We start from the raw sequence: 45,062 nt of genomic DNA on the forward strand, positions 1-45,062 counted from the left end.
GAGCCGCTCGCGGCCTGGTGGACGCGCCGCCGGGAGCCTCGCGGGACGGCCGCCGTAGCGGACCATGCGGTCGAGGCGCGCCCCCAGACGCCGGTGGGCGACTGACGCGGGCGCGGACTCCGGCAGGGACGACCGCGGCGAACGCAGACCCCGGCATGGGCGTCGGCGGGGACGGCCGAGGCGAGGCACGGCGGCCCCGGAGGGCCGCGCGTGCACGTCCCGAGCCGTCAGGCGCCCTCGGGCGTCCACCCCTGCCGGCGCAGCACCGCGGACACGTCGGGCGGCAGGTAGTGCTCGCCCTTGAGCACCTTGCCGTCGGCACGGCGGGTGACCTGCCCGTCGGGGCCGAGTTTGGTCATGTTGGAGCGGTGGATCTCGGCGAGCACCGCGTCGAGGTCCATCCCGTGCACCAGAGCCGTGCCGTAGGCGATGTAGACGACGTCGGCCAGCTCGTGCGCCAGCCGGTCCAGCGGGCCGCTCACGGACACCTCGGCGGCCTCGGCCGCCTCCTCGGCGAGCAGGCTTGCGCGCTGCGCGGCGAGACGCGGCGACACCTGCGTCGGGGTGGTGCGGACGTCGAGCCCGAAGGCACGGTGGAACTCACGGACCAGATCGGCGGGCGAGGAACTCATGCCACGACTGTAACGACGGCCACCGACAAGCCCGTCCGCCCCGGCCCCGTGCGCCCCGGCCTGGTCAGCACCTCGTGCGGGCTGGCAGGATCGCGGGCATGTCCAAGGTGTTCTCCCGTCCCGTCAGACGCGGCGTCCTGGGCGGCACGGTCGCCGCCGCCGTCGTCATGGGGCTGCTGCTGTGGTGGATGCTGCCTCTGGGCGAGGAGCCGCCGAGCGGTTCGATCACCTTCAGCACGGGGACGACGAGCGGCGTCTACTACGAGTACGGCAGCCAGCTGCGTGACGCGCTCGCCAGGGACATGCCCGATCTGAACGTGAACCTGACGGCCAGCAACGGGTCGCCGGAGAACGTCGAGCGGGTGGCGACGGGCGAGGCCGACTTCACCATCGCCGCGGCCGACGCCGTGCAGACGTACGAGGCGCAGCACCCCGACGGGGCGGCCAGGCTGCGCGGGGTGGCCCGGCTGTACGACGACTACGTCCAGCTCGTGGTGGCCCGGGACTCGTCCGTCCGCTCCATCGCGGACCTCCGTGGCAGGACCGTGGCTACCGGCCTCCCTCGTTCCGGTGTGCGGCTGATCGCGGAGCGGGTGCTCAAGGCGGCGGGCCTGGACCCGGCGAAGGACATCAAGGCCGAGTCGGAGGGCATCGACACCGGCCCGGAGAAGCTGAAGCGGGGCGAGATCGACGCCTTCTTCTGGTCCGGCGGGGTGCCGACGGCCGGGCTGGAGAAACTGGCCGACACCTTCACCTTCCGGTTCGTGCCGATCAGCTCCGACCTCGTCGCCCGGATGCACGACCAGGACGACTCCACCGGCTACTACCGGGCCACGAACATGCCCGAGTCGGCCTACCCCACCGTCCAGAACGGCTCCACCGTGGCGACGATCGCGGTGTCCAACCTGCTCATCACCCGCACGGACACGGCCCCCCGGCTCACCGAGTGGCTGACCCGTACCGTGATCAGGAGCCGGGACGGCATCGGCGCGCACGTGCACTCGGCCCAGTTGGTCGATCTGCGCACCGCCATCTACACCGACCCGCTCAAGCTCCACGAGGGCGCCCGGCGCTACTACCGCTCGGTCAAGCCCTAGTCTGCGGGGGCTGCCACGACGTCGGCGACCGGGGCACGGACACCGTCGCCGTCAGTCCGCTCGGCTCGTGGTGGGCGTACGACAGGGAGCCGCCGCCGGCCGCGAGCAGGGCCCGGGAGATGGACAGGCCCAGACCGGAGCCCTTGATGTTCTGGTGGCGGCCGCTGCGCCAGAAACGGTCGCCCACGCGCGTGAGTTCCTCGTCGGTGAGACCCGGCCCGTTGTCGGTGACGACGACGGTCGAGATGTCGCCGTCGGCGGCCACGACGACCTCGACGCTCTCGCCCCGGGGCGTGAACTTGACGGCGTTGTCGATGACGGCGTCCAGGGCGCTGGAGAGCGTCACCGGGTCGGCCCATGCCGTGGTGGGCGGGCAGTCGCCCACCAGCCGGACGCCCTTGGCCTCTGCGGTGGGCGCCCAGGCGGCCACCCGCTCGGCGGCCAGCGCGCCGATGTCGGTGACCCGCAGATGGACCTCGGCGTGCTCGGCGAGGGCGAGGTCCAGCAGGTCGTCCAGGACCTGGGCCAGGCGTTTGCCCTCGTTCTGGACGGATGCGATCTCCTCGTTGCCCTCGGGGAGTTCGTAGCCCAGGAGTTCGATGCGCAGCAGCAGGGCCGCCAGCGGGTTGCGCAGTTGGTGCGAGGCATCGGCGACGAAGGCACGCTGCTGTTCCAGCACGTTCTCGACGTTGTCCGCCATCTCGTTGAACGCTCCGGCCAGCCGCCGTAGTTCCGGCGGTCCGCCGCCCACGGCGACCCGGGACTTCAGACGGCCGCTCGCGATCTCGTGGGCGGTGGCGTCCAGGACCCGCACCGGTCGCAGCACCCACCCGGTCAGCCGCAGGGCCGCGCCGATGGCCAGCAGCATCGCGGCGACCTCGCCGGCTCCGACGACCAGCCAGCCGTGCAGGATCCGTGACCGCATCGGCCCGGTGGGCGAGTCGGTGACGACGACCGCGACGACGTCGCCGTCCCGGATGACCGGCGACGCCACGACGAGCCGGTTGCGCTGCCACGGCCACACCTGCCGGGGGTCGTGGCTGCGACGGCTGAGCAGCGCCTCGTCGAAGGCGTCCCGCACCTCACCCGTTTCGGGGAGGTACCAGTCCCGCGGGGCGTGGGCCATGGGGGTGTCGGTGCCGTAGAAGACACCGGCACGAATCCCGTAGACGTCGTAGTAGCTGGCGAGTTCCCGGCCGAGCGTCTCGCGCCGCTCGTTGGTGGACGCCGACGCCGAGTCGCCGGAGACGCCCGAGGAGACGGTGACGAACTGGGCGAGCGCCGCGAAGCGGGCGGTGTCGTCGATGCGGTCGACGACCACCTTCTGCTGCTGGGCGCCGGCCACGCTGATGGCCAGCGGCACCCCGAGGGCCAGCAGCACGGCCGCCATCAGGACGATGAGCAGCGGCAGGAGACGAGTACGCAACAGCGGTCCCCGCTACGCGGCCGGGGCGACGAGCCGGTAACCCACGCCGCGCACGGTCTCGATCAACGCCGGCATGCGCAACTTGGCGCGCAGCGAGGCCACATGGACCTCCAGGGTGCGCCCGGTCCCCTCCCAGCTGGTGCGCCACACCTCGCTGATGATCTGCTCCCGGCGGAAGACCACGCCGGGGCGCTGGGCCAGCAGGGCCAGGAGGTCGAACTCCTTCCGGGTCAGCTGGACGGCCGCACCGTCCACCGTGACGCGGCGGGTGGGCAGTTCGATGTGCACGGGTCCCAGGCGCAGCGCGCTGTCCTGACCGGCGGCCGGGTCCTCGTGGACGGTGCGGCGGCTGACGGCGTGGATACGGGCGAGCAGCTCCCCGGTGTCGTACGGCTTCACCACGTAGTCGTCGGCGCCCAGGTTGAGGCCGTGTATGCGGGAGCGGACGTCGGAGCGGGCGGTCACCATGATCACCGGTGTGGCGGTGCGCTTGCGGATCTTGCCGCAGACCTCGTACCCGTCCTGGTCGGGCAGCCCCAGGTCGAGCAGGACGACCCCGAAACCGGGCCCCTCCGGGACGAGCGCCTGCAGGGCTTCCTCGCCGCTGCGCGCGTGGGTGACGTTGAAGCCGTGCCGTTTGAGGACCGCGGACAGCGCGGCGGCGACATGGTTGTCGTCCTCGACGAGCAGCAGTCTCATCCCGGCCTCCTCCGGTTCGGTTCCTCGGGCATACGGTCTGGCTCACCCCGACAGGCTTGCGGTTTCGCGACACACGAGAAAAGCGGGCACACGCGTGTGTGCATCATGGCAGTCACGCTGATGGACGAGGACGCCGTCAAGAGAGTTCCGGTTGCACGCGGCTTCCGTTATCCGGCCGAGACGCCCGGGGGCCGCAAGAGCTACGACAGGTGTCCGACTGCTATCGGATCGTGATGCTCAGATTCCCCTCAGATGTAATGACGCTGGTCGCGGCCGGTCACTACTGTCCTGCGAAACCGAGGAGGACGGAGCACCCGAGCGATGACCGAAGTATCGGTGACCAAGGAGGACGCGGTCACGAGCGGTGACCTGGTCGTCCTGAAGAGCGTCAACAAGCACTTCGGCGCGTTGCACGTTCTCCAGGACATCGACCTGACGATCGCCCGCGGAGAGGTCGTCGTGGTCATCGGCCCCTCCGGGTCCGGGAAGTCGACGCTGTGCCGCACCATCAACCGCCTGGAGACGATCGACGAGGGCGCGATCACGATCGACGGGAAGCCGCTGCCCCAGGAGGGCAAGGCGCTGGCCCGGCTGCGCGCCGACGTCGGCATGGTCTTCCAGTCGTTCAACCTGTTCGCGCACAAGACCGTGCTCGAGAACGTGATGCTGGGCCAGATCAAGGTCCGCAAGGTGGACAAGGCGAAGGCCGAGGAGAAGGCACGCGCCCTCCTCGACCGGGTCGGTGTGGGCACGCAGGCGGACAAGTACCCCGCGCAGCTCTCCGGCGGCCAGCAGCAGCGCGTCGCCATCGCCCGCGCGCTGGCGATGGACCCGAAGGTCATGCTCTTCGACGAGCCGACGTCGGCCCTGGACCCCGAGATGATCAACGAGGTCCTGGAGGTCATGCAGCAGCTGGCCCGGGACGGCATGACGATGATCGTCGTCACCCATGAGATGGGGTTCGCGCGATCGGCCGCGAACCGCGTGGTGTTCATGGCGGACGGACGCATCGTCGAAGAGGCTGCGCCCGACCAGTTCTTCAGCAATCCGCGCAGCGACCGTGCCAAGGACTTCCTGTCGAAGATCCTGCACCACTGACCCGCAGCACCGACCCGCACCACCGGCTGCAGCCCTGACGGCCCCACGCCGCCCGCAGCACCTCATCACTCTTCTAAGGACGTTCTCCATGATGCTTCGCAAGGTCACCGCCGCCTCGGCCGCAGCCCTCGTCCTCGCCCTGACCGCCACCGCGTGCGGCGGCGACAAGAAGGACGACGCCGGCAGCGGCTCCAGTGGCGGCAGCGGTGGCGGCGGCAAGATCAAGGTCGGCATCAAGTTCGACCAGCCCGGTCTCGGCCTGAAGAAGCCCGACGGGTCCTACGCCGGCTTCGACGTGGACGTCGCCACGTACGTCGCCAAGCAGCTCGGCTACAAGCCGGACCAGATCGAGTTCATCGAGACCAAGAGCGCCGACCGCGAGAACGCCCTCTCGCGCGGCGACGTCAAGTTCATCACGGCCACCTACTCGATCAACGACGAGCGCAAGAAGAAGGTCGACTTCGCCGGCCCGTACCTGCTGGCCCACCAGGACCTGCTGATCAAGTCCGACTCGGACATCTCCAAGGGCACGGACCTCAACGGCAAGAAGCTGTGTTCGGTGACCGGGTCGACCTCGGCGCAGAACGTGCAGAAGTCGATCGCCCCGGACGCGAAGCTCAAGGAGGTGAGCTCCTACTCGGAGTGCATCGCCGGCCTGCAGAGCGGCGCCGTGGACGCGGTCACCACCGACGACTCGATCCTCGCCGGCTTCGCCTCCCAGGACCAGTACAAGGGCAAGTTCAAGCTCGCGGGCCTGAAGCTCAGCAACGAGAACTACGGCGTCGGCGTCAAGAAGGGCGACACCGCGACCGTGGACAAGATCAACAAGGCGCTGGAGCAGATGGTCAAGGACGGCTCGTGGGACAAGGCCGTCAAGGACAACTTCGGTCCGGCCGGCTACAAGAACGAGCAGGCCCCGAAGATCGGCGTCATCGTCAAGTAGTCCGGGCCACGGCCCACCCTGCGGGGTTCCTGCGGGGTTCCTGCGGTGCGCCGCCGTCCGTCGCGATCACGGCGGCGGCGCGCCCCGCCCTCCTCATACGCCACCCACCCGGAAGCGCGGGAGATCGTGTTCGACTTTCTTGATGGTTACGACGTCCTAGGGGCGTTCTGGATGACGGTGAAGCTCACCGCCCTCTCCGCCGTGGGCTCCCTCGTCTGGGGCACCCTGCTGGCCGCGATGCGGGTGAGTCCGGTTCCGCTGATGCGCGGGTTCGGCACCTTCTACGTCAACGTCGTCCGGAACATCCCCCTCACGGTCATCATCCTGTTCAGCTCGCTCGGTCTCGCCGACATCTTCGGAGCGACCATGGGAAGCGACGACTTCGCGGTCCAGGGGTTCCGGCTGGCCGTGCTCGGCCTGGCCGGCTACACCGCGGCCTTCGTCTGTGAGGCGATCCGCTCCGGCATCAACACCGTGCCGATGGGCCAGGCCGAGGCCGCCCGTGCCATCGGCCTCAGCTTCACGCAGACCCTGACACTGGTCGTCCTCCCCCAGGCCTTCCGCTCGGTCATCGGCCCGCTGGCCAACGTCCTGATCGCGCTGACCAAGAACACCACGGTGGCGGCCGCCATCGGCGTCGCCGAAGCCGCCTACCTCATGAAGACGATGATCGAGAACGAGGCGCAGACGCTGCTCATCGGCGCGGTCTTCGCGTTCGGGTTCGTGGTTCTGACCCTGCCGACCGGCCTCATCCTGGGCTGGCTCGGCAAGCGACTGGCGGTGAAGCGATGAGCTCGGTCCTCTACGACACTCCCGGACCTCGCGCCAAGCAGCGCAACGTCCTCTTCTCGGTGCTCTTCACCGTTCTCCTTGCGCTGCTCCTGTGGTGGGTGTGGCAGAAGATGGACGACAAGGACCAGCTGACCTCCGCGCTCTGGAAGCCGTTCATCGAGTCCGAGGCATGGACGACGTACCTGCTGCCCGGTCTCGCCAACACGCTGAAGGCCGCGTCGCTGGCGATGGTCATCGCCCTTCCGATGGGCGCCGTCTTCGGCATCGCCCGTCTCTCGGACCACCGCTGGGTGCGCGGCGTCGCCGGCACGGTGGTCGAGTTCTTCCGGGCCATCCCGGTACTGCTGCTGATCCTGTTCGCCAACGAGTTCTACGCCCGCTCCACGGACGTGGGCAGCGCGGACCGGCCGCTCTACGCCGTCGTCACCGGACTGGTGCTCTACAACGCGGCCGTCCTCGCCGAGGTCGTCCGGGCCGGCATCCTCTCGCTGCCCAGGGGGCAGACGGAGGCGGCCTACGCCATCGGTCTGCGCAAGGGGCAGACCATGAGCAGCATCCTGCTCCCGCAGGCGGTCACCGCGATGCTCCCGGCGATCGTCAGCCAGCTCGTGGTCATCGTGAAGGACACCGCACTGGGCGGTGTGATGATCGGATTCACCGAGCTGCTCAACTCGCGCGGCACCCTCGCGGCCAACTACGCCAACGTCATCCCCAGCTTCATCGTGGTCGCGGCCATGTACATCGTGCTGAACTTCCTCCTCACCAGCTTCGCGAGCTGGCTGGAGAAGCGGCTGCGGCGCAGCAAGAAGAGCACGGGTGCGGTCCTCGGCGCGGAGGACATGGAGGAACTCAATCCGGCGGCGGTCGGCGGCACGTTCGGGACCGGGGGCGAGGGAGGCGGCCTCCCAGGCGCCAGGACCTACACCTGACGAGCGATCAAACAGCGACGACGTGGAAGGCAGTGGCGTGCGCGCCACTGCCTTCCGTCGCTTGACGCAAACAACGACAATGGGTTGCATACGTTCTGTGATCGTGCACCCTGCTCCAACCCGTTGTTCACTCAAACCCGCGAGGACACCGTCGAAGGCAGGGGGCGGCACGCCGTGGACCCGGTGATCATCGTCGGAGCCGGGCCGGTGGGGCTCACGCTCGCCCTGGCCCTGGCGCGTCAGCAGGTGCCGTCCGTGGTGCTCGACGAGGGCCCCGGCAAGGACGAACCGCGGCTCGCCCGCACCGTCGTGCTGCGCGAGGACACCGCGGCCCTCGTGCGGCGGCTGACCGGAGCGGACCTCGACCGGGCCGGGCTCCGTTGGGCCGGATGGCGCTCCATGCGGCGCAAGCAGGTGATCCGCGAGGTCTCCTTCGACGACATGGCCGGCCCGGACGTCACGGCCGACGCGACCGGCGTCCCCGCAACCGCCGGTCCCGCCCCGCTGCACATCGCCCAGCACGTGCTCACGGGCGCGCTGCGCGCCGCGCTGGAGCGCGAGACGCTGGTGAAGGTCGTCGCGGACAGCCGGGTGGACGGCGTCGAGCAGGAGACCTCGGGCGTCACGGTCCACACCCGCGGCCCCAAGGGAACCTGGTGGCGCGGCAGCCACCTGGTCGGCTGCGACGGTCCGCGCTCCACCGTGCGCAAGCTCCTCGACGTCCGCTTCCCCGGCCGCACCGCGGTCGAGCGCCACGCCGTGGCCGCCCTGCGCGTGGAACTTCCCTGGGCGGACGAGGCGTTGCTCCATCGGACGCCCCCCTGGCGGATGTCCGGCCCGTCCGCCGGGGAAGTCACCGGTCGCCCGCTGCCCGAGGACGTCTGGCGCCTGGACTGGCTCCTGCCGCCCGGCAAGGACCTCGTGACGCCCGAACTGCTCGTGGCGCGCATCCGCGAGACCCTGGCCGGCTGGAGCGACGGACCGACGCCCGCCTACGAACTGCTCGACACCGGAGTCCACACCGTGCACCACCGGCTGGCCCGCCGCTGGCGCGTGGGGCGGGTCTTCCTCGCCGGGGACGCCGCTCACCTGCTCGGCGCGTTCGGCGCGCAGGGTCTGGACGAGGGTCTGCGCGACGCCGACAACCTGGCCTGGAAGCTCGCCCTGGCCTGGCACCACGGACCGCACGAGGCACTGCTCGACAGCTACCAGGCAGAGCGTCGTGCGGTCGTCTCCGCCCGGCTGCGCGCCGCCGACCAGGCGCTGCCGCTGCTGCGTGGCGGCGGTGGCATAAGGGCGTACGTGCCGGGCGCGGCCCGCGGCCACGACATGCTGCTGACCGACGGTCACCTGGGACGCGGACCGCTGGGCGCCGTCGGCAGCTATGCGGAGTCCCCTCTGGCGCCCCGGCACCTGGAGGCGGAGGTGCCGGTGGACACGCCCCCGGGCGCACAGGTCCAGGACGTCCGCGTGACGGCGGAGGACGGCTCGTTCGTCCAGCTGCGGGACCGGCTCGGCCGGGGCGCGCTGCTCGTCCTGCTGATCGCGCCGGGCACCGGCGTGTGGGAGCGCCGGCACTGGGTGAGCGCCGGGATCATGCCCCGTCTGGCCGCCGCGGTGACGGCCCTGCCGAGCCCGGCCGAGCTGCTGGTGGCGGAGAGCTACCCGGGCGCGGCCGCCCACACCGTCCTGCTGATCAGGCCCGACGGCCATCTGGTCGCCGCGCTCAACGGAGTGCGTGCGGCCGATCTGTACGCGGCGGCGGAGGCGGCCCTCGGCGGCCCGGCGGGGGCCGAGGGCGCACAGGAGACCCAGGGATCCAAGGGGGCCCAGGGGACCAAAGGGACCAAGGGGGCTCAGGAGGCGTCCACGGCCGGTGCCGCGGCAGGCAGCACGGCCAAGTGACGTCCGCGCGGGTCCCGTCCGGCCTGGGTTCGCCCGGTCCTGGGCGGGCCCGTCGCGAGTGCCGCTGTCCGCAGGCGCTCGCGACGGTCGTGCTGCCGCACACGGTGTCACCGTGGGGTCCACATGGTGACAGTCGGTTGACCGTGCTGCACCGGCATGGTCTACTCCGGATCGTGACCGACACCGATGTGCGCCTGTGGCGGAGGGTCCATATGGACCTCGTCCGCTATGCGGGCTGCGTGTGTCGTCCGTCCTGCTGAATTCGCATCCCCCTTTTCCACCGGCGCGCCCCGCCGTAGCGCATCCGCGCTCGTGCGCCCGGCCGCGCGCCTCCCCGCGAACGTTCCCAGGACGGTACCCGTGTCTGTCTCCCCCTCCCTGTCCGCCGTCGCCGCTGACGCCTCCGTCGCAGCGCCGACGCAGGCGGACCTTCTCGACTTCGTCCGGCGCACGGCCGCCGACGCCGAGCTGATCTCCTCGCTCCCTCTCGACCCCGAGGGCCGCACCTGGGTGCGTCTGGAAGGTCCCGGCGGCAGCGAGGCCTGGCTGATCGGCTGGCCGCCCGGCACGGGCACCGGCTGGCACGACCACGCCGACTCGGTGGGCGCCTTCCTCACCGCCCGGGGCACGCTGAAGGAGTACTCGCTCGCCGCGCGGCTGCCCACCGACGGCTGGAAGACCCTGGAACTGGCGGACGGCGTCGACCGGGAACGCTCCCTCACCGCCGGCCGCGGCCGTGCCTTCGGCCGCCACCACGTCCACGAGGTGCTCAACGAGTCCGCCGAGGAGCACGCCGTCTCCGTCCACGCCTACTACCCGCCGCTGCCGAGCATGCGCCGCTACAGCCGCACCGGACGCGTGCTGCGGCTGGAGCAGGTCGAGCGTCCCGAGGACTGGCAGTGAGCGGCGCGAGCACCCCTCAGGACCGACCGCCCCACGCACGGCGGGATGAACAGCGGGACGGACGACCGGACCGCCGACCGGACCGCCGACCGGACCACCGGCAGCCGCCCGGCATAGACGAGTTGCTCGAGCGAGTGCGTTCCGGGTACGCGCGCGTGGAGGCGCGGGAAGCCTACGAAGCCGCCCGCGCCGGCGAGGCGTTGCTCGTCGACATCCGTTACGCGGCCCTGCGTGAGCGGGACGGGCTGATCCCCGGCGCGCTGGTCGTCGAACGCAACGAACTGGAGTGGCGTCTCGATCCCCGGGGCAGCCATCGTCTCCCCGAAGCAACGAGCCACGACGTGCGCGCCATCGTGATCTGCAACGAGGGCTACGCGTCTAGCCTCGCGGCTGCCTCGCTGCACCAGCTGGGTCTGCACCGGGCCACCGACCTGGTCGGCGGCTTCCAGGCGTGGAAGGCCGCGGGTCTCCCGGTGACCGCGTAGGCGGGGGCCACACAGGGACACCGGCCGGGACACAGTCAGTCCTTGGGTCGTCGCGACCGTCACCGCGCGTACTTCTCAGCGCCACCCGCCCGGCCCGGCGGTGGTGAAGAGGACGAGCAGCCCGGCCCGGCGATCACCGCGACCTGGGCAAGGGGTACGACCGCCGGGGCCGCAGCCCGGTCGTGCCGCCACCGAACGCGGCCGGGACGGCCAGAGCGGACTGGTCGGACAGGATGGCCAGGCCGGTGCCTCTGCCCACGGCGAGCGACGTCACGAGGGTCGCGAGGTTCAGAAATCGTCGCTCACCAGGAAGTCCGTCTCTTCGCCGTCTCCGCCTTCCTGGCCCTCTTCTTCCAACGCCTGCCGCACCACCCGTAGAGCCATGCCCTCGGAGTAACCCTTGCGTGCGAGCATGCCGGCCAGACGACGCAGCCGTCTGTCGCGGTCGAGTCCGCGGGTCGATCGCAGTCTGCGGGCGACGAGTTCGCGCGCCGTCTCCTCCTCCTGCTCGGAGTCGAGCCGGCCGACGGCCTCGTCGATCAGCGCCGCGTCGACGCCCTTGGTCCGTAGTTCCCGGGCGAGCGCGCGCCGGGCCAGTCCCCTGCCGTGATGGCGGGACTCCACCCAGGCGTCCGCGAAGGCGCTGTCGTTGATCAGCCCGACCTCCTCGAACCGCGAGAGCACCGCGTCCGCCACGTCGTCCGGGATCTCCCGTTTGCGCAGCGCGTCGGCGAGTTGACTGCGCGTGCGCGGGGTCCCGGTGAGCAGGCGCAGACAGATCGCCCGTGCCCGCTCAGCCGGGTCCCCTGAAGACGCCTCCTGCTCGGCCCTCGACGAGGAAAAGCCGTCTTCGTCCTCGGCGGACGGTTCTCCGGAGCCGCGCCGACGGCGCCCACGCCCGCCACGTGGACCGCCTTCGCCGCCGCGTCGCGCCCGGCCGTCACGGGACCGGTCGTCGCCGTCCGCTCCTTCGCTCCGACGCCGACCGCCTTTCCGCCGGTCGTCGCCGTCCTGGGCAGGGCCGCCGTCGACCCCGCTCTCCTCCTCACGGCGGATGTCGGGGTGGACGTACTCGGCCCAGTCGGTTCGTCGTGTCACGGATCAGCTCTTGGCAGCCGCGGCCTTGGTCCTGGCGGTCTTGGCGGCGGCAGCCGGCACCGTCTTGGCGGCGTCGTCCGAGGTACCGGCAGCCACCGCGGCGTCCGCGCCCGGTTCGGCGGCGGGCTCCTCGGGACGCACGCCGACGCCCAGCTTCTCCTTGATCTTCTTCTCGATCTCGTTGGCGAGATCGGGGTTGTCCTTCAGGAAGTTGCGGGCGTTCTCCTTGCCCTGGCCGAGCTGGTCGCCCTCGTACGTGTACCAGGCGCCGGCCTTGCGGACGAAGCCGTTCTCCACGCCCATGTCGATCAGACCGCCCTCGCGACTGATGCCCTGCCCGTAGAGGATGTCGAACTCGGCCTGCTTGAAGGGCGGCGCGACCTTGTTCTTGACGACCTTGACGCGGGTACGGTTGCCGACCGCGTCCGTGCCGTCCTTCAGGGTCTCGATGCGGCGGATGTCGAGTCGTACCGAGGCGTAGAACTTCAGCGCCCGGCCACCGGTGGTGGTCTCCGGGGAGCCGAACATCACGCCGATCTTCTCGCGGAGCTGGTTGATGAAGATCGCGGTGGTCTTGGACTGGTTGAGCGCGCTGGTGATCTTCCGCAGCGCCTGGCTCATCAGACGGGCCTGGAGACCGACGTGGCTGTCGCCCATCTCGCCCTCGATCTCCGCGCGCGGCACGAGTGCGGCCACGGAGTCGATGACGATCAGGTCGAGGGCGCCGGAGCGGACCAGCATGTCCACGATCTCGAGGGCCTGCTCGCCGTTGTCGGGCTGGGAGAGGATCAGGTTGTCGATGTCGACGCCGAGCTTCTTGGCGTACTCGGGGTCGAGGGCGTGCTCCGCGTCCACGAAGGCGACCTGGCCGCCGGCCTTCTGCGCGTTCGCCACGGCGTGCAGCGTCAGCGTCGTCTTACCGGAGGACTCCGGGCCGTACACCTCGACCACGCGGCCACGCGGCAGACCGCCGACGCCGAGGGCGACGTCCAGTGCGGTCGATCCGGTGGGGATGACCTCGATGGGCTCGTTCGGCCGCTCGCCGAGCCGCATCACTGCGCCCTTGCCGAATTGGCGTTCAATCTGTGCGAGTGCGGCATCCAGGGCCTTCTCGCGGTCGGTTCCTGCCATGGGTTCCACCCGATTTGCTTGAGTCGATCGCTTCACGTCAAAGACGCTAACGCCTGCCACTGACAATGCGCCTCGACGCCGGTTCGGCCTGTGGATAACTCACGCGCTTACCGCCCGAAATCGGGACGTAACACCCGCCGAGAGCTTCACCGGAGTCTCCATCAGAACGGATGTTCGATTTACGTGTCAAGCGCACCACCCGGCACTTCCGAGCCTACGTTCACGGAGTCACCGAAGCCCGGGACCACCCGGCTGCTCCTGCTCGTCCCTGTCCGCCCCCGGGCCTCACGGCGACTTCGAGCGCCGTCGTCGGCCGGGCGGAGGCACCAGCGGAACCCGAGGAACCCGAGGGCTGAGAACCGGGGTGCACTCACCCGCCTGCTCCCCGGCCTGGCTTTCCGGGACTTACGGGCCTTGCTGGCCTTACGGGATTTCCGGGGCTTCCGGGCCCGCCGTGTTACCGCCGGGGTGCCGTGGCGTGCCCCCTCAGCCGGACTCTCCGGGGCGCCGTCGCGGGTCGCCCGTCCGGTCCCGGCCCCGTGTCCACAGCTCACGCGCGCGGGTGAGCGGACCCGGCCCCTCACCGCGGTCCCGGTGACCGTGGACGCGGGGATCGTCCGTGACGGCGTAGCGCTTGACATAGGCGCCCAGGAACGCCTGCAGGGTGGCGACCGCCGGGATGGAGATCAGCGCCCCGACGGCGCCCAGGAGCGCGGTGCCGGCGATGACGGAGCCGAAGGCGACGGCGGGGTGGATGTCGACGGTCTTCGACGTGAGTTTGGGCTGCAGCATGTAGTTCTCGAACTGCTGGTAGACCACGACGAAGATCAGTACCCAGAGCGCGTACAGCGGCGACACCGTGAAGGCGATCAGCATGGGGAGGGCGCCCGCGAGATAGGTGCCGATGGTGGGGATGAACTGCGAGACCACGCCCACCCACACGGCGAGCACAGGCGCGTACGGGATGCCGAGGGCCTGCAGCAAGATGTAGTGCGCCACGCCGGAGATCAACGCCATCAGTCCGCGCGAGTAGAGGTAGCCGCCGGTCTTGTCGACGGCGATCTCCCAAGCGCGCAGCACCTCCGCCTGCCTGGCCGGCGGCAGCACGGAGCACAGGGCACGGCGCAGCCGCGGGCCGTCCGCGGCGAAGTAGAACGAGAACAGGGCGATCGTCAGCAGCTGGAAGAGGCCGCCGAGGACCTGGGTGGAGACGTCCAGGACGCCGGCGGCGCTGTTCTGGGCGTACTTCTTCAGCCAGTTGGAGTGGAGCAGGCCCTCCTGGATGTCCACGCGCCTGAGTTCGGTGTGGAACGTGGTGTTGACCCAGTGGATCACCGAGTCCAGGTACTCCGGGAAGCCCTCGATCATCTTGATGATCTGTCCGGCGAGCATCGAGCCGAGCAGTGCGAAGAAACCGACGACGGCGATCAGCAGGCCGAAGAAGACCAGGAAGGTGGCGAGCCCCCTGCGCATCCCCCGGGCGGCCATCCGGCTGACCGCCGGTTCTATGGCGAGTGCCAGGAAGAACGCGATGAGGATGTTGAGCAGCAGACCGACGAGTTGGTGGAACGCCCAGGTGCCCAGCTGGAACGCGCCGACGAGGGCGAGGGCGAGCACCATGGCGCGCGGAAGCCAGCGCGGCATGCGTGCCGCGTGCCCGGCGTCGCCCCGGCTCGAAAACGGTTCCGGGGGCGGCGTGGTGCCGGGCGGGGATGCGTTCCGGGCGATCTGCCCGGTCTCGTCAGTGGGTGCCACGGAGCAAGTCTCGCCTACGCCGCCGACAATCGGGGAGCCGCGTGCGATCTCCGCTCCACGTCAGCGCATCTCCTGAGGAACGTTCATCACCAGGCACACCACACGCCACACGTCCTTGGCGTCCCAGCCGTCCGCCAGCGCCTGCTGCACCGTTCTCCCGCCGAGCTCCGCCATCACGTGATCGCACGCGAAGGTCTCGGCGTATCCCGCGCCGAAGTGCTCGTCCATCCGCTGCCAGAAGACCGTCAACCGCATGACACCAGTATCCCGCGCGCGGGGGTGGCCCTCGCCGGGACCGCCTGCCGAGACCGCTTTCCGCCCTACGGTCTGACCATGGCCGAAACCGGAGCATCCCCACTCCCCCCGACTCCCCCCGCGCACTCCCCGCTCTTCCGCGCGGAGCACTTCGTCTGGCTGACCGCGCGAGTGCTGGAGCAGCGCGTCTTCGCGCACGACTTCCTCCACGGCGCCGCCGATCCCGTCGAGACCGCCCTCGACGCCTACCGTAACCACGACGGTGGATACGGTCATGCGCTGGAACCCGATCTGCGAGGTCCCCTCAGCCAGCCGCTGCACACCGCCCGCGCCCTGGGGGTCCTGGACTCCATCGGACGGCTGAGCGGGCGGCGCGTGGACCGGGTGTGCGGCTATCTGACGTCCGTCTCCACGGGCGACGGCGCACTGCCGGCGGTCCATCCCAGCCAGCGCGGGTACCCGGCGGCCCCCTTCATCCCGATCGTGGACGACCCTCCCGGCGAGCTCCTGGCCACCGGGCCCGTGGTGGGTCTGCTGCACCGCAACGAGGTGTGGCACGCCTGGCTGTTCAGGGCCACGGAATTCTGCTGGCAGGCGGTGGACTCCCTGGAGCGGACCCATCCCTACGAGGTCGAGGCTGCCGTGGCCTTCCTGGACTCCGCTCCCGACCGCCCCCGCGCGCAGGCGGCCGCCGACCGCCTGGGCCGCCTGGTGCGCGACCACCGGCTCGTCGCGCTGGAGCCGGACCGGCTCGACGCGTATCCGGTCGCCCCCGGCTACGCCCCGGGCGAGCATCACTTCCCGTACGACTTCGCGCGGACTCCGCAGTCCTTCGCGCGCGCGTGGTTCACCGACGAGGAGATGACCCGCTCCCTGGACCATCTCGCCGACGCACAGCAGAAGGACGGCGGCTGGCCCATCCGCTGGCGTCGCTGGGCGCCCGGTGCGGAACTCGAGGCACGCCCCATGGTGACGATCGAGGCGCTTCGCACCCTGCGGGCCTACGGCCGCGCCATCGGCTGACCGCGAGCCAGAGAGCCGCGGGCCCGTCGAACCACGCCTCACCTGCGCTCCCGCCGCAGCGCGGAGAGACCCGTGAGACCCGTGAGACGGGCGAGACCGGTGAGACGGGCGAGACCGGTGAGACGGGCGAGCGCGAGACCGGCGACGCCTCACCCGCCTACGGCGCGGACCCCCGCCGTGACCGCCACGGCGGCCGCGACCACCAGCAGGAAGGGAGCCCGCAGCAGGAGGGCGACGGCGGCTGCGGCGAGCCCCGCGGCCCGCGCGTCCAGGACGAGGGCGCGCCCGTCGGCGAAGGTCTGCTGGGCCGTGAGGGCGGCGAGCAGGGCGACGGGGAGCAGGGCCGCGAACCGCCTGACGAGCGGCCGTTCCAGAAGTCCCGCGGGAACGAGCAGTCCGGCGAGCTTGACGGCATAGCAGCCGAGCGCGGTCACACCGATCGCGATCCAGGTGTTCAACGTTTCGCCTCCTGTCCCGAGCCGCCCCGGCGGGCCGCCTCCCGGCCGCCCGCCCGCCGGCCCTCGACGTACAGCACGGCCGGCGCGGCCAGCGCAGCCGCCAGCACGGGCACTCCGGCAGGCAGGAACGGCAGCAGGCCGAGCCCCAGAAGCACCGCGAGCCCGGCGACGGCCCGCTCGACGGCGGTCTTCAGCATGGGCGCGAGCAGCGCCAGGAAGACGGCGGGCCCTGCCACGTCGAGTCCCCACGCGTCGGTGTCTCCGAGGGCCTCGGCTCCCAGCGCGCCGAGCAGGGTGGTGAGGTTCCACAGGAGGTACAGGGTCAGTCCGGTGACGGTGAAGCCGATGCGGGCGGCGCGGCGTCCCCGCTGGGCCAGCGAGACCGCCGTCGTCTCGTCGATCACCCAGTGGGCGGCGAACGGGCGCACCGCGCGCGGGAGGGCCAGCGACTGCGACAGACGCAGTCCGTAGAACGCGTTGCGCACGCCCAGGAAGAAGGCGCCCGCGGCCGCCGTCAGGGGATTGCCGCCCGCTGCCAGCGCCCCGACCAGCGCGAACTGGGACGCGCCGGTGAACACCAGGAGGCTGAGCGCGCAGGTCTGCCACACCGTGAGTCCGCTGCCCGCCGAGGTCACCCCGAAGGCGAACCCGGAGAGTCCTACGGCGACCCCGACCGCGAGGGCGTCCCGTACGACGGCGCCGTCCGGTCTTCCCTCGGCGTCGGCTCGGATGCCCGTGCGAGCTGCTTCCGCGTGAGCTGCGTCCGTGTCAGCTGCGTCCGTGTGAGCTGTCTGTTCTGCCACGACCCCGACCGTAGGAGCGCCGGCTCGGCCGGGTCTTGTACGTTCTTGCGCTCGCGCTGGTAAGCCCCCGGCGGGACTCCCACGATCCGCGCGAAGTGGCGGTTGAGGTGAGGTTGGTCGGTGAAGCCCACGGCGACGGCCGCATCGGCGGGTGTCGTGCCCGCGTCCAGCAGCCGCCGTGCCCGCCGCACCCGGGCATCGGTCAGCCAGGCATGGGGCGGCAGCCCATAGGCGTCCCGGAAGGCCCGCAGCAGGGCGAACGGGCCGGTGCCCAGGTCCGCGGCCAACTGCTCCAGTGTCGGCGGATCGACCAGCCGCTCCTCCAGCGCGGCACGCGCGCGTGCCGCGATCCGGGCCCCGGCCGACCGGACCTCCCGCTGTGGCAGCGGTCCGCCGTTGAGCCGGAGCAACCGTGTCACCGCCGCCCGCAGCAGGGTGTCGGCGGCCAGCGCGTTGCCCTCCTCGGCGGCCCGGAGCACCTGATGCACGAGCGCGACGGCACAGGGATCGTCGAGCACGGGACGCACGAACCCAGGGGCGCCGCGAAGGGTCGTCGTCTCGGCTGCGATCCCGGCCACGACATCGGGCGACGGGTACACGGCCCCGTAGCGCCAGCCCTCCGGCACGCCGGCCCGCCCGGTGTGCGGGGTGTCCGGGTTGACCAGCGCGAGCGCTCCCGCCCCTGCGTACTGGTCGGCTCCGCGGTGGGCGAAGACCTCCACGCCTTCGGCGATGGCGGCGATCACGAAGTGCTCATGGGTGTGCCGTACGAAGGCCTTGCGGACGTACCGGGCGCGCAGCAGGTCGACGCCGGGCAGCTCGGCATACCGCCAGTGCCGTGCCCGCTCACCCGAGTCCGCCATACCCCCATTCTCCGCGACGACCGAAGATCCCCGCTCGCCTCTCTTCCCTGCCCCTCCTACCCGCCCTCAGCCCCCGGCCCATGCCCGGCCCGGGCACCCCCGTACTTCCGCGCATCCGAGCATCCGCGGACCGCGCATCCGCGCACCGGCCGTCGCCGCGTGCCCCCGACGCCCGCCGCGCCGTCGGCGAAGCCGCAGCTCAGCGCCATTGTCAGTGGCCGGGTGCAGGATGGACGCATGGTCAGCTCCGCACACCGAGCCCTCGACGGCTTCTCCCCCGCGACCCGCGGCTGGTTCACGGGGGCGTTCTCCGCGCCCACCGCGGCCCAGGCGGGCGCGTGGCAGGCCATCGGCGAGGGCTCGGACGTGCTGGTGGTGGCCCCCACCGGGTCCGGCAAGACCCTGGCCGCCTTCCTCGCCGCGCTGGACCAGCTCGCCTCGACGCCTCCGCCGGCCGATCCGAAGAAGCGCTGCCGCGTTCTCTACGTCTCCCCCCTCAAGGCCCTGGCGGTGGACGTGGAGCGCAATCTGCGCAGCCCTCTGACGGGCATCCGCCAGGAGTCCGTCCGCCTGGGCCTGCCCGAGCCCGAGGTCAGGGTGGGCATCCGCTCCGGCGACACCCCTCCGGCCGAACGCCGCTCGCTGTCCACCCGCCCGCCGGACATCCTGATCACGACCCCCGAGTCCCTGTTCCTGATGCTGACGTCGGCCGCCCGCGACGCGCTGACGGGCATCGAGACGGTGATCCTGGACGAGGTGCACGCCGTGGCGGGCACCAAGCGCGGCGCACACCTCGCGCTGTCCCTGGAGCGGCTCGACGCACTGCTGCCGAGGCCGGCCCGCCGCATCGGCCTGTCGGCCACGGTCCGCCCGGTGGACGAGGTGGCGCGCTATCTGTCCCCGCACCGCAAGGTGGAGATCGTCCAGCCGAAGTCGGGCAAGGAGTTCGACCTCTCGGTCGTCGTCCCCGTGGAGGACCTGGCCGAGCTGGGCGGCTCGCCCGTCGCCGACGGCTCCGAAGGCGCGGAGCGCCCGTCGATCTGGCCCCACGTGGAGGAGCGGATCACCGACCTCGTCCAGACCCATCGCTCCACGATCGTGTTCGCCAATTCCCGGCGCCTCGCCGAGCGCCTGTGCAACCGGCTCAACGAGATCGCCTACGAGCGGGCGACCGGCGAGTCCCTGGACGAGCACCACTCCCCCGCGCAGCTCATGGGCGGCTCGGGCGCGGCCCAGGGCGCGCCGTCCGTCATCGCGCGCGCCCACCACGGCTCCGTGTCGAAGGAACAGCGCGCGCTCGTGGAGGAGGACCTGAAGGCCGGCCGGCTGCCCGCTGTGGTGGCGACCTCCAGCCTCGAACTCGGCATCGACATGGGCGCGGTGGACCTCGTCATCCAGGTGGAGTCGCCGCCTTCGGTGGCGTCCGGCCTGCAGCGCGTCGGCCGCGCGGGCCACCAGGTGGGCGCGGTGTCCACCGGCGTGGTCTTCCCGAAGTACCGCGGCGACCTGGTCCAGGCGGCCGTGGTCACCGAGCGGATGCGCACGGGCTCGATCGAGTCGCTGCGGGTCCCCGCCAATCCGCTGGACGTCCTGGCACAGCAGCTCGTCGCGATGACGGCCCTCGACACGTGGCAGGTGGACGACCTGCTGGCGACGGTCCGCCGCGCGGCCCCCTTCGCCTCGCTCCCGGAGTCGGCGTTCACGGCCGTCCTGGACATGCTGGCCGGGCGCTATCCGTCGGACGCGTTCGCCGAGCTGCGCCCGCGCGTGGTGTGGGACCGGGTCGCCGGCACGGTCACCGGCCGCCCCGGCGCCCAGCGCCTGGCCGTCACCTCCGGGGGCACGATCCCCGACCGGGGTCTGTTCGGCGTCTTCCTCGCGGGCTCCGACCCCAAGAAGGGCGGGGGCCGGGTCGGCGAGCTCGACGAGGAGATGGTGTACGAGTCCCGCGTGGGCGACGTCTTCACGCTCGGCACCAGCTCCTGGCGGATCGAGGACATCACCCGCGACCGCGTCCTGGTGTCCCCCGCCCCCGGTGTCCCGGGCCGACTGCCCTTCTGGAAGGGCGACCAGCTGGGCCGGCCGCTGGAGCTGGGCCGCGCGGTGGGCGCGTTCCTGCGCGAGGTGGGCTCCCTGCCCAAGGACGACGCCCGGCTCCGGCTGCTCACCGCGGGCCTGGACGCGTGGGCGGCCGACAACGTGCTGTCCTACCTGGAGGAGCAGCGCCAGGCCTGCGGCCATGTCCCGGACGACCGCACGATCGTCGTGGAGCGCTTCCGCGACGAACTGGGCGACTGGCGGGTCGTCGTCCACTCCCCGTTCGGCGCCCAGGTGCACGCCCCGTGGGCGCTCGCCCTCGGCGCCAAGCTGTCCGAGCGGTACGGCATGGACGCCCAGGTCATGCACGCCGACGACGGCATCGTGCTGCGGCTCCCCGACGCCGACCTCATGGGCCTGGACCTCCTCGACCACGAGCCCGTGCGGACGGGCACCGCATACGACGCGGAGCAGGCCCCGGTCGGCGCGGCGGACGTCGTCTTCGACAAGGGCGAGGTCGACCAGATCGTCACCGACCAGGTGGGCGGCTCGGCGTTGTTCGCGGCCCGCTTCCGCGAGTGCGCCGCCCGCGCGCTGCTGTTGCCTCGCCGCAGCCCCGGCCGGCGCACCCCGCTGTGGCAGCAGCGCCAGCGCGCCGCCCAACTGCTGCAGGTGGCGAGCGAGTTCGGCTCGTTCCCGATCGTCCTGGAAGCCGTTCGCGAATGCCTCCAGGACGTCTTCGACGTGCCCGGTCTCGTGGAGCTGATGGGCGATCTGGAGGCGCGCAAGGTGCGTCTGGTGGAGGTCACCACGCCGGAGCCCTCCCCCTTCGCCCGCTCCCTTCTGTTCGGCTATGTCGCGCAGTTCCTGTACGAGGGGGACTCACCGCTCGCCGAGCGGCGGGCCGCCGCCCTGTCCCTGGACTCCCGGCTGCTGGCCGAGCTGCTCGGCCGGGCCGAGCTGCGGGAGTTGCTCGACGCCGACGTCCTCGCCGAGCTGGAACAAGAGCTCCAGTGGCTCACCGAGGACCGCCGGGTGAAGGACGCGGAGGGCGTCGCCGACCTCCTGCGCCTTCTCGGCCCGCTCACCGACGCCGAACTGGCCGAGCGCGGCGCCGAACCGCACTGGGCGCGGGACTTGGCCGTCGCCCGCCGCGCCATCCGGGTCCGCATCGCCGGCGCCGAGCACTGGGCCGCGATCGAGGACGCGGGCCGCTTGCGCGACGCGCTGGGCACAGCGCTGCCGGTCGGCGTGCCGGAGGCCTTCACGGAACCGGTCAAGGACCCCCTCGGCGATCTCCTCGCCCGCCACGCCCGCACCCACGGCCCGTTCACGTCCACCGCGGCGGCAGCCCGCTTCGGTCTCGGCGTGGCGGTCACCGAGGGCGCCCTCCAACGCCTCGCGGCAGGCGGCCGCGTCGTCCAGGGCGAGTTCCATCCGGCGGGCATCGGCCAGGAGTGGTGCGACGCGACGGTTCTGCGCAGGCTGCGCCGCCGCTCCCTGGCCGCTCTGCGACACGAACTGGAGCCTGTCCCGCCGCCCGCACTCGCCCAGTTCCTGCCCCAGTGGCAGCACATCGGCAAGGGCCATTCGCTGCGGGGCGTCGACGGCCTGGTGCGGGCCGTCGAACAGTTGCAGGGGTCCTCGGTGCCCGCCTCGGCCCTGGAGAAGCTCGTCCTGCCCTCCCGGGTACGCGACTACACCCCGGCGATGCTCGACGAACTGACCGCGGCCGGGGAGGTCGTCTGGTCCGGGGCCGGCGCCCTCCCCGGCAAGGACGGCTGGGTCTCGCTGTACGTGGCCGACGCCGCGCCCCTGCTGCTCCCCCCGCCGCACCCCCTGGAGCTGACGGCGCTGCACCAGTCCCTCCTGGACGCGCTGTCCGGCGGCTACGGCCTGTTCTTCCGCCAGATCGCCGACCGGGTCCGTGCCACCACCCACCCCGACGTCACCGACCCCCAACTCGCCGACACCGTCTGGGACCTGGCCTGGTCAGGTCGGCTCACCAACGACACGCTCGCCCCCATGCGCTCCCTGCTGGGCTCGGGCCGCACGGCCGGCTCGACGGCTCATCGCGCCAAGCGCACGATCCCGCGCGGCCGCTACGGCTCGCTGACGTCCGCGGCCCGACCGGCCTCCCGCAGCGGTCCTCCGACGGTCGCGGGCCGTTGGTCGCTTCTCCCCGTCCTTGAATCCGACCCCACGGTGCGGGCCCACGCGCTCGCCCGCACCCTCCTGGACCGGCACGGCGTGGTCACCCGGGGCGCGGTCGCCGCCGAGGGCGTCGAGGGCGGTTTCTCGGCGACGTACCGCATTCTGTCCGTCTTCGAGGAGAGCGGTCAGGCACGGCGGGGATACGTCGTCGAAGGCCTCGGCGCCGCGCAGTTCGCCATGGACGGCGCCGTCGACCGGCTGCGCGCGGTCGCCAACGCCCGGGACCGCGGCGAGCCCCTGCCCGCTCCGACCGCCTCGACCGGCGACCCGGACGGCTTCGTGTTCCCCGACGACTCCCCGTCCGACGACGTCTGGGACGTCGCCGACCCCGACAGCCCCTACGCCTCGTCCCTCGGCTCCCGGGGAGCCCCCGCCTCGCGGGACGAGTACGTCTCGCCCAGGGACTTCGCCTCGCCGGGGGCCGGCGGTCCGCGAGGCGGCAGCAGCTTCTCCGAGGGCGGCCCGCCCGGGCGCTTCCACCGCGGTCACGGCCAGAGCCGCAACCGTGGCGGGGGCGACGCCGCACGGGCCGTCGTCCTCGCAGCGGCCGATCCGGCGAACGCCTACGGCGCGGCCCTGGGCTGGCCCGAACCCCCGACCGGCGCAGGGCACAAGCCGGGCCGCAAGGCCGGCTCCCTGGTGGTTCTCGTCGACGGCGAGCTGACGCTCTACATGGAACGCGGCGGCAAGACACTGCTGGCCTGGCCCGCCGCCCCCGACACCGAGGACACGCCCGCCGACGATCCGCGCCTGCTCACCGCCGCCGAGGCTCTCGCCGAGGCCGCGCGCGCGGGCTCCCTCGGCACGGTCACGGTGGAGCGCGTCAACGGGACATCCGCCCTCACCTCCCCCATCGGCGGCCTCCTGGAAGGAGCGGGCTTCATCGCGACCCCCCGGGGCCTTCGTCTGCGCGCGTGAAGGCAAGCTCCCGGCACCACACAACGGACCCGACCCGACCGGACCGGACCACACATCAGACCGAACCGGAACGCTCACGGCACGGCACCGCTCCGATCCCAGCGCACCGGCCTGCGCAACAACACGTCGCGCCGAGCACCGGCCCAGCCCACACCGGACAGACCCAGCCGGCACCGTCCAGGCCGGCGCGGCCTCCATGCCCGACCCTGCCGACCGCCCCGCCCCGCCACCCGCCCGGATACCCACCCGGACTCTCCCAGTGCCTGCCGGCGCTCCCCCGCGCCGTTCTGTCCGCCCATGTCACCCTTGACCCATGCCCGAAGGCGACACGATCCGGCAGGCAGCGAGGCGTCTGCACGACGCCCTCGCGGGAAAGGCGCTGACCCGCTCCGACCTGCGCGTGCCCAGGTACGCGACAGCCGACCTCACCGGTCGTACCGTCCTGGACGTCACCGCACGCGGCAAACACCTCCTCACACGTGTCGAAGGCGGTCTGACGCTCCACTCGCACCTGGGGATGGACGGGGCCTGGAAGATCTACGCGAACGGCCGACGCTGGACCGGCGGCCCGGCGCACCAGATCCGGGCGATCCTCGGCGTCCACGACCGCACGGCCGTCGGCTACCGCCTCCCCGTCCTCGAACTGCTGCGCACCGCCGACGAGCAGCAGGCCGTCGGCCACCTCGGCCCCGACCTGCTGGGCCCCGACTGGGATGCCGAGCGGGCCCTGGCCAACCTTGCCGGGGCCCCCGACCGCCCCCTCGGCGAGGCCCTCCTCGACCAGCGCAATCTGGCCGGCATCGGCAACGTCTACAAGAGCGAGCTCTGCTTCCTCCTGGGGGTCACCCCGTGGCTGCCGGTCGGCGCGCTTCCCGCCGACCGCGCCGCGAAGCTGCCCGTGCTCGCGAAGAAGCTGCTGGAGGCCAACCGCGACCGTCCGGTCCGCAACACCACCGGCCGGCGCGGCCCGGACCTCTTCGTCTACGGCCGCACGCCCCGCCCCTGCCTGCGCTGCGGAACACGGATCCGTGTGGCCGACCAGGGGGACGGCTCCCGCGAGCGGCCGACCTACTGGTGCCCCAGCTGCCAGACGGGCCCCGCCCCCACGCCGGGCTCCCCACCGGCGGACCGTTTCCGTTCCCGCACTCCCTGACGGCACGCCCACGGCGGCACGCGTCGGCCACCAAGCGCCCCAGCCGCCACGGCCCCGTCCGGCAACCGATCCACGCCTCGCTAATTGACGGACCGTCAGAAACCCTCGTACCGTCCTTTCATGGCCGTGAAGGCGTACGACCTCACCGGACGCACCGCATTCGTCACCGGCGCCGCGAGCGGTATCGGCCGCGCCTGCGCCGTACTGCTGGCCCGGGCGGGCGCCACCGTGCACGGCGCGGACCGCGACGCGCAGGGCCTGCACGAGACGGCGACGCTGATCAAGGACCAGGGCGGAAGCGCCCGGACCCACCATCTCGACGTCACCGACCGCGCCCAGGTCCGTCGGGCCGTGGAGTCCTGCGAGCGGCTGGACGTCATGGCCGCGGTGGCCGGGATCATGCACAGCAGCCCGGTCCTGGAGACCCTGGACGAGGACCTGGACCGGGTCCTGGCCGTCAACTTCAAGGGCGTGCTGTACGCCTGCCAGGAGGCGGCCCGTCTCATGCTGGCGCACGACACCCGCGGCAGCATCGTCACGATGGCCTCCGGCGCCGTCGACACCGGCGGCCGCGGCCTGCTGTGCTACGGCGTGGCCAAGGCGGCCGTGGTCCAGTTGACGAAGACGCTGGCGACGGAGGTCGGGCGGCACGGCATCCGGGTCAACGCGGTCGCGCCGGGCTGGATCCGCACCCCCATGACCGATCGCCCCGACGCGGACGCACAGGCGCACACCGAGGCGCTCATGGCACGCATGTCGCCGCTCGGCCGGGTCGGCGAACCGGAGGACATCGCCCACGCGGTCCTCCACCTGGCCTCGGACGCGTCGGCGTTCACCACGGGCCAGATCCTCCGCCCGAACGGCGGCGTGGCCATGCCCTGGTGACCGCCACCGCAACCACCCCGTCCACCCACCCGTCGCCCCGTCTCCGTCACCCACCCGTAAGTCCGCTCCCCCTCAGCTCCGTCCCTCTCCCCCCTCCCTCGCTCCGTCCCCTCACTCCCCCCCGTCCCCTCACTCCACCCCGCTCTCCGTGGATGTGCCTCGCCCCCGGGCCTCCCCGTCCCCCACACCTGCGCCCGCTCCGCCTCCACCGGTACCGCCCGGCCCACCAACGCCCCCACGCTCCCCCTGCCGCTCCACCGGCCGGCCCGGCTCCAGGAGCCGCCCCCTCTCCCGCGACCGCGCGGGCGCCCGCCAAACGGCCCTCCACCGCCCCTGTGCCACGACCCCTGCCGCCCGCGCCCTGGCCACACAGTGCACCGGCAGCAGGCTCAGCCCCCAGCCCCCAGCGGCCACTGTTCCCTCCAGCACGCCTGCCTCCGGCGTGACGGCCAGTCTCACCACGGCCCACCACCACAGCGCACCCAGCCCGAGGCTCAGCACCACGCCCAGCCCGGGAACGGCCCCGCGCCCCACTGCTCGCCCCGCCATGGCCGTCACCTCCAGCTGAGCATCACGCGTGACGCGGATCACGGGGTGTCCGTCCACGACGTCAGAGAGCCGAGCCCTCGTCTCCGGCCGGACCGCCGCCGGACGCCCCACCCGCCTCCAGAAGGCCTCAGCCGGCCCGACGGCTCACGCGTTCTCGGCCTGGAACATCCAGTGATGCTTCTCCAGATCGGCGGTGATGCCGATGAAGATGTCCTGGCTGACGGGGTCCGCGTCGCCCGTGGCCGCCACCCGTTCCCGCATCCGGGTGATGACGGCCCCCAGCGCGGCGACCAGCGTCCCGACGGCGTCGGCGTCCTTGATCCAGCCGGCCGGCACCGCACCGATCCCGGTGCCCGCGGCCACCGTCGACGCCCGCCCGTCCGGTGAGACGCCGAGCGCGGAGGCGCGTTCCGCCACCGTGTCCGAATGGGCGCGGGCGACGTCGACGACCTCGTCGAGCTGGAGGTGGACGGACCGGAAACGCGGCCCGACGACGTTCCAGTGGACCTGCTTGGCGACGAGCGACAGATCGACGAGGTCGACGAGCGCGCCCTGCAATGCCTCGGAGACGGTCCGCAGGTCGGTGTCTGACAGGGGGCTCTTCACGACATACATCCGTACCTCCGGTGTCCTGGGCTCCCGTGCCCCTCCACGATGACCTCGGCGACCGGCCCGGGCAAACGGACCCCGGCCGGCCTCGGACGTGCCGCCCGCACGCGCCGCCCCGCACGCCGTCCTCGCCGCCGCCCTGCGCCCGGCCGGCGCCAAGGCCGTGGATGCGGCTCGGAACACCCTCGAAATCGCCCCGAACAGGCCCTGAACACGCCCCGAACGCGAAAAACCCCGACCGCACCTTCTCCGGGTGATCCGGAGAAGCCCCGGCCGGGGCCTCACACTGCCTGTGCACGTACCTTGCGAACGTACGCCCGGACCCTCAGGGGCCCACGCGAACGGATCTCACGCGGCGACCACGTCCACCGCCTCGGCGGGGGCCTTGATGGTCACCCGCTCCGGTGGCACACCGGTCACCGACACGGAACCCAGCATCGGGCGAACCGACGCGGGCACAGGCTGGCTGGGGGTGGCCGCTGCCGACTGTGCCAGCTCGGCGAGGGCGAGCTCGTCGCTCACTTCCCGCATGAGCTCGGACATCCGTACGTCCAGCGCGTCGCAGATGGCGGAGAGCAGCTCGGAGGATGCCTCCTTCTGCCCCCGCTCCACCTCGGAGAGATAGCCGAGTGAGACTCGGGCGGACGAGGAGACTTCGCGCAGAGTACGGCCCTGGCGCTGGCGCTGCCGACGCAGCACGTCACCCAGCAGGCGACGGAGCAGAATCATCGGTGGCTCCCTCCTCGGACCGCGTAGCCGCATCCTTCACGCCCCACCGTACCGCCTCGCGCTGCGGCCGTGCGGGGAGCGATGTCGTGTTCACTCAGGGCTGCAAACATCAAAACCCCCCGTTCTGTTCCGTATCCTGTGCCCGCTCGTTCCCGGTGTGTTCGCCCGCAAGCTCTGTCAGGAGCAGTGCGAGTACGCTCCGTACACTCTCTCTACGAATTTCCGCCCGGTCGCCGTTCAACCGCAGGGCCTCCACTTTTCCGCCGCCGGCGGAACCTGAAACCGCCCCGGACGGCCCGTCCACCGCCACGAAGACCGTCCCCACAGGCTGTCCGTCCTGGGCGTCCGGGCCGGCGACGCCGGTGGTGGCGACGGCCCAGTCGGCCCCGAGCGCCGTGCGTGCGCCGGCCGCCATCTGGGCGGCCACCTGCGCGTCCACGGCCCCCCGGGCTTCCAGCAGGCCGGCGTCGACACCGAGCAGCCGGTGCTTGAGCTCGGTGGCGTACGCCGTGACCGACCCGCGGAAGACCTTGGACGCCCCGGGGACCGAGGTGATCTCCGCCGCGACCAGGCCACCGGTCAGCGACTCGGCGACAGCAAGTGTCTCCTGTCTCGCTGTGAGTAGTCGCACCACGTCGGCGGCCGGGGAATTCACGCTTCGGTCTCCTCCGAGGCGGCCTGGCGCTCCGCGATTCCCTGGCGGCGCAACACGATGGCCTGTCTCACATAGTCGAGCCCGGTCGCCACGGTCAGGACGACGGCCGCGCCCATCACCCAGAACCTCAGGGTGGCCAGCCAGCCCGTCAGCGCCAGGACGTACATCCCCACGGCGATGCCCTGGGTGAGCGTCTTCAGTTTGCCGCCCCGGCTGGCCGGGATGACGCCGTACCGGATGACGAGAAAACGCAGCAGGGTGATGCCGAGTTCCCGGCCGAGGATCACGATCGTCACCCACCACGGCAGGTCGCCGAGCGAGGAGAGGCAGATCAGCGCCGCTCCCATGATCGCCTTGTCGGCGATGGGGTCGGCGATCTTCCCGAAGTCGGTGACGAGGTCGTACGTCCGCGCCAGGTGCCCGTCGAACAGGTCGGTGATCATGGCGATGGCGAAGGCGGCCCAGGCGAACGAACGCCATGCCGGGTCGTAGCCGCCGTCGGCCAGCATCAGCGCGACGAAACCGGGCACGAGGAGCAGCCGGAGCATCGTCAGGAAGTTGGCGATGTTCCACACGCTGGCCTGGTTGACGGCGGCAGCCGCGATCTTCGCGCCCCGCGGCGGCCTGGCGGCCCCCTGCGCACGGGAAGTCCCCTCGACGCCCGCGACGGCGGTCACGCCCGCGGGCTGTGCCGCGATCACCTCCGGCTGCGAGACCTGCGAGGTCTGCGAGGTCTGCGTGACCTTCGGGGCCGCAGGCTGCGAAGCCGGGGCCCGGGAGGAGCCGTCCGCGGCCGACGCCGGAACACCCGTCATCTGCCCGCCTCCTCACTACACCCGAACGAGCCCGGCAGAGGCTCGGCGACCAGGTCGACGCCTTCCGTGCCGACCACCTTCGCCTCGACCATACGACCGACACCGAGACCTTCGCCCGATGTGAGCAGCACCTGGCCGTCCGTCTCCGGCGCCTGGTGCGCGCCGCGTCCGTGCACTCCCTCGTCGTCCACCGATTCGACGAGCACGTGCACGGTCTCGCCGACGCGCTCCTCGGCCCGCTGCGAGACGAGCTCCTCGGCGAGCCGGGACACCCGGGCGAGCCGCTCGGCCACCACGTCGGCGTCGAGCTTGCCGTCGTACGTCGCGGCCTCGGTGCCCTCCTCGTCGGAGTAGCCGAAGACTCCGATCGCGTCCAGCCGCGCCCCGTCGAGGAAGCGCTCCAGCTCGGCCAGGTCGGCCTCGGACTCGCCGGGGAAGCCCACGATGAAGTTGGAGCGCACGCCTGCCTGGGGGGCCTTGCTCCGGATGGTGTCGAGCAGTTCGAGGAAGCGGTCGGTGTCGCCGAAGCGGCGCATGGCGCGCAGCACGCCCGGCGCGGAGTGCTGGAAGGACAGGTCGAAGTAGGGCGCGATCTTCGGCGTCGAGGTGAGCACGTCGATGAGACCGGGCCGCATCTCGGCCGGCTGGAGGTAGCTGACGCGCACCCGTTCCAGCCCGTCGACCTCGGCGAGCTCGGGCAGCAGCGACTCCAGCAGGCGGATGTCGCCGAGGTCCTTGCCGTAGGAGGTGTTGTTCTCGGAGACCAGCATGATCTCCTTCACGCCCTGCTCGGCCAGCCAGCGCGTCTCGTTCAGCACGTCGCTCGGCCGGCGCGAGATGAAGGAGCCGCGGAAGGACGGGATGGCGCAGAAGGAACAGCGCCGGTCGCAGCCGGAGGCGAGCTTGACGGAGGCGACCGGGGCGCCGTCCAGCCGTCGGCGCAGGGGCGCGCGCGGGCCGGACTGCGGGGCCAGGCCCTCGGGCAGGTCCGTGGGCGCACCGTGTCCGGGAAGGGCCACGTCCCCCGCCGACTGGCGCTCGGCCGGGCTGATCGGCAGCAGCTTGCGCCGGTCGCGCGGGGTGTGGGAGGCGTGGACGCCGCCGTTCAGGATGGTCTGGAGGCGGTCGGAGATGTCGGCGTAGTCGTCGAAGCCGAGCACGCCGTCCGCCTCGGGCAGGGCCTCGGCGAGTTCCTTGCCGTACCGCTCGGCCATACAGCCCACGGCCACGACGGCTTGGGTCCTGCCGTGGCCCTTGAGGTCGTTGGCCTCCAGCAGGGCGTCGACGGAGTCCTTCTTGGCGGCGTCGACGAAGCCGCAGGTGTTGACGACGGCGACGTCCGCTTCCTCGGCGTCCTCCACGAGCTGCCAGCCGTCCGCCTCCAAACGGCCTGCGAGCTCCTCCGAGTCCACCTCGTTACGGGCGCAGCCAAGGGTGACGAGTGCGACGGTACGGCGTTCAGGCATGGGCTCAAGACTACTTCGTCCCACCGACAGCCCACGTCGACGGGGTTGGCGATCACCGCCGGCCCCGTCGTGCCCGGGCACGCCGGGCTCATCCCGCCTGCGGGTCGCCCTTCGTGTACGTCAGCCGCTCCACCGCTCCGGGCCGGAAGTCGTCGTTGAGCTTCTTCCCGTTGACGAACAGATCGATCGCGCCGGCGTCGCCGAGCACGAGGCTGATCTTCTCGCTGTCCTGGAAGGTCTTGGAGTCGCCCTTCTTGAGGAGTCCGTCGAAGACCAGGCGGCCGTTGTGGTCCTTGGCCGCGACCCAGCTGCGCCCGTCCACGGCACTGACCTGGACGGTCACCTTGTCCTGGGGGGCCGCGGCGATGGCGCTGTCGGAGGGTTCCGGTTTCCGGTCGACGGGCTTGTCGGTCTTCGGCGTGGGCGAGGCGGCCTTTCCGGCGGTGGGGGTGGCGCCCTCGGCGACCGGTTCCTTCGCCCCGTCGTCGCCGCCCTTGAACGCGGTGAAGCCGACGAAACCGACGACGGCGACGATCGCGGCGACCATGGCCGCGGTCCAGTTCGGCCCCCGCCGCTCGGGGCGGATACGTTCCGCCTCGAAAAGGGGCGCGGCCGGGGTCGGCGCGGGCCGGCCGCCGTGGGTGGCGTCGTATCGCTCGATCAGGGGGGCGGGGTCGAGGTGGACGGCCCTGGCCAGCGTCCGGATGTGCCCGCGCGCATAGACGTCCCCGCCGCAGGGGGTGAAGTCGTCCGCCTCGATGGCGTGGACGATGGCGACGCGGACACGGGTGGCGGCGCTGACGTCGCCGACGGTCAGCCCGGCGTCGATGCGCGCCTGCCGCAGGGCGCGACCGATGGAGACGGGGGCTTCCTCGGACGGGTCTTCGAACGGACGCTCGTCTTCAGGGGAGTTGCCGATGGACACGGGGGCGCCTTTCGAGCGTATAGCCACCTGTGCTGGAGGTTCAGTCTAGGGGGGGTGCCGGAGAGAGGGGCAACCGGGCGGTACGACTTTGTACGCCATCGGTATGGCCGGTCACACCGATGACGGGACGGTTACGGCCCCGGCCGGGAACCGCACCTGTCCTCTCGCTCAACTGGACGTATGTCAAAGGGAAACGGTTGCCCACTGCTCTCTAACGGGTGAGTCACGGCCGGACGCCTCCCCTCGACCGACGTCTACCCCTCCGGCTGCCCCCGGATCACGTCGAGGACACCGTCCAACTCGTCCGGCTTCACGAGAACGTCGCGCGCCTTGGAGCCCTCGCTCGGTCCGACGATGTTCCGGGACTCCATGAGGTCCATCAGCCGGCCCGCCTTGGCGAAGCCCACGCGCAGCTTGCGCTGGAGCATGGACGTCGACCCGAACTGGGTGGAGACGACCAGCTCGGCCGCCTGGCACAGCAGGTCGAGGTCGTCGCCGATGTCCTCGTCGATCTCCTTCTTCTGCTTGGTCCCGACGGTGACGTCGTCCCGGAAGACGGGCGCCATCTGGTCCTTGCAGTGCTGGACGACCGCCGCGACCTCGGCCTCGGTCACGAAGGCGCCCTGCATACGGGTGGGCTTGTTGGCGCCCATCGGCAGGAACAGCCCGTCGCCCTTGCCGATCAGCTTCTCGGCGCCCGGCTGGTCGAGGATGACGCGCGAGTCTGCGAGCGAGGAGGTGGCGAAGGCGAGCCGCGAGGGCACGTTCGCCTTGATCAGGCCGGTGACGACGTCGACCGAGGGACGCTGGGTGGCGAGCACCAGGTGGATGCCGGCCGCGCGCGCGAGCTGCGTGATGCGCACGATGGAGTCCTCCACGTCCCGCGGCGCGACCATCATCAGGTCGGCGAGCTCGTCGACGATCACCAGCAGGTACGGGTACGGCTGAAGCTCGCGCTCGCTGCCCTCGGGCGGCTTGACGGTGCCCTCGCGCACGGCGCGGTTGAAGTCGTCGATGTGCCGGTAGCCGTAGGCGGCGAGGTCGTCGTAGCGCAGGTCCATCTCGCGGACGACCCACTGGAGCGCCTCGGCGGCCCGCTTGGGGTTGGTGATGATCGGCGTGATCAGGTGGGGGATGCCCTCGTAGGCGGTCAGCTCGACGCGCTTGGGGTCGACGAGGATCATCCGGACGTCCTCGGGGGTCGCCCGGATCATGACCGAGGTGATCAGGCAGTTGATGCAGGACGACTTGCCCGACCCGGTGGCGCCGGCGACCAGTATGTGCGGCATCTTCGCCAACGAGTGCATGACGTAGCCGCCCTCGACGTCCTTGCCGAAGGCGACCAGCATCGGGTCGTCGTCCTCGGCGGATTCGGCGAGCCGCAGCACGTCGCCGAGGTTGACCATCTCCCGGTCGGTGTTCGGGATCTCGATGCCGACCGCGGACTTGCCCGGGATCGGGCTGATGATCCGCACGTCGGGGCTGGCCACGGCGTACGCGATGTTCTTCGCCAGCGCGGTGATCCGCTCCACCTTCACGGCGGGCCCGAGCTCGACCTCGTAGCGCGTGACCGTCGGCCCGCGGGTGAAGCCGGTGACGGCGGCGTCCACCTTGAACTCGGTGAAGACGTTGGTCAGGGAGGCGACGACGGCGTCGTTGGCGGCGCTGCGCGCCTTGCCGGGGCCGCCGCGCTCCAGGAGGTCGAGCGAGGGCAGGGCGTAGGTGATGTCCCCGGACAGCTGGAGCTGCTCGGCGCGCGCCGGCAGCTCGCGCGGCGCCTCGGGGGCCGCCTTGGTCAGATCCGGTACCGCTCCGCCGGTCCTGGGCTTCTCCTGCCCGGGGCGGGTGGCCGGCGCCGGGACGGGCGTCGGCACGGGGGTCGGCGTGGTCGGCTCCCTGTCGCCCGTGCTCACGCCCTGGGTGAGGTCGGCGACGATCCGCGAGGGCGGCATGCCGTGCAGGACGGCGCCGTCGAGGTCGGCCGCCGCGGCCGCGGCGATGTCCACGGCGTCCATCTGCCGGTCCATGGCCGGCTGGGGCACCGCGGAGCGCCGGGGGCGGCCGCGTCGCCGGGTGAGCGCCTCCTGCTCGGCGCTGTCGGGGTCGTACGGCCCGGCGGCGCCCGGGCGCCGCCGGGAGCGGCCGGGCAGCGCCTCGCGCCACTGCTCGTCGTAGCGGGCATCGTCGTCGCCGAACTCGTCGTACTCGTCCTGCGTCGCGTCGCGCAGCAGTCCGAGGCTCACCCCGAGCTGCCGCAGGCGCTGCGGGACGGCGTTGACGGGGGTGGCCGTGACGACCAGCAGACCGAAGATCGTGAGGAGCACCAGCATCGGTACGGCGAGGACCTCGCCCATGGTGTACGTGAGCGGGGTCGCCGCACTCCAGCCGATGAGACCGCCGGCATCCCTTATGGCCTGCATGCCGGCGCTGCGGGCGGGCGCGCCGCAGGCGATGTGGACCTGTCCGAGCACGCCGATGACGAGCGCCGAAAGACCGATCACGATCCGTCCGTTGGCCTCGGGCTTCTCCGGGTGGCGGATGAAGCGCACGGCGACGACGGCGAACAGGATCGGCACGAGCAGGTCGAGCCGGCCGAAGGCGCCGGTCACCAGGATCTCCACGAGGTCGCCCACGGGGCCGCGCAGATCGGCCCAGGTACCCGCGGCGACGATCAGCGCGACACCGAACAGCAGCAGCGCGACGCCGTCCTTGCGGTGGGCCGGGTCGAGATTCCTCGCGCCGTTCCCTATGCCGCGGAACACGGCGCCGACGGCGTGCGCCAGGCCGAGCCAGACGGCGCGCACGAGCCGGTAGACGCCCCCGGTGGGGCTGGGAGCCGGCGCGGGCACGGGCTTTCGGGCCGCGGCTTTCCTGGCGGGCGCCTTCTTCGCCGGGACCTTCTTCGCGGCGGCCTTCTTCGCCGGAGCCTTCGCCGGAGCAGCCGCCTTCCTGGCGGGCTGCTTCTTGGCTGCGGAGGGACGTGAGGCCATGGTGTGAGGTTACCGGTGGAGACCAGTGTGGACACGTGTGGCCGGTGCTTCACCCGTTCGTGTCGCCCCCGCCGCGGCACGGAACTGACGGGTGCGGTCCGCGGGAAGGTGGAACTGACGCGCTCTCATGCACAACTTCTGCGTCGCGCCCGTCAGTTCCGCCCGTTCCGGTCAGTTCGGCGAGGGCAACGAGGCCGGCCCGCCGCCGGCGCCCGGCTCCAGGGCGTCCAGCGCCCGGCGCAGACCGGTGAGTTTGCGCTCCAGATGGGCCGCCGTGGCCACCGCCGCCGCGTCCGCCGACTCGTCGTCCAGTTGCTTGGACAGGGCCTCGGCCTGCTCTTCGACCGCCGCGAGCCGCGCGGAGAGCTCCGCGAGCAGCCCGGCCGGCTCCTTGGCGTCGCCGCCCAGGGCGGCCTTCCCGCCGCCCTCCAACTGCAGCCGCAGCAGCGCCGCCTGCTCACGCAGCTGACAGTTCTTCATGTACAGCTCGACGAACACCGAGACCTTCGCGCGCAGCACCCACGGGTCGAACGGCTTGGAGATGTAGTCCACCGCGCCCGCCGCGTACCCGCGGAAGGTGTGATGCGGCCCGTGGTTGATCGCGGTGAGGAAGATGATCGGGATGTCCCTGGTCCGCTCCCGCCGCTTGATGTGCGCGGCCGTCTCGAAGCCGTCCATTCCCGGCATCTGGACGTCCAGCAGAATGACCGCGAAGTCGTCCGTCAGCAGTGCTTTGAGCGCCTCTTCCCCGGACGATGCCCGCACCAGCGTCTGATCGAGCGCAGAGAGGATCGCCTCCAGCGCCAGCAGATTCTCCGGCCGGTCATCGACCAGGAGGATCTTGGCCTTCTGCACCATGGCCCGCCCTCCTCGCCCCGGCAGTGCACCGGGCGCCGCCCCTGGGGACGACTCCTTTGCGCCGCCCTTCCCTGTGCCGGTCATGGTAGCCGCACCCCGACCGTCGCCACACCCTGTCACCGTGATGTCACTGTGCACGTAGCAGGAACGCAGCAGGAGACCAGAAGGTTCCCCGGATTCCGCCTCGCTACACGGCGACGGCCACCCTGAGTCAACAACTTCCGGCAGCCTCCGAAGGTTCCCGCCACGCCCGGGGTTCCCGCCGGGGGACGCCTCACGCGTCCCTCATCCACTGCTGCATCACGGTCAGCAGGTGATCCGGGTCGACCGGCTTCGTCACGTAGTCGGAGGCGCCCGACTCGATCGCCTTCTCCCGGTCGCCCTTCATCGCCTTCGCGGTGAGCGCGATGATCGGCAGCCCCGAGAACTGCGGCATCCGCCGGATCGCCGTCGTCGTCGCATAGCCGTCCATCTCGGGCATCATGATGTCCATCAGGACGACCGCCACGTCGTCGTGCTGCTCCAGGACCTCGATGCCCTCCCGGCCGTTCTCCGCGTACAGCACCGACAGGCCGTGCTGTTCCAGGACGCTGGTCAGCGCGAACACGTTGCGGATGTCGTCGTCGACGATGAGCACCTTCTCGCCGCCGAACTTGATGCCCGCGCGCGCCGGCGACTCCGCCTGCTGGGCGCGGGCCGGCCACTGGTCGGGCCGGCCGACCTGCTCACCGCCGCTCACCAGCCGCCGCCGTCGCCTGAAGAGCGCCGCCGGACCGTTCTGCGCATCCTGGTACGAACGCACCTCGGCCGGCGTCTGGATCTCCGCCGGAGACAGCTCCGACAGCTCCGTCCCCCCGTTCTCCGAGGCCACCAGGTCACCGGCCTCCAGAGCGGGCACGACCTGCTGGTAGCCCTGCGGCGGCAGCTCGCTCGGGTGCAGCGGCAGGTACAGCGTGAAGGTGGACCCGCGACCGGGCTCGCTCTGCGCGTGGATCTCGCCGCCGAGCAGCTGCGCGATCTCCCGCGAGATCGACAGCCCGAGGCCCGTTCCGCCGTACTTGCGGCTCGTGGTGCCGTCGGCCTGCTTGAACGCCTCGAAGATCACGCGCATCTTGCTGGCCGCGATCCCGATGCCGGTGTCGGTCACCGAGAACGCGATCAGCGGGGCGTCCGGGTCGTTCAGCGAACCGGCCTCCAGCAACTGCTCCCGGATCGCCGTCGGCACCTCCGCCCCTGCGGGCCGGATCACCAGCTCGACCGACCCGGAGTCGGTGAACTTCACCGCGTTGGACAGCAGGTTGCGCAGCACCTGCAACAGCCGCTGCTCGTCCGTGTGCAGCGTGGCCGGCAGCTCCGGCGACACCCGCACGGACAGGTCCAGGCCCTTCTCCGCGGTCAGCGGACGGAAGGTGGCCTCCACGTAGTCCACCAGCTGGACGAGCGCGATGCGCGTCGGCGAGACGTCCATCTTGCCCGCCTCGACCTTCGACAGGTCCAGGATGTCGTTGATCAGCTGGAGCAGGTCGGAGCCGGCCCCGTGGATCGTCTCTGCGAACTCGACCTGCTTGGGCGAGAGGTTGCCCTCCGCATTGTCCGCGAGCAGCTTCGCCAGGATCAGCAGCGAGTTGAGCGGCGTGCGCAGCTCGTGCGACATGTTGGCGAGGAACTCGCTCTTGTAGCGCATCGACACCGCGAGCTGCTCGGCACGCTCCTCCAGGACCTGCCGCGCCTCCTCGATCTCCGTGTTCTTCACCTCGATGTCGCGGTTCTGCTGGGCCAGCAGCTCGGCCTTCTCCTCCAGTTCGGCGTTGGACGCCTGCAGGGCCTTCTGCCGCTGCTCCAACTCGGCCGAACGCTCCCGCAGTTGCTCGGTCAGCTCCTGCGACTGCTTCAGCAGCTGCTCCGTCTTGGTGTTCACGGAGATCGTGTTGACGCTGGTCGCGATCATCTCGGCGAGCTGGTTGAGGAAGTCCTTCTGGATCTGCGTGAACGGCGTGAACGACGCCAGCTCGATCACGCCCAGCACCTGGCCCTCGAACAGCACCGGCAGGACGATCACCTGTGCGGGCGGCGCCTCGCCGAGCCCCGAGGAGATCTTCAGATAGCCGCTCGGGGCGTTCGCGACGAGGATCGTGCGCTTCTCCTCGGCGGCCGTCCCCACCAGCGCCTCGCCCGGCCGGAACGACGACGGCATGGATCCCATCGAGTAGCCGTACGAACCCAGCATCCGCAGCTCGTACTGGTCGGCGTCGCCGTCCGCCGGCGGCATCGCCAGGAAGAACGCGCCATGCTGCGCGGCCACCAGCGGCGGCAGCTCGCTCATGATCAGCGAGGCCACGTCCTGAAGGTCGCGCCGGCCCTGCATCAGCGCCGACACGCGCGCGAGGTTGCCCTTGAGCCAGTCCTGCTCCTTGTTCGCGATCGTGGTGTCCCGCAGGTTGGCGATCATCTTGTTGATGTAGTCCTGCAGCTCCTGGATCTCCCCGGACGCGTCCACGTCGATCTTCAGGTTCAGGTCACCGCGGGTCACCGCGGTCGCCACGCGCGCGATGGCCCGCACCTGCCGGGTCAGGTTCCCGGCCATCTCGTTCACGGACTCCGTGAGGTCGCGCCAGGTGCCGTCGACGTCACGCACGCGTGCCTGCCCGCCCAGCTGCCCCTCGGTGCCCACCTCGCGGGCCACCCGGGTGACTTCCTCGGCGAACGACGACAGCTGGTCGACCATCGTGTTGATCGTCGTCTTCAGCTCGAGGATCTCCCCGCGCGCGTCGATGTCGATCTTCTTCGTCAGATCGCCCTTGGCGATAGCCGTCGTGACCATCGCGATGTTGCGGACCTGGCCGGTCAGGTTCGACGCCATGCCGTTCACCGAGTCGGTGAGGTCCTTCCAGGTGCCCGCCACACCCGGCACATGCGCCTGACCGCCCAGGATGCCGTCCGTGCCCACCTCGCGGGCCACCTTGGTGACCTGCTCGGCGAACGAGCTCAGCGTCTTCACCATCGTGTTGAAGGTGTCGGCGAGCTGCTGCACCTCGCCGCGCGCCTCGATCGTCACCTGCCGCGTCAGGTCGCCGTTGGCGACGGCCGCCGCGACCTGGGAGATGTTGCGCACCTGCATGGTCAGGTTCTTGGCCATCAGGTTGACGTTGCCGCTGAGGTCCTTCCAGATGCCCGTGACGCCCGGCACATGCGCCTGACCGCCCAGGATGCCCTCGGTGCCCACCTCACGGGCCACCCGGGTCACCTGCTCGGCGAACGACGACAGCTGGTCGACCATCGTGTTGACGGTGGTGACCAGTTCCAGGATCTCGCCCTTGGCGTCGACCGTGATCTTCTTCGACAGGTCGCCCTTGGCTACCGCCGTCGTGACCTCCGCGATCTGGCGCACCTGAATGGTCAGGTTGTTCGCCATGAAGTTCACGGACTGCGTGAGGTCCTTCCAGGTGCCGGAGACGCCCTGCACCTCGGCCTGTCCGCCGAGCTGCCCCTCCGTGCCCACCTCGCGGGCAACGCGCGTGACCTCCTGGGCGAACGACGACAGCTGGTCGACCATCGTGTTCAGGGTGTTCTTCAGCTCCAGGATCTCCCCGCGCGCGTCCACGGTGATCTTCTGGGAGAGGTCACCGCGGGCCACGGCCGTGGCGACCTGGGCGATGTTGCGCACCTGGGCGGTGAGGTTGCCGGCCATGCCGTTCACCGAGTCCGTCAGGTCGCGCCACACACCGGCCACGCCGGGCACCTGCGCCTGCCCGCCCAGCCGCCCCTCGGTACCCACGTCCCGCGCGACCCGCGTCACCTGGTCGGCGAAGGCGGAGAGCTGGTCGACCATCGTGTTGATGGTGTTCTTCAGCTCCAGGATCTCCCCGCGCGCGTCCACGTCGATCTTCTGCGACAGGTCGCCCCGCGCCACCGCCGTCGTCACCTGGGCGATGTTGCGCACCTGGGAGGTCAGGTTCCCTGCCATCGAGTTGACCGAGTCGGTCAGCTCCTTCCAGGTGCCCGACACGCCGTCCACCCGCGCCTGACCGCCCAGCCGCCCCTCGGTGCCCACGTCCCGCGCCATCCGCGTCACCTGGTCGGCGAACGACGACAGCTGGTCCACCATCGTGTTCACGGTGTTCTTCAGCTGCGCCATCTCACCGGAGACGTCCACCGTGACCTTCTGCGACAGGTCGCCGTTGGCCACGGCCGTGGTGACCTGCGCGATGTTCCTCACCTGTCCGGTGAGATTCCTGAACGCCGTGTTGACGGAGTCCGTCAGGTCCTTCCAGGTGCCGGCCGCTCCCGACACCTGCGCCTGACCGCCCAGCTCACCCTCGACCCCGATCTCGCGCGCCACCCGCGTGACCTCGGCGCCGAAGGCCGACAGCTGGTCGACCATCCCGTTGACGGTGTTCTTCAGCTCCAGCATCTCGCCGGCCACGTCCACCGTGACCTTCTGCGACAGATCACCGCTGGCCACCGCCGTCGTCACGGCCGCGATGTCCCGCACCTGAGTGGTGAGGTTCCGGAACACGGTGTTGACGGAGTCCGTCAGGTCCTTCCAGGTCCCCGCCGCACCCGGCACGTTCGCCTGGCCGCCCAGCTGCCCCGCGGCCCCCACCTCGTTGGCCACCCGGGTGACCTCGTCGGCGAAGGTCCGCAGCGTCTCCGTCATCTGGTTGATCGTGTCGGCGAGCTGCGCGACCTCACCGCGCGCCGACACCGTCACCTTCTGCGACAGGTCGCCGTTGGCGACCGCCGTCGTGACCTCAGCGATCCCGCGCACCTGGGCCGTCAGGTTCCCGGCCATGGTGTTCACCGAATCGGTGAGCTCCTTCCACACGCCGTCCACGCCGGACACCTGCGCCTGCCCGCCGAGGATGCCCTCGGTGCCCACCTCGCGGGCCACCCGCGTCACCTCGGAGGAGAACGCGGAGAGCTGGTCCACCATCGTGTTGACGGTGTTCTTCAGCTCGAGCATCTCGCCCTCGACGTGAACCGTCACCTTCCGTGACAGATCACCCTTGGCCACCGCCGTCGTCACCAGCGCGATGTCCCGCACCTGCGCCGTCAGCCGGTACGCCATCGTGTTGACGGACTCCGTGAGGTCCTTCCACGAGCCCGACATGCCGCGCACCTGGGCCTGCCCGCCCAGCTTGCCCTCAGTGCCCACCTCGCTGGCCACGCGCGTGACCTCGTCGGTGAACGTCGACAGCTGGTCGACCAGGTTGTTGACCGTCCGCCCGACCTTCAGGAACTCCCCGCGCAGCGGATGCCCGGTCCCCTCCGGGGTGTGCGTCCGCAGCTCCATCCGCGAGGACAGATCACCCTCGGCCACCGCCGACAGCACCCGTCCGACCTCGGAGACCGGCCGTACGAGGTCGTCGACCAGCGCGTTCGAGTTGTCGATGGCGGTCGCCCACGAGCCCTCGCAGGCCCCCGTCTCCAGCCGCTCGGTGAGCTTTCCCTCCCGCCCCACCATGCGCCGCACACGTGACAGCTCACCGGTGAGATGCAGATTGCGGTCCGCCACCTCGTTGAACACGGCAGCGATCTCCGACATCACGCCGTCGCCGGAGACCGTGAGCCGCTTACGGAAATTCCCGTCCCGCATGGACACCAGGGCCACGAGCAAACGATTCAAAGCCGCCGTGTCCACGACAGTGGTGCCCCCGCGTGGGGTGCGTGGCCTGCTCAGAGACTGTCCGCCTTTCGCGCGCGCCTTAGTGCCCCGCGTCGCTGCGCCAGACTCCACTTGTCCCTCCCGCAGGGGTCGACCGTTACCGCTGTGCCTGGGTGCTGCTCGCCGTCGTTCCTGGTGCCACCCGGTGTCGCACCCGATGGAACCAGGCGGGCCCGGAGGGCTGCTGCCCCCTGGACCCGGACGACACTCACTCTGCCCGGACCTTCACAGGAAGCTTGCCCAGTGTTTCACCCTCGCCGAACCAGGCCATAACAGTTCGGCAGCTTCGCACACGGTCCGCACACCCTCGGGCGGAAACACCGGTGACCGGCATCCGCGGGGCCCCGGAAGGTAAGTAACCTTGCATGCGGCTGTCCAGCCACACCGGTCCGACGGTCTGGGCGGTGGCACGAGCACGAGCGGGCATCGGAGGGGCGACCGCACACATGACCACCGGACTGATCCCGGGGGGACACCCCCCGGACCCCCGGCCCCCTGGCGCGCGCCCGCCCCACCAGCGGAGCGACCCGGCCGGCCGGGAAGCCCTGTCCGCAGACAACCGGCCGAGGAGTTCTGTGATCACCGCGCGCGCGGCCGCCAGCTTCGAGCCCGTCGGGCGATCGGTGGCGACCGCCCGGTCCTTCGTCCGCGACACCCTCCAGGGCTGGGGTTTCGCCGACATCATCGACGACGCCGTCGTCCTCACCAGCGAACTGGTGACCAACGCGGTCGTCCACGCCGGCACCCACGCCGACGTCCTGTGCCTGCGCAGCGACGACGGCGTCCGCATCGAGGTGGCCGACCGGTATCCCGAGCGTGAGATCCCCCTCCAGGGCTCCCTCGCCGCCATGGGCAGCCCCGACCGCGAAGGCGGCCGCGGACTCCAGCTGTGCGCCGCCATCGCCGCCCGCTGGGGCGTCGAGTACACCCCCACCCACAAGCAGGTCTGGTTCCGGCTCGACCTCCCCGACCGCCCGGTGGGCACCCGCGCCGCCGGCCCTTCCCTGCCCGCCGACCTACTGCCGCTCGCCGACAGCCGGGTACGCGTCGCGGTCGTCCAGATCGACCGCACCGCCGCCATCTCCGCCTGGAACGAGGACGCCGAGGAACTCTTCGGCTACCCCGCCGACCAGGTCACCGGCAAGCCGCTCACCGATCTCGCCGCCTGGCCGCACACCCCCGGCACCAGCACCGGCATCGTGGAAGCCCTCCAACTCTCCCGCTGGGAGGGCAGTTACGGCATCCGCGGCGCCAACGGCCGCGTCACCCCCGTCTACGCCTCGCACCTCCGGGTCCGCGATACCGACGGCGAGCCCTCCACCGTCTGCCTGCTCGTGCGCGACCATGAACGCGCGGTCCTGCAGACGCCGTCGCGCGTCCCGGCGTCCGACACGGCCACCGGCTCCGACGGCCAGAGCACGGACCCTTTCGAGGTGTTCATCGGCTCCCCCGCGCCGGACGACCTCGACGGCCTCCTGCAGCGCACCGTCGAGCGTGCTCGCGACATGCTCGACGCCGACTCCGCCTTCCTCCTCCTGGCCACCGACGACGAGACGGAGTTGGAGGTCCGCGCCTCCACCGGCCTGCCCTCGGCCCGCCAGCGCTTCGCGCGCGTGCCCGTCGAGGCGGGCCCCGGCCGCTACGGCTCGGCCCGGATGCCGGCCGTCCACGAGGACCTGCTGGCCGTGCCCGGAGCCGTCCCCCTGCTGAGCGGCACGGGCATGCGCTCCGTCGTCACCGTCCCGCTGAAGGTCGAGGGCCGCCTCACGGGCTCCCTCGGCGTGGCCGCGGAAGCCGCGGGCCGCTACTCCAACGAGGAGGCCCTGCGCCTGCAGTTCGCGGCCGACCGCATCGCGCTGGCCGTGGAGTCCGCCCGCCTCGGCGAGCTGGAACGCCTGCGCCGGGGCTCCCTCAGCTTCCTCGTCGAAGCCTCCGATCTCCTCGCGGGCACCCTGGACCGCGACCAGACCCTGGCCCTGATGGCCCAGATGACGGTGCCGACGCTGGCCACCTGGTGCGCGGTCTACACGATCGCCGACCAGGCCTCCGACCCCTTCCTGTCCTACGTCCTGCACGAGGACGAGGAACTCATCGACGGCATCAAGTCGTTGCTCTCCAAGGTCGCGCCCCCGGATCCGGTGCCCACCCCGGGCGCGCGGGTCTGGGCGGCCCCCGCCGAGGCCGCGCACGACGCGGCCCTGCGCAGCTCCATGCGCAGCCTCGGCCTGACCGGCGGGCCGACCCACCAGATGGCCTCGGGCATCGGCCCCACACTGGCCACGGCCTCCGCGGTCGGCGGCGAGACCGTGGTCCTCCCCCTCGTAGCCCGCAACCGCGTGATCGGCATGCTGACCCTCGGCAAGCCCACCGACGAACACTTCCGCCAGGAAATCCTCGAACTGGCCGAGGACTTGAGCCGCCGAGCGGCCCTCGCCCTCGACAACGCCCGCCTCTACTCGGAGCGCACGGCCATCAGCCAGGCCCTCCAGCGCAGCCTCCTGCCCCCGGAACTGCCTTCCATCGACGGTGTGGAGGTCGAGGTCATCTACCGCGCCGCCGGTGAGGGCAATGAGGTGGGCGGCGACTTCTACGACGTCTTCCCGATCAGCGACGGCGCGTACGGCTTCGCCATCGGCGACGTCTGCGGCACGGGCCCGAACGCCGCGGCGGTGACCGGCCTGGCCCGCCACGCGCTCCGGCTCCTGGCCCGGGAGGGCCTCAGCGGCCCGGCCGTGCTGGAACGCCTCAACTCGGCCATCCTCGACGAGGGGGCGCGCAGCCGCTTCCTCACCCTCCTCTACGGCGAGATGCGCCCGCAGGAGGACGGCAGCGCGGAGCTGAAGGTGGTCTGCGCGGGCCACCCGCTCCCCCTGCGCCTCCGCCAGGACGGCACGGTCGAGCCGGCCGCCGAACCTCAGCCGCTCCTGGGCGTCATGGAGGACCTGGAGCTCTACGAGCAGACGGTCACCCTCGACCCGGGCGACGTCCTGCTCTGCGTCACGGACGGCGTCACCGAGCGCCGCGAAGGGACCCGCATGCTGGGCGACGACGGCCTGGCCGACGTCCTCACCACCTGCACGGGCCTCACGGCCGGCGCGGTCGCCGCGCGCATCATGCGCGCAGTGGAACGCTTCGCGTCCGACGCCCCTTCCGACGACATGGCCATCCTGGCAATGCGCGTGGCATGAGGAGGCCGCGATACATGAGAAAAGCCCCCGCCCTGAAGGGCGGAGGCTTTCTTCGTGGAGCCCCCTAACGGAATCGAACCGTTGACCTTCTCCTTACCATGGAGACGCTCTGCCGACTGAGCTAAGGGGGCTGGTCACTTTTCGAGGTTTCCCTCGCGGCAACGGAATAGATCATACCCCGAACAGGACGGTGTTCCCAAACTCGTTCAGGAGGCGGCCTGAAGCAGTCCACCGAGCGCGTTGCAGGCCGACGCGATCCGCTGCATGTCCCGTTTCGTCAGCGAGGCGTCCACCGGAAGCGCGAGGGTCTCGTCGGCCGCCCGCTCGGTCTCCGGGAGCGCGACACACTGCCGGAACCGGGGCAGTCGGTGCGAGGGCGTCTTCACCGGCACCCGGCACTCGACCCCCCGGGTCCGCAAGGCCCTCGCGAACGCGTCCCGGTCAGGCCGCCCGTTTCCCGGCACCCGCACGACGTACTGCTGATAAGTGTGCCCGGCGCCGCCGTGGGGCGTCCGGACCCCACGCAGCCGTCCGTCCAGAAAGGCGGCTCTTTCCCGACGCTGCGCGATCTCGTCGTGCGGCGCCCCGGGCTCTCCCTGCTCCACCACCAGCAACCCGTGCCGGCACCCGAGTTCGCGCAACCGGTGGACCTCTGCCGGCCGTCCGAAGCGGTGCACGACGACGACGGCCGCGGTCCGCGCAGTGACGACCGCTTCGACGGCGGCCGCATCGAGGCAGTACGTCGACGGGTCGACGTCCGCGAAGACCGGCTGCCCACCCGCCAGGGCGACCGCGGCCGCGACTTCCACGCTCCCGAAGGCCGGCACGATGACCTCGTCGCCGACTCCGACGCCTGCGGCCCTGAGCGTTACAGCAGTACCCATGCGGTGGATGCTGGAGCCGGAACATGAACGCCAAGTGGCCGAAAACAAAAAAGGGTTGGGATCCGAACCGAAGTTCAGATCCCAACCCTTTGAATGATTGTTCGGCGGTGTCCTACTCTCCCACAGGGTCCCCCCCTGCAGTACCATCGGCGCTGTAAGGCTTAGCTTCCGGGTTCGGAATGTAACCGGGCGTTTCCCTCACGCTATGACCACCGAAACACTATGAA

35 protein-coding genes, 1 tRNA gene and 1 rRNA gene (1 of these 37 cut by a window edge) are annotated in these 45,062 nt (G+C 71.4%); 15 read left to right on the forward strand and 22 right to left on the reverse strand.

Annotation, left to right across the window (positions count from 1 at the left end; all coding sequences use genetic code 11):
- On the forward strand, nt 1-105 hold the 3' portion of the coding sequence (locus IE239_RS17480) for a cation:proton antiporter (protein WP_190150254.1). 1,122 nt of this gene lie to the left of the window's left edge; the window shows 105 of its 1,227 coding nt (coding positions 1,123-1,227); its start codon lies beyond the left edge, outside the window; the stop codon is at nt 103-105.
- Nucleotides 106-227: 122 nt separating this feature from the next.
- On the opposite strand, the gene IE239_RS17485 is transcribed toward IE239_RS17480, so the two are convergent.
- On the reverse strand, nt 228-632 hold the full coding sequence (locus IE239_RS17485; protein WP_190150255.1) for a pyrophosphohydrolase domain-containing protein: 405 nt from the start codon (nt 630-632) through the stop codon (nt 228-230).
- A gap of 98 nt (nt 633-730) precedes the next feature.
- Between IE239_RS17485 and IE239_RS17490 the strand changes: the two genes are divergently transcribed.
- Nucleotides 731-1,729 (forward strand): TAXI family TRAP transporter solute-binding subunit, encoded by a 999-nt coding sequence (locus IE239_RS17490; RefSeq protein WP_190150256.1) that lies wholly within the window; start codon nt 731-733, stop codon nt 1,727-1,729.
- Here IE239_RS17490 and IE239_RS17495 read toward each other — a convergent pair.
- Together IE239_RS17495 and IE239_RS17500 are read right to left on the reverse strand one after the other, a co-directional pair.
- Entirely contained in the window at nt 1,719-3,155 is a 1,437-nt protein-coding gene (locus IE239_RS17495; RefSeq protein WP_190150257.1) for a HAMP domain-containing sensor histidine kinase, read from the reverse strand. The genes IE239_RS17490 and IE239_RS17495 overlap by 11 nt on opposite strands.
- Nucleotides 3,156-3,167: 12 nt before the next feature.
- Nucleotides 3,168-3,854, reverse strand: a complete 687-nt coding sequence (locus tag IE239_RS17500) for a response regulator transcription factor (RefSeq protein ID WP_190150258.1) — start codon at nt 3,852-3,854, stop codon at nt 3,168-3,170.
- Nucleotides 3,855-4,175: 321 nt separating this feature from the next.
- Between IE239_RS17500 and IE239_RS17505 the strand changes: the two genes are divergently transcribed.
- From IE239_RS17505 to IE239_RS17535, 8 genes are all read left to right on the forward strand, one after another.
- On the forward strand, nt 4,176-4,952 hold the full coding sequence (locus tag IE239_RS17505) for an amino acid ABC transporter ATP-binding protein (RefSeq protein ID WP_190150259.1): 777 nt from the start codon (nt 4,176-4,178) through the stop codon (nt 4,950-4,952).
- Between the two features lie 88 nt (nt 4,953-5,040).
- Nucleotides 5,041-5,895 (forward strand): glutamate ABC transporter substrate-binding protein, encoded by an 855-nt coding sequence (locus tag IE239_RS17510; protein WP_190150260.1) that lies wholly within the window; start codon nt 5,041-5,043, stop codon nt 5,893-5,895.
- 126 nt (nt 5,896-6,021) lie between these two features.
- The gene (locus tag IE239_RS17515) at nt 6,022-6,687 is read left to right on the forward strand and encodes an amino acid ABC transporter permease (protein WP_190150261.1); all 666 of its coding nucleotides are present in this window, start codon (nt 6,022-6,024) and stop codon (nt 6,685-6,687) included.
- Nucleotides 6,684-7,616 carry an amino acid ABC transporter permease gene (locus IE239_RS17520; protein ID WP_190150262.1) on the forward strand — a complete coding sequence of 311 codons (933 nt, stop codon included), beginning with the start codon at nt 6,684-6,686 and terminating at the stop codon, nt 7,614-7,616. The genes IE239_RS17515 and IE239_RS17520 overlap by 4 nt, the downstream gene beginning before the upstream one ends.
- Before the next feature lie 174 nt (nt 7,617-7,790).
- Nucleotides 7,791-9,521: an FAD-dependent monooxygenase gene (locus IE239_RS17525; protein WP_190150296.1), complete on the forward strand. Its 1,731-nt coding sequence runs from the start codon at nt 7,791-7,793 to the stop codon at nt 9,519-9,521.
- Nucleotides 9,522-9,709: 188 nt separating this feature from the next.
- On the forward strand, nt 9,710-9,781 hold the full coding sequence (locus tag IE239_RS43260; protein WP_309544753.1) for a putative leader peptide: 72 nt from the start codon (nt 9,710-9,712) through the stop codon (nt 9,779-9,781).
- A gap of 100 nt (nt 9,782-9,881) precedes the next feature.
- Nucleotides 9,882-10,424 carry a cupin domain-containing protein gene (locus tag IE239_RS17530; RefSeq protein WP_190150263.1) on the forward strand — a complete coding sequence of 181 codons (543 nt, stop codon included), beginning with the start codon at nt 9,882-9,884 and terminating at the stop codon, nt 10,422-10,424.
- 113 nt (nt 10,425-10,537) lie between these two features.
- Nucleotides 10,538-10,909, forward strand: a complete 372-nt coding sequence (locus tag IE239_RS17535; RefSeq protein ID WP_190150297.1) for a rhodanese-like domain-containing protein — start codon at nt 10,538-10,540, stop codon at nt 10,907-10,909.
- A 288-nt stretch (nt 10,910-11,197) separates the two neighbouring features.
- Here IE239_RS17535 and recX read toward each other — a convergent pair whose 3' ends face one another.
- From recX to IE239_RS17555, 4 genes are all read right to left on the reverse strand, one after another.
- Nucleotides 11,198-12,007, reverse strand: a complete 810-nt coding sequence (gene recX, locus IE239_RS17540; protein WP_190150264.1) for a recombination regulator RecX — start codon at nt 12,005-12,007, stop codon at nt 11,198-11,200.
- A 3-nt stretch (nt 12,008-12,010) separates the two neighbouring features.
- Nucleotides 12,011-13,138 (reverse strand): recombinase RecA, encoded by a 1,128-nt coding sequence (recA, locus tag IE239_RS17545; RefSeq protein WP_190150265.1) that lies wholly within the window; start codon nt 13,136-13,138, stop codon nt 12,011-12,013.
- Between the two features lie 486 nt (nt 13,139-13,624).
- On the reverse strand, nt 13,625-14,893 hold the full coding sequence (locus IE239_RS17550) for an AI-2E family transporter (RefSeq protein ID WP_190150266.1): 1,269 nt from the start codon (nt 14,891-14,893) through the stop codon (nt 13,625-13,627).
- 60 nt (nt 14,894-14,953) lie between these two features.
- Nucleotides 14,954-15,148 (reverse strand): DUF3046 domain-containing protein, encoded by a 195-nt coding sequence (locus IE239_RS17555; protein ID WP_190150267.1) that lies wholly within the window; start codon nt 15,146-15,148, stop codon nt 14,954-14,956.
- Between the two features lie 78 nt (nt 15,149-15,226).
- Here IE239_RS17555 and IE239_RS17560 point away from each other — a divergent pair, with 78 nt between their 5' ends.
- Complete coding sequence (locus IE239_RS17560; protein WP_190150268.1) at nt 15,227-16,171, forward strand: hypothetical protein; 945 nt, start codon at nt 15,227-15,229, stop codon at nt 16,169-16,171.
- Between the two features lie 149 nt (nt 16,172-16,320).
- Here IE239_RS17560 and IE239_RS17565 read toward each other — a convergent pair whose 3' ends face one another.
- From IE239_RS17565 to IE239_RS42150, 3 genes are read right to left on the reverse strand one after another with little or no spacing between them, the layout of a single operon-like run.
- Nucleotides 16,321-16,629 (reverse strand): AzlD domain-containing protein, encoded by a 309-nt coding sequence (locus tag IE239_RS17565; RefSeq protein ID WP_190150269.1) that lies wholly within the window; start codon nt 16,627-16,629, stop codon nt 16,321-16,323.
- On the reverse strand, nt 16,626-17,360 hold the full coding sequence (locus tag IE239_RS17570) for an AzlC family ABC transporter permease (RefSeq protein ID WP_229878154.1): 735 nt from the start codon (nt 17,358-17,360) through the stop codon (nt 16,626-16,628). Before IE239_RS17570 ends, IE239_RS17565 begins: the two co-directional genes overlap by 4 nt.
- Nucleotides 17,288-18,295: an AraC family transcriptional regulator gene (locus IE239_RS42150; protein WP_229878148.1), complete on the reverse strand. Its 1,008-nt coding sequence runs from the start codon at nt 18,293-18,295 to the stop codon at nt 17,288-17,290. Before IE239_RS42150 ends, IE239_RS17570 begins: the two co-directional genes overlap by 73 nt.
- A 237-nt stretch (nt 18,296-18,532) precedes the next feature.
- On the opposite strand from IE239_RS42150, the gene IE239_RS17575 reads away from it, so the two are divergent.
- The 3 genes from IE239_RS17575 (at nt 18,533) to IE239_RS17585 (ending at nt 25,502) form a co-directional block, all read left to right on the forward strand.
- On the forward strand, nt 18,533-23,464 hold the full coding sequence (locus IE239_RS17575; protein ID WP_190150271.1) for an ATP-dependent helicase: 4,932 nt from the start codon (nt 18,533-18,535) through the stop codon (nt 23,462-23,464).
- Between the two features lie 313 nt (nt 23,465-23,777).
- Nucleotides 23,778-24,617, forward strand: coding sequence for an Fpg/Nei family DNA glycosylase (locus IE239_RS17580; RefSeq protein WP_190150272.1), 840 nt, complete (start codon nt 23,778-23,780; stop codon nt 24,615-24,617).
- A 120-nt stretch (nt 24,618-24,737) separates the two neighbouring features.
- Nucleotides 24,738-25,502 (forward strand): SDR family NAD(P)-dependent oxidoreductase, encoded by a 765-nt coding sequence (locus IE239_RS17585; protein WP_190150273.1) that lies wholly within the window; start codon nt 24,738-24,740, stop codon nt 25,500-25,502.
- 693 nt (nt 25,503-26,195) lie between these two features.
- Here the strand turns inward: IE239_RS17585 and IE239_RS17590 are convergent.
- The 9 genes from IE239_RS17590 to IE239_RS17630 form a co-directional block, all read right to left on the reverse strand.
- Complete coding sequence (locus tag IE239_RS17590; protein WP_190150274.1) at nt 26,196-26,666, reverse strand: Dps family protein; 471 nt, start codon at nt 26,664-26,666, stop codon at nt 26,196-26,198.
- A 342-nt stretch (nt 26,667-27,008) separates the two neighbouring features.
- Complete coding sequence (locus IE239_RS17595; protein WP_190150275.1) at nt 27,009-27,389, reverse strand: helix-turn-helix domain-containing protein; 381 nt, start codon at nt 27,387-27,389, stop codon at nt 27,009-27,011.
- A 109-nt stretch (nt 27,390-27,498) separates the two neighbouring features.
- Complete coding sequence (locus IE239_RS17600) at nt 27,499-28,044, reverse strand: CinA family protein (protein ID WP_190150276.1); 546 nt, start codon at nt 28,042-28,044, stop codon at nt 27,499-27,501.
- Nucleotides 28,041-28,859 carry a CDP-diacylglycerol--glycerol-3-phosphate 3-phosphatidyltransferase gene (pgsA, locus tag IE239_RS17605; RefSeq protein ID WP_190150277.1) on the reverse strand — a complete coding sequence of 273 codons (819 nt, stop codon included), beginning with the start codon at nt 28,857-28,859 and terminating at the stop codon, nt 28,041-28,043. Before pgsA ends, IE239_RS17600 begins: the two co-directional genes overlap by 4 nt.
- Entirely contained in the window at nt 28,856-30,325 is a 1,470-nt protein-coding gene (gene rimO / locus IE239_RS17610; RefSeq protein WP_190150278.1) for a 30S ribosomal protein S12 methylthiotransferase RimO, read from the reverse strand. Before rimO ends, pgsA begins: the two co-directional genes overlap by 4 nt.
- Before the next feature lie 88 nt (nt 30,326-30,413).
- A complete protein-coding gene (locus IE239_RS17615; protein WP_190150279.1) occupies nt 30,414-31,250 on the reverse strand; it encodes a helix-turn-helix domain-containing protein in 837 nt (278 codons plus the stop codon).
- A gap of 254 nt (nt 31,251-31,504) precedes the next feature.
- Entirely contained in the window at nt 31,505-34,240 is a 2,736-nt protein-coding gene (locus IE239_RS17620) for a DNA translocase FtsK (protein ID WP_190150280.1), read from the reverse strand.
- 171 nt (nt 34,241-34,411) lie between these two features.
- On the reverse strand, nt 34,412-35,098 hold the full coding sequence (locus IE239_RS17625) for a response regulator (protein ID WP_190150281.1): 687 nt from the start codon (nt 35,096-35,098) through the stop codon (nt 34,412-34,414).
- Between the two features lie 274 nt (nt 35,099-35,372).
- Entirely contained in the window at nt 35,373-40,835 is a 5,463-nt protein-coding gene (locus tag IE239_RS17630) for a HAMP domain-containing hybrid sensor histidine kinase/response regulator (RefSeq protein WP_190150282.1), read from the reverse strand.
- Nucleotides 40,836-41,209: 374 nt separating this feature from the next.
- Between IE239_RS17630 and IE239_RS17635 the strand changes: the two genes are divergently transcribed.
- Nucleotides 41,210-43,951: a SpoIIE family protein phosphatase gene (locus tag IE239_RS17635; protein ID WP_190150283.1), complete on the forward strand. Its 2,742-nt coding sequence runs from the start codon at nt 41,210-41,212 to the stop codon at nt 43,949-43,951.
- 55 nt (nt 43,952-44,006) lie between these two features.
- On the opposite strand, the gene IE239_RS17640 is transcribed toward IE239_RS17635, so the two are convergent.
- The 3 genes from IE239_RS17640 to rrf all read right to left on the reverse strand — a co-directional run bounded on the left by IE239_RS17640 (nt 44,007) and on the right by rrf (nt 45,052).
- Nucleotides 44,007-44,082: transfer RNA gene (locus IE239_RS17640), tRNA-Thr, on the reverse strand.
- A gap of 75 nt (nt 44,083-44,157) precedes the next feature.
- Nucleotides 44,158-44,835 carry a DegT/DnrJ/EryC1/StrS family aminotransferase gene (locus IE239_RS17645; protein ID WP_190150284.1) on the reverse strand — a complete coding sequence of 226 codons (678 nt, stop codon included), beginning with the start codon at nt 44,833-44,835 and terminating at the stop codon, nt 44,158-44,160.
- Nucleotides 44,836-44,934: 99 nt separating this feature from the next.
- A 5S ribosomal RNA gene (gene rrf / locus IE239_RS17650) occupies nt 44,935-45,052 on the reverse strand.
- Between the last annotated feature and the right edge of the window lie 10 nt (nt 45,053-45,062).

Source organism: Streptomyces humidus (genome assembly GCF_014649655.1).
Classification (GTDB): domain Bacteria; phylum Actinomycetota; class Actinomycetes; order Streptomycetales; family Streptomycetaceae; genus Streptomyces; species Streptomyces humidus.

Excerpts from the sequence above, each read along its gene's own strand:
- IE239_RS17485 (WP_190150255.1), bottom strand. The coding sequence starts at position 632 with ATGAGTTCCTCGCCCGCCGATCTGGTCCGTGAGTTCCACCGTGCCTTC.
- IE239_RS17490 (WP_190150256.1), top strand. The coding sequence starts at position 731 with ATGTCCAAGGTGTTCTCCCGTCCCGTCAGACGCGGCGTCCTGGGCGGC.
- IE239_RS17500 (WP_190150258.1), bottom strand. The coding sequence starts at position 3,854 with ATGAGACTGCTGCTCGTCGAGGACGACAACCATGTCGCCGCCGCGCTG.
- IE239_RS17505 (WP_190150259.1), top strand. The coding sequence starts at position 4,176 with ATGACCGAAGTATCGGTGACCAAGGAGGACGCGGTCACGAGCGGTGAC.
- IE239_RS17510 (WP_190150260.1), top strand. The coding sequence starts at position 5,041 with ATGATGCTTCGCAAGGTCACCGCCGCCTCGGCCGCAGCCCTCGTCCTC.
- IE239_RS17520 (WP_190150262.1), top strand. The coding sequence starts at position 6,684 with ATGAGCTCGGTCCTCTACGACACTCCCGGACCTCGCGCCAAGCAGCGC.
- recA (WP_190150265.1), bottom strand. The coding sequence starts at position 13,138 with ATGGCAGGAACCGACCGCGAGAAGGCCCTGGATGCCGCACTCGCACAG.
- IE239_RS17555 (WP_190150267.1), bottom strand. The coding sequence starts at position 15,148 with ATGCGGTTGACGGTCTTCTGGCAGCGGATGGACGAGCACTTCGGCGCG.
- IE239_RS17560 (WP_190150268.1), top strand. The coding sequence starts at position 15,227 with ATGGCCGAAACCGGAGCATCCCCACTCCCCCCGACTCCCCCCGCGCAC.
- IE239_RS42150 (WP_229878148.1), bottom strand. The coding sequence starts at position 18,295 with ATGGCGGACTCGGGTGAGCGGGCACGGCACTGGCGGTATGCCGAGCTG.
- IE239_RS17575 (WP_190150271.1), top strand. The coding sequence starts at position 18,533 with ATGGTCAGCTCCGCACACCGAGCCCTCGACGGCTTCTCCCCCGCGACC.
- IE239_RS17580 (WP_190150272.1), top strand. The coding sequence starts at position 23,778 with ATGCCCGAAGGCGACACGATCCGGCAGGCAGCGAGGCGTCTGCACGAC.
- IE239_RS17585 (WP_190150273.1), top strand. The coding sequence starts at position 24,738 with ATGGCCGTGAAGGCGTACGACCTCACCGGACGCACCGCATTCGTCACC.
- IE239_RS17590 (WP_190150274.1), bottom strand. The coding sequence starts at position 26,666 with ATGTATGTCGTGAAGAGCCCCCTGTCAGACACCGACCTGCGGACCGTC.
- IE239_RS17595 (WP_190150275.1), bottom strand. The coding sequence starts at position 27,389 with ATGATTCTGCTCCGTCGCCTGCTGGGTGACGTGCTGCGTCGGCAGCGC.
- pgsA (WP_190150277.1), bottom strand. The coding sequence starts at position 28,859 with ATGACGGGTGTTCCGGCGTCGGCCGCGGACGGCTCCTCCCGGGCCCCG.
- rimO (WP_190150278.1), bottom strand. The coding sequence starts at position 30,325 with ATGCCTGAACGCCGTACCGTCGCACTCGTCACCCTTGGCTGCGCCCGT.
- IE239_RS17620 (WP_190150280.1), bottom strand. The coding sequence starts at position 34,240 with ATGGCCTCACGTCCCTCCGCAGCCAAGAAGCAGCCCGCCAGGAAGGCG.
- IE239_RS17625 (WP_190150281.1), bottom strand. The coding sequence starts at position 35,098 with ATGGTGCAGAAGGCCAAGATCCTCCTGGTCGATGACCGGCCGGAGAAT.
- IE239_RS17635 (WP_190150283.1), top strand. The coding sequence starts at position 41,210 with ATGACCACCGGACTGATCCCGGGGGGACACCCCCCGGACCCCCGGCCC.
- IE239_RS17645 (WP_190150284.1), bottom strand. The coding sequence starts at position 44,835 with ATGGGTACTGCTGTAACGCTCAGGGCCGCAGGCGTCGGAGTCGGCGAC.